Origin of the sequence: Halalkalicoccus subterraneus (genome assembly GCF_003697815.1) — an archaeon.
Taxonomy (GTDB): domain Archaea; phylum Halobacteriota; class Halobacteria; order Halobacteriales; family Halalkalicoccaceae; genus Halalkalicoccus; species Halalkalicoccus subterraneus.
Window position 1 is genome coordinate 1 of record NZ_RDQG01000001.1, and the last position, 48072, is coordinate 48072.

48 protein-coding genes, 5 tRNA genes and 2 pseudogenes are annotated in these 48072 nt (G+C 63.0%); 28 read left to right on the plus strand and 27 right to left on the minus strand.

The genetic code is table 11. The features are described from left to right. A partial coding sequence (locus EAO80_RS00005) for a Na+/H+ antiporter NhaC family protein (RefSeq protein WP_281272961.1) occupies positions 1–992 on the plus strand: 992 nt, incomplete at its 5' end. Continuing rightward, complete coding sequence (locus tag EAO80_RS00010; RefSeq protein ID WP_122087906.1) at positions 989–1267, plus strand: DUF7513 family protein; 279 nt, start codon at positions 989–991, stop codon at positions 1265–1267. The genes EAO80_RS00005 and EAO80_RS00010, both read left to right, overlap by 4 nt. 11 nt (positions 1268–1278) lie before the next feature. Here the strand turns inward: EAO80_RS00010 and EAO80_RS20990 are convergent, their stop codons facing one another. Together EAO80_RS20990 and glyA are read right to left on the minus strand one after the other, a co-directional pair. Continuing rightward, entirely contained in the window at positions 1279–1653 is a 375-nt protein-coding gene (locus EAO80_RS20990; RefSeq protein ID WP_449404310.1) for a hypothetical protein, read from the minus strand. Positions 1654–1760: 107 nt separating this feature from the next. Continuing rightward, a complete protein-coding gene (gene glyA, locus EAO80_RS00020; protein ID WP_122087907.1) occupies positions 1761–3014 on the minus strand; it encodes a serine hydroxymethyltransferase in 1254 nt (417 codons plus the stop codon). A 144-nt stretch (positions 3015–3158) separates the two neighbouring features. Here glyA and EAO80_RS00025 point away from each other — a divergent pair, with 144 nt between their 5' ends. The 3 genes from EAO80_RS00025 to EAO80_RS00035 all read left to right on the plus strand — a co-directional run bounded on the left by EAO80_RS00025 (position 3159) and on the right by EAO80_RS00035 (position 7883). Next, positions 3159–5159, plus strand: a complete 2001-nt coding sequence (locus EAO80_RS00025; RefSeq protein ID WP_122087908.1) for a hypothetical protein — start codon at positions 3159–3161, stop codon at positions 5157–5159. Between the two features lie 158 nt (positions 5160–5317). Next, entirely contained in the window at positions 5318–6133 is an 816-nt protein-coding gene (gene tbsP / locus EAO80_RS00030) for a transcriptional regulator TbsP (protein ID WP_122087909.1), read from the plus strand. Between the two features lie 40 nt (positions 6134–6173). Then, positions 6174–7883, plus strand: a complete 1710-nt coding sequence (locus tag EAO80_RS00035; RefSeq protein WP_122087910.1) for a YcaO-like family protein — start codon at positions 6174–6176, stop codon at positions 7881–7883. Here the strand turns inward: EAO80_RS00035 and EAO80_RS00040 are convergent. From EAO80_RS00040 to EAO80_RS00050, 3 genes are all read right to left on the minus strand, one after another. Further along, on the minus strand, positions 7880–8227 hold the full coding sequence (locus EAO80_RS00040) for a hypothetical protein (protein WP_122087911.1): 348 nt from the start codon (positions 8225–8227) through the stop codon (positions 7880–7882). The two genes, EAO80_RS00035 and EAO80_RS00040, sit on opposite strands and share 4 nt — an antisense overlap. A gap of 63 nt (positions 8228–8290) precedes the next feature. Further along, positions 8291–9409 carry a DUF63 family protein gene (locus tag EAO80_RS00045; RefSeq protein ID WP_122087912.1) on the minus strand — a complete coding sequence of 373 codons (1119 nt, stop codon included), beginning with the start codon at positions 9407–9409 and terminating at the stop codon, positions 8291–8293. A gap of 550 nt (positions 9410–9959) precedes the next feature. Beyond that, a tRNA-Leu gene (locus tag EAO80_RS00050) sits at positions 9960–10043 on the minus strand. 181 nt (positions 10044–10224) lie between these two features. On the opposite strand from EAO80_RS00050, the gene EAO80_RS00055 reads away from it, so the two are divergent. Both EAO80_RS00055 and EAO80_RS00060 read left to right on the plus strand, forming a co-directional pair. Then, positions 10225–11748 carry a phosphoenolpyruvate carboxykinase (ATP) gene (locus EAO80_RS00055; protein WP_122087913.1) on the plus strand — a complete coding sequence of 508 codons (1524 nt, stop codon included), beginning with the start codon at positions 10225–10227 and terminating at the stop codon, positions 11746–11748. Between the two features lie 47 nt (positions 11749–11795). Further along, the gene (locus EAO80_RS00060; RefSeq protein ID WP_122087914.1) at positions 11796–12299 is read left to right on the plus strand and encodes a DUF309 domain-containing protein; all 504 of its coding nucleotides are present in this window, start codon (positions 11796–11798) and stop codon (positions 12297–12299) included. Here the strand turns inward: EAO80_RS00060 and EAO80_RS20150 are convergent. The 3 genes and pseudogenes from EAO80_RS20150 to EAO80_RS00075 all read right to left on the minus strand — a co-directional run. Then, a pseudogene (locus tag EAO80_RS20150) lies at positions 12296–12559 on the minus strand (tyrosine phenol-lyase); the annotation flags it as partial. The gene EAO80_RS00060 and the pseudogene EAO80_RS20150 sit on opposite strands and share 4 nt — an antisense overlap. After that, positions 12558–13007: a UPF0179 family protein gene (locus tag EAO80_RS00070; protein ID WP_122087915.1), complete on the minus strand. Its 450-nt coding sequence runs from the start codon at positions 13005–13007 to the stop codon at positions 12558–12560. The pseudogene EAO80_RS20150 and the gene EAO80_RS00070, both read right to left, overlap by 2 nt. 25 nt (positions 13008–13032) lie before the next feature. After that, positions 13033–13416, minus strand: a complete 384-nt coding sequence (locus EAO80_RS00075) for a DUF5820 family protein (RefSeq protein WP_122087916.1) — start codon at positions 13414–13416, stop codon at positions 13033–13035. A gap of 386 nt (positions 13417–13802) precedes the next feature. On the opposite strand from EAO80_RS00075, the gene EAO80_RS00080 reads away from it, so the two are divergent. The 6 genes from EAO80_RS00080 to EAO80_RS00105 all read left to right on the plus strand — a co-directional run bounded on the left by EAO80_RS00080 (position 13803) and on the right by EAO80_RS00105 (position 22888). Next, positions 13803–15872, plus strand: a complete 2070-nt coding sequence (locus EAO80_RS00080) for a PrkA family serine protein kinase (RefSeq protein WP_122087917.1) — start codon at positions 13803–13805, stop codon at positions 15870–15872. Further along, on the plus strand, positions 15869–18145 hold the full coding sequence (locus EAO80_RS00085; protein ID WP_122087918.1) for a PrkA family serine protein kinase: 2277 nt from the start codon (positions 15869–15871) through the stop codon (positions 18143–18145). Before EAO80_RS00080 ends, EAO80_RS00085 begins: the two co-directional genes overlap by 4 nt. Next, on the plus strand, positions 18136–19446 hold the full coding sequence (locus EAO80_RS00090; RefSeq protein WP_122087919.1) for a YeaH/YhbH family protein: 1311 nt from the start codon (positions 18136–18138) through the stop codon (positions 19444–19446). The genes EAO80_RS00085 and EAO80_RS00090 overlap by 10 nt, the downstream gene beginning before the upstream one ends. Then, positions 19443–21443, plus strand: a complete 2001-nt coding sequence (locus EAO80_RS00095; RefSeq protein WP_122087920.1) for a SpoVR family protein — start codon at positions 19443–19445, stop codon at positions 21441–21443. Before EAO80_RS00090 ends, EAO80_RS00095 begins: the two co-directional genes overlap by 4 nt. 223 nt (positions 21444–21666) lie before the next feature. Then, complete coding sequence (locus EAO80_RS00100) at positions 21667–22149, plus strand: DUF7344 domain-containing protein (protein WP_449404311.1); 483 nt, start codon at positions 21667–21669, stop codon at positions 22147–22149. 340 nt (positions 22150–22489) lie between these two features. Next, positions 22490–22888 (plus strand): DUF7344 domain-containing protein, encoded by a 399-nt coding sequence (locus EAO80_RS00105; RefSeq protein WP_449404312.1) that lies wholly within the window; start codon positions 22490–22492, stop codon positions 22886–22888. Between the two features lie 89 nt (positions 22889–22977). Here the strand turns inward: EAO80_RS00105 and EAO80_RS00110 are convergent. Together EAO80_RS00110 and EAO80_RS00115 are read right to left on the minus strand one after the other, a co-directional pair. Continuing rightward, positions 22978–23052 (minus strand) — tRNA-Glu (locus tag EAO80_RS00110). Positions 23053–23107: 55 nt separating this feature from the next. After that, positions 23108–25081 carry a 3-hydroxyacyl-CoA dehydrogenase/enoyl-CoA hydratase family protein gene (locus EAO80_RS00115; protein ID WP_122087922.1) on the minus strand — a complete coding sequence of 658 codons (1974 nt, stop codon included), beginning with the start codon at positions 25079–25081 and terminating at the stop codon, positions 23108–23110. A gap of 157 nt (positions 25082–25238) precedes the next feature. On the opposite strand from EAO80_RS00115, the gene EAO80_RS00120 reads away from it, so the two are divergent. Continuing rightward, a complete protein-coding gene (locus EAO80_RS00120; RefSeq protein ID WP_122087923.1) occupies positions 25239–25832 on the plus strand; it encodes a DNA-3-methyladenine glycosylase family protein in 594 nt (197 codons plus the stop codon). A gap of 6 nt (positions 25833–25838) precedes the next feature. On the opposite strand, the gene EAO80_RS00125 is transcribed toward EAO80_RS00120, so the two are convergent. After that, a complete protein-coding gene (locus EAO80_RS00125) occupies positions 25839–27197 on the minus strand; it encodes a RimK family alpha-L-glutamate ligase (RefSeq protein WP_122087924.1) in 1359 nt (452 codons plus the stop codon). Positions 27198–27280: 83 nt separating this feature from the next. Between EAO80_RS00125 and EAO80_RS00130 the strand changes: the two genes are divergently transcribed. The 5 genes from EAO80_RS00130 to EAO80_RS00150 all read left to right on the plus strand — a co-directional run bounded on the left by EAO80_RS00130 (position 27281) and on the right by EAO80_RS00150 (position 31974). Continuing rightward, on the plus strand, positions 27281–28297 hold the full coding sequence (locus EAO80_RS00130) for a succinylglutamate desuccinylase/aspartoacylase family protein (RefSeq protein ID WP_122087925.1): 1017 nt from the start codon (positions 27281–27283) through the stop codon (positions 28295–28297). Positions 28298–28380: 83 nt separating this feature from the next. After that, positions 28381–28773: a succinate dehydrogenase, cytochrome b556 subunit gene (sdhC, locus tag EAO80_RS00135; protein ID WP_122087926.1), complete on the plus strand. Its 393-nt coding sequence runs from the start codon at positions 28381–28383 to the stop codon at positions 28771–28773. A gap of 1 nt (position 28774) precedes the next feature. Next, positions 28775–29146, plus strand: a complete 372-nt coding sequence (locus EAO80_RS00140) for a succinate dehydrogenase (protein WP_122087927.1) — start codon at positions 28775–28777, stop codon at positions 29144–29146. Positions 29147–29169: 23 nt separating this feature from the next. Beyond that, entirely contained in the window at positions 29170–30051 is an 882-nt protein-coding gene (locus EAO80_RS00145) for a succinate dehydrogenase/fumarate reductase iron-sulfur subunit (RefSeq protein ID WP_122087928.1), read from the plus strand. Positions 30052–30111: 60 nt separating this feature from the next. Continuing rightward, positions 30112–31974, plus strand: coding sequence for an FAD-binding protein (locus tag EAO80_RS00150; RefSeq protein WP_122087929.1), 1863 nt, complete (start codon positions 30112–30114; stop codon positions 31972–31974). A gap of 1 nt (position 31975) precedes the next feature. Here EAO80_RS00150 and EAO80_RS00155 read toward each other — a convergent pair whose 3' ends face one another. After that, positions 31976–33265, minus strand: coding sequence for a 5'-deoxyadenosine deaminase (locus EAO80_RS00155; protein ID WP_122087930.1), 1290 nt, complete (start codon positions 33263–33265; stop codon positions 31976–31978). Between the two features lie 84 nt (positions 33266–33349). On the opposite strand from EAO80_RS00155, the gene EAO80_RS00160 reads away from it, so the two are divergent. Further along, a tRNA-OTHER gene (locus EAO80_RS00160) sits at positions 33350–33431 on the plus strand. A gap of 104 nt (positions 33432–33535) precedes the next feature. Here the strand turns inward: EAO80_RS00160 and EAO80_RS00165 are convergent. Beyond that, positions 33536–33760, minus strand: a complete 225-nt coding sequence (locus EAO80_RS00165) for a helix-turn-helix domain-containing protein (protein WP_122087931.1) — start codon at positions 33758–33760, stop codon at positions 33536–33538. A 611-nt stretch (positions 33761–34371) separates the two neighbouring features. After that, complete coding sequence (locus EAO80_RS00170) at positions 34372–35586, minus strand: hypothetical protein (protein WP_122087932.1); 1215 nt, start codon at positions 35584–35586, stop codon at positions 34372–34374. Between the two features lie 269 nt (positions 35587–35855). Between EAO80_RS00170 and EAO80_RS00175 the strand changes: the two genes are divergently transcribed. Next, positions 35856–37163 (plus strand): hypothetical protein, encoded by a 1308-nt coding sequence (locus tag EAO80_RS00175; protein ID WP_122087933.1) that lies wholly within the window; start codon positions 35856–35858, stop codon positions 37161–37163. 156 nt (positions 37164–37319) lie between these two features. Here EAO80_RS00175 and EAO80_RS00180 read toward each other — a convergent pair. From EAO80_RS00180 to EAO80_RS00190, 3 genes are all read right to left on the minus strand, one after another. Next, positions 37320–37393: transfer RNA gene (locus tag EAO80_RS00180), tRNA-Thr, on the minus strand. Positions 37394–37410: 17 nt separating this feature from the next. After that, entirely contained in the window at positions 37411–37881 is a 471-nt protein-coding gene (locus EAO80_RS00185; RefSeq protein ID WP_122087934.1) for a GNAT family N-acetyltransferase, read from the minus strand. Between the two features lie 39 nt (positions 37882–37920). Then, a complete protein-coding gene (locus EAO80_RS00190; protein WP_122087935.1) occupies positions 37921–38469 on the minus strand; it encodes a CBS domain-containing protein in 549 nt (182 codons plus the stop codon). Positions 38470–38607: 138 nt separating this feature from the next. On the opposite strand from EAO80_RS00190, the gene udk reads away from it, so the two are divergent. Further along, positions 38608–39270: a uridine kinase gene (gene udk / locus EAO80_RS00195; RefSeq protein ID WP_122087936.1), complete on the plus strand. Its 663-nt coding sequence runs from the start codon at positions 38608–38610 to the stop codon at positions 39268–39270. Here the strand turns inward: udk and EAO80_RS00200 are convergent. Then, complete coding sequence (locus EAO80_RS00200; protein WP_122087937.1) at positions 39267–39587, minus strand: DUF5785 family protein; 321 nt, start codon at positions 39585–39587, stop codon at positions 39267–39269. The two genes, udk and EAO80_RS00200, sit on opposite strands and share 4 nt — an antisense overlap. 89 nt (positions 39588–39676) lie before the next feature. On the opposite strand from EAO80_RS00200, the gene EAO80_RS00205 reads away from it, so the two are divergent. Further along, the gene (locus EAO80_RS00205; RefSeq protein WP_122087938.1) at positions 39677–40450 is read left to right on the plus strand and encodes a CPBP family intramembrane glutamic endopeptidase; all 774 of its coding nucleotides are present in this window, start codon (positions 39677–39679) and stop codon (positions 40448–40450) included. 7 nt (positions 40451–40457) lie between these two features. On the opposite strand, the gene EAO80_RS00210 is transcribed toward EAO80_RS00205, so the two are convergent. The 4 genes from EAO80_RS00210 to EAO80_RS00225 all read right to left on the minus strand — a co-directional run bounded on the left by EAO80_RS00210 (position 40458) and on the right by EAO80_RS00225 (position 42449). Continuing rightward, positions 40458–41621 (minus strand): pyridoxal phosphate-dependent aminotransferase, encoded by a 1164-nt coding sequence (locus EAO80_RS00210; protein ID WP_122087939.1) that lies wholly within the window; start codon positions 41619–41621, stop codon positions 40458–40460. A gap of 62 nt (positions 41622–41683) precedes the next feature. Next, positions 41684–41767, minus strand: a tRNA-Ser gene (locus EAO80_RS00215). Between the two features lie 2 nt (positions 41768–41769). Further along, positions 41770–42021, minus strand: coding sequence for a hypothetical protein (locus EAO80_RS19320; RefSeq protein ID WP_162993813.1), 252 nt, complete (start codon positions 42019–42021; stop codon positions 41770–41772). Positions 42022–42098: 77 nt separating this feature from the next. Then, positions 42099–42449 carry a hypothetical protein gene (locus EAO80_RS00225; protein ID WP_122087940.1) on the minus strand — a complete coding sequence of 117 codons (351 nt, stop codon included), beginning with the start codon at positions 42447–42449 and terminating at the stop codon, positions 42099–42101. A 157-nt stretch (positions 42450–42606) separates the two neighbouring features. On the opposite strand from EAO80_RS00225, the gene EAO80_RS00230 reads away from it, so the two are divergent. Further along, positions 42607–43074 carry a hypothetical protein gene (locus tag EAO80_RS00230; RefSeq protein ID WP_122087941.1) on the plus strand — a complete coding sequence of 156 codons (468 nt, stop codon included), beginning with the start codon at positions 42607–42609 and terminating at the stop codon, positions 43072–43074. Positions 43075–43158: 84 nt separating this feature from the next. On the opposite strand, the gene EAO80_RS00235 is transcribed toward EAO80_RS00230, so the two are convergent. Next, positions 43159–43893, minus strand: a complete 735-nt coding sequence (locus EAO80_RS00235; protein WP_122087942.1) for a hypothetical protein — start codon at positions 43891–43893, stop codon at positions 43159–43161. Positions 43894–43938: 45 nt separating this feature from the next. Next, positions 43939–44676, minus strand: a complete 738-nt coding sequence (locus tag EAO80_RS00240) for a CAP domain-containing protein (RefSeq protein WP_122087943.1) — start codon at positions 44674–44676, stop codon at positions 43939–43941. 95 nt (positions 44677–44771) lie between these two features. Between EAO80_RS00240 and EAO80_RS00245 the strand changes: the two genes are divergently transcribed. Together EAO80_RS00245 and EAO80_RS00250 are read left to right on the plus strand one after the other, a co-directional pair. After that, the gene (locus tag EAO80_RS00245; protein ID WP_122087944.1) at positions 44772–44972 is read left to right on the plus strand and encodes a hypothetical protein; all 201 of its coding nucleotides are present in this window, start codon (positions 44772–44774) and stop codon (positions 44970–44972) included. 82 nt (positions 44973–45054) lie between these two features. Next, positions 45055–45276 (plus strand): hypothetical protein, encoded by a 222-nt coding sequence (locus EAO80_RS00250; protein WP_122087945.1) that lies wholly within the window; start codon positions 45055–45057, stop codon positions 45274–45276. A gap of 5 nt (positions 45277–45281) precedes the next feature. On the opposite strand, the gene EAO80_RS00255 is transcribed toward EAO80_RS00250, so the two are convergent. The 3 genes from EAO80_RS00255 to EAO80_RS00265 are packed head-to-tail and all read right to left on the minus strand — an operon-like array spanning position 45282 to position 47211. Continuing rightward, positions 45282–45911 carry a uracil-DNA glycosylase gene (locus tag EAO80_RS00255; protein ID WP_122087946.1) on the minus strand — a complete coding sequence of 210 codons (630 nt, stop codon included), beginning with the start codon at positions 45909–45911 and terminating at the stop codon, positions 45282–45284. A 44-nt stretch (positions 45912–45955) separates the two neighbouring features. Beyond that, on the minus strand, positions 45956–46174 hold the full coding sequence (locus EAO80_RS00260) for a hypothetical protein (protein WP_122087947.1): 219 nt from the start codon (positions 46172–46174) through the stop codon (positions 45956–45958). After that, positions 46171–47211, minus strand: coding sequence for an Mrp/NBP35 family ATP-binding protein (locus EAO80_RS00265; RefSeq protein WP_122087948.1), 1041 nt, complete (start codon positions 47209–47211; stop codon positions 46171–46173). Before EAO80_RS00265 ends, EAO80_RS00260 begins: the two co-directional genes overlap by 4 nt. 115 nt (positions 47212–47326) lie before the next feature. Between EAO80_RS00265 and EAO80_RS00270 the strand changes: the two genes are divergently transcribed. Continuing rightward, positions 47327–47899 carry a hypothetical protein gene (locus tag EAO80_RS00270; RefSeq protein ID WP_245998368.1) on the plus strand — a complete coding sequence of 191 codons (573 nt, stop codon included), beginning with the start codon at positions 47327–47329 and terminating at the stop codon, positions 47897–47899. A gap of 68 nt (positions 47900–47967) precedes the next feature. Continuing rightward, a pseudogene (locus EAO80_RS20155) lies at positions 47968–48072 on the plus strand (GTP 3',8-cyclase MoaA); the annotation flags it as partial.

Sequence of the window (48072 nt, forward strand, 5' to 3'; positions counted from 1 at the left end):
ACCTCGCGCCCGTCAGCGACACGACGATCGTCAGCGCGGTCACGCAGGACTCGGACATCGGCGGCGTCGTCGCCTCGCGGTTCAAGTACGCCATCGTCGCCGCGATCCTCGCGCTGGCGGGCTACGTGCTCGCGAGTTCGATCATGCCCGGCGTCGAGATCGCGGGCGACGCCCGGGAGATCCTCGTCGCCGAGAGCGAGCCCATCGGGTTGGTCCACCTGCTGTCGATGGCCGCGGTGATCGGAACGGCGGTCGCCGGCCGCCACATCGTGGAGGCGATTTCGTGGGGGATCGTCGTCGCCGTCGGCGCGAACCTCCTGTTTGGACTGACCGCCGTCAGCGACATCGTCTCCTTCAGCGCGCCTGCGGACGCACCGCTGGCCGGGCCGCTTGCCTTCCTCCCGTTCCTGCAGATCGTCGAGGACCCCGACGCGGTCGGCGTCGGCGGGAGCATCGTCGACGGGGCATCCGGCTTCTTCACGCTCTCCATTCTCGTCTTGCTCATCATCGCCGCCGCCCAGATCATGATCCGAGGAGGGGCCTTCCAGGCAATCCTCGACTGGTCGCTCGAGAACCTCGCGACGAACGTCAGAAACGCCGAACTCACCATGGTCGGGTCGGCGGCGCTGATCAACGCGATCATCACGATCAACACCGCCGCCGAGGTCGCCATCGGGCCCTACATCTCGAAGGTCGGCGAGCGGTTCAACCTCAACGGCTATCGCCGGGCGAACATCCTCGACGCCCAGACCGCGGCGCTTGGCTACATCTTCCCGTGGTCGGGCGGAGTGCTCGTCGGCTACACGGCGATGCAGGACCTCCCGAACCAGTACGAGTGGTTCGACCAATCCCTTCTCGTGAACCCCATCGAGGTCGTCCCGTTCGTCTTCCACGGCTGGCTGCTGGTGGCGGTGTTCGTCCTCGCGGCGATCACCGGCTTCGGCCGCGAGTATCTGATCGACCGCGAGTCCTCGGAGGTGGCGCGGGTATGAGCTTCCTCTCGAAGTACCTCAAGGGCTGGTCGCTACGCACGACCCGTCCGACCCTCCAGCCCGGCAAGGAGGTCAACGTCTTCCTCGCGGAGTACGACCCGGGCGAGGAGTCAGCACTCGCGCTCGTTGGTGACACGCGGCTGTACGTCTCGAACGCCGGTCCCGAACACGTCGGCAAGCGCGTGCGGGTCGCCGTCAAGGAGTTCCAGCCCGACGACTCCGTGGGCTACGGCGAGTTCGTCGAGGTCGTCGGCGAGAGCTCCTACGCCGGCTAACAGTCGGCTTTTCACTCTCGCATTCGGTCGAACGTCGCCCGGAGGTCGGGTTCGCGATCGAGTCGATCCAGTTCCGCCTCGAGACCCGTCTCCGCGAGGATCGCCGCCCCGGTGGGGCGTCGCCGCATCAGGACGGTGTAGCAGTACGAGAGACGAAGCAGACGAAGGGCGTGATCGCTACCGCCCGTAGGGTCGATCCGGTAGGTCGTCCAGCCGCCGCCGGCAAAGCGATGCTCGCCGGTCCGTCCGCGATCAGTCGTTCTTCCATCCGCTTTGGGAAGTTGATATCGAGCACCCGTTCGCCGTGGATATGGCCAATCTCGCGGCCGTCGACGGTGAAATCGGTCGATCCGAACCGATGGGGACCAGTCTCGACACCGGGCCATTAGGAGACGGTTCCGACGATCCGCTCACGGTTCGTAGCCGTGGTACTGGTGGTTGTTGCCATACGACGTGGTACGTCGCCGAAGAAATAAGCGCGCGCGGGTGGGACCTACGCGTCCTCGTACAGCGGGTGGGACTGACAGAGCGCGCGGACCTCCTCGCGCACTTCGTTGCGCACGGTCTCGTCGTCGTGGTTCTCGACGATGCGGGCGATGGCGTCGCCGACCGCCTGCATCTCCTCCTCACCGAACCCGCGGGTCGTGATCGCGGGCGTTCCGGCTCGAATTCCACTCGGATTGAACGCGTTTCGGGTCTCGCCGGGAACGGTGTTGGCGTTCAGGACGATCCCCGCGTCCTCCAGTGCCTCTTCGGCGTCCCCGCCGGTCGTCTCGGGGTGTGACTCCCGGAGGTCGACGAGCACGAGATGCGTGTCGGTACCGCCCGACACCAGCGAGAAGCCGTGGTCCTGTAGCGTTTCGCCGAGCGTCTCGGCGTTCTCGACGACCTGCTCTGCGTACTCCTCGAACTCGGGTTCGAGTGCCTCCTTGAATCCGACGGCCTTGCCGGCGATGTTGTGCATCAGTGGGCCACCCTGCGCCCCGGGGAAAACCGCCGAATCCACGTCGTCGGCGAACTCCTCCTCGCACATGATGATCCCGCCGCGACCCGACCGGATCGTCTTGTGGGTCGAACCGGTGACGAAGTCCGCGGTCCCGACCGGCGAGGCGTGGACGCCCGCGGCGACGAGGCCGGTGATGTGGGCGATGTCAGCCAGATGGTACGAATCCACCTCGTCTGCGGTCTCCTGGATCCGCTCCCACTCGACCTCGCGGGGATAGGCGGAGTATCCGGAGACGATGATATCGGGATCGAACTCCTCGGCCTGCTCTGCAAGCCCCTCGTAGTCGATGTAGCCCGTCTCGGGGTCCACCTCGTACTGCTCGACCTCGAACAGTTGGCCCGTGAAGTTCGCGGGATGGCCATGGGAGAGGTGCCCGCCGTGGGTGAGGTCGAGCGAGAGGATCTTATCGCCCGGGTCGAGAACGGCGAGGTAGACGCCCATGTTGGCCTGCGAGCCGCTGTGGGGCTGGACGTTGACGTGCTCGGCACCCCAGAGCTCCTTTGCGCGCTCGATCGCGAGGGTTTCGACGGTGTCGGCGTGTTCGCAGCCGGCGTAGTAGCGCTTGCCGGGATACCCCTCGGCGTACTTGTTGGTCAGCGCGCTGCTCTGGGCCTCCATGACGGCGGGCGAGACGTGGTTCTCGCTCGCGATCATCTGCAGGCCCTCCTGTTGTCGTGTGACTTCGCCTTCGAGCGCGTCTGCGATCTCGGGATCGATCTCGCGGACGGTGTCGTACTCCATGGCGCACCATTCGATACGGACGGCTAAAATCTACCCCATATCGCTCCCGTTACCCGTTGCCCTGGCGTAGTTGTTCGTTTAACTAACCATTATCCGCCTCCGACAGACCTATTATCTACCGGTGAAATCAGTCTATGTCACACGATGATCGACTGGGAGGTAACCACGGCGGGGCTCAAGGTGTCGGATCGCCGTGCCGCCGTCGAGATAGCGGCGCCCGATTGGGGCGAGTTCTACTCGGGCGGGACGCTCCCGCGACCAGTCGATACAACGGTTTCCGGACAGGTTTCGAAGCTCGGATTCGGCGCCAGCCACGCAACTATCACGAGCCTAACTGATACGACACACGCGTCTCTCGGAACCGAGCGAACCGAACTCCCCCCCGACACGTACCTCCTCGACGTTTCGACGCCGATCGAGACCGCGGTCCGGTTCGACGGTCCCGCGACCGTTCGAACACCCGGACGCTCGCTGGAGCTCTGCTTCGGCGATCGACAGTCGGTCACGCTCGGGTTCAGGAGCCCGATCCGCGAGCCCGAATCCACGATCGAAGTCCCGCCGACGCCCGCCGGACTCGCGCGGGCGATCTCGCACCTCCACGCCGGGTTCGAGACGACCGGTCCCGAGAAATCGCTGCCCGCGCTTCGGGGCCACCCCTCACGGATCGCCTACGGCGATCGCGTCACGATCCCCGAAGGGATCGTCGACGGAACGGCCGAGACGGGAATCGAACTGCACGTCCCGGACGATCTGGCGTCGGTGCTGATCGTCGCGCCGCTCGCGTACTACCTGCAGGCCGAGGTCACAGTCGAACCCGTCGACGTGCCCACGATCGTTGCGCCGGGCGTGACCCATCGTCTCGAGGGCGACCTGCCGAGCGCGGTCGCTTCGGTGCTCCGGCGGGCCTTCTACCTCGATTGTTGCTGTCGGAAGATGGGTCCCTCGCTCGCCGGCCTGCCGGATCCGAACGCCCTCGGGATCGACTCCGATCGGCTCTCGGATCCGGTTCGGCGACTCGCCGCCTATCTCGACCTCGATGCGGAGTCGCTCGAGCTCCCCGAGTGGCACCTGGCGACGTACCTCCCGGCCACTCCGGATGGCGGGCGGGCGCTCCCGTACGCGCTCGACAGGATGAGCCTCGTCCAGCCGCCGGAAACGCGGGCGCTCGATAAGGAAGAACTGCTCCAGCGGTCACTGACCGACTTCTACCGACGGGACGCCCCCGCGGTTTCAGTCGACGTGACCACGCCCGTCCTCGGTCCGGCCCGTTCGCACGCCTGGCTCGACGAGACGACGCCGATCGACGTGTTCAACGCGCGGGTCGAGGCGTTCGAGAACGGTCTCTCGGGCCTCGATACCGACGGACGATTGCCCTTTATCGTCGTGCAGAACGACCCCGAGATGGAAAACGAGTACGCGGAGGTCACCCGGATCTACGAGGAACACGCGAGCGACCTCCCGATCGACGTTTCGGTCCATCACCAGCTGACGCGTTCGGAGCTGTCGTCGGTGTTCGAGCGCCCGAGCGCGTTCGTCCACTACGTGGGCCACTGCGACGTCGGCGGGCTGCGCTGTACCGACGGCAACCTCTCGATCGCGGACCTCGAGGAGAGCAACGCCCAGACGTTCTTCCTGAACGCCTGTGGCTCGTTCCACGAGGGGAAGGCGCTCGTCGAGCGTGGCAGCGTCGCCGGCGGGGTGACCTTCTCGGAGGTGCTCAACGAGCAGGCCGCGACCGTTGGGACGACGTTCGCACGCCTGCTGGTCTACGGGTTCAGCATCGACCGGGCGATGCAACTCGCCCGCCGCCGGATCATGATGGGCAAGAACTACGCCGTCGTCGGCGACGGCACACACGTTCTGGGCGGAAGGCGCGACCGCCATCCGGGAACGCTGACGCTCGAACCGCTCGAACCGGGCTTTTCCGTCGGCTACGACGTCCTCCCGAACTGGACGGCCGGTGGCTGGTACGTCCCGCGGGGGATCGGAAACGACACGCCGCATCTCTACGGGACGACCCCGGAGTCGGTCCTCGATCGCGATGCGATCCTCGAGATGTTGGAATCCGTCAATGCGCCGATCGTCTACGACGGCCAGTTCTACTGGCCCGAGGAACTGGCGAGCCACCTCCGTTCTCAGAACTGAGAGAGCCATACCATGCGGAATTCACGCCGTCGATTCCCGCGAGCACCCCGCGAACGGATGATAGGGAAAGATACGACTGAAAGCATTTATCTCGTGATATCAACCCTCTCTCAGCCGTTATAATTAAATAGCTGAGAAACCATTGTACACCCACAACTATGGCCTCAAATTTACTCGATGATAACATCGAAGATATACTACGAACGGTACTCGGGTCCGCTTCCGAGGACCTGCTCGTAGTGAACCCGTCCGCGGACGCGATCGAGGAATTGGTCGACGTCGCCGGCGATATCGACGACCGTCCTCGAATGCGCCTGCTCGGCGACGAGTCGACGCTCAAAACGGTGATGAGCGACTTCATCCTCGCGAGCAACGCCGCGAATCTCGTCGACGACGACTCGCTCGAGCTTCGCACGCTCGCAGACGGAAGCGAGAACTCGCTGCTCGTCACACCCAGCGAGGTCGTCGCGCTCGTCAACGTCGGCGATACGGTGGCCGGATTGACCACCGACGACGAGGAGTTCGTCTCGCTCGCCTACGACGCTTACGACGCGACGTGGAATGACGCGACCGAGTTCAAGCTCCGGACGCCGCCCCTCTCACGGGTGCGAACGACGCTTTCCGACGAGATCGGCGACTCGATCGAAGCCGACTTCAGCGGTGTTCTCGACTCGCTGCAGACGGCCCGTGGCGACGGTGACGGCCTCGATGAGGTGACAATCAGCCTGCTCGTCGCGGCGAAAAACGAGGTCCTGCTCTACGACATCTCGAAGTGGGGCGAGGACGTCGGTATCGCGAGCAAGGCGACGTTCTCCCGGACGAAGACCCGCCTCGAGGACATGGGCCTGATCGACACCGAGAAGGTCCCGATCGACGTCGGCCGCCCGCGACTTCGACTGAAGTTCGGCGATGAACGGCTACGCGATGCGAACACCGACCAGCTCGCGAGCGTCGCACAAAACCTGCTGAACTAGATCCGGTCGGTTTTATTCCGGTTCCGACCCGAGCCGACGCATGGACGTCTCAGTCGGCCTCGTCGGTTCCGGTCCCGCAGCCGAGTCCGTAGCCGCCGCGCTCGGCGATATACCCGTTTCCGTCGAGCAGTGTTCCCCCGACGAGCTATCGGATCACCGGCTCGCCGTCGTTATCGATCGGGTCGGCAGCGAACGCTTCCGCAGCGTCAACGACGAACGCGACGGACCGTGGGTGGCGATCGAACTCGGCGGTATCGGAGGAGTTTCGATTGCGGGTGTCAGTGCGTCGGTTGTGGGTTTTGCCCCCGAAACGGGCTGTTACCGATGTCTCGGATCGCGAGTCGGAGCCGGCGACGTGGAGACGGACGAGGCCGACGTGGATCCGGGCGACGCACGACTGGCGGGTGCGCTTGCGGGCAATCGGCTCGCAGCGACTCTACAGGAAGGAAACGAACTCTTCGGACGCGTACTCGAACTCCCGTATACGGAACGCCGACTGCTTCCGATTCCGACGTGCGATCGCTGCGGCGGTCCGTCGGGTCCGCCGACCGAGGCGGGCGAAGAGCGCTCGGTCGAGGAGGCGATCGCCCACGCCGAGGGTGGCGTCGACGATCGACTCGGGATCGTCCGGACCGTCGGAGAGATCGCGTCGTTTCCGGCCCCGTACTATCTGGCGACAGCCGCCGAAACGACGGACTTCAGCGACGCCAGCGCGCCGACGCAGGCGGCGGGCGTCGCGCCTGACTGGGACGCGGCGTATATGAAGGCGCTCGGCGAAGCGTTCGAGCGCTACAGTGCGGGCGTGTATCGCGACGAGTGGTTCGAATACGCCCGTTCCGACGATCTCGATGACGCGATCGCTCCGGAGCGATTCGTCCGCGCCGAGCCGACCGACACCGAGATCCCGTGGGTGGTAGGCGAACGGCTCGACACCGATGAGCCGGTCTCGATCCCGGCCGAGTTCGTCCAGTTCCCGCCACCGGAGAAACGCTTCGGATCGGCGATCACGACCGGTCTGGGACTGGGGAACACACGCTCGGAGGCGCTTCTGTCCGGGCTGTACGAGGTGATCGAGCGCGACGCGACGATGCTCGCGTGGTACTCGACGTTCGAACCGCTCGGACTCGGCGTCGAGGACGAAACCGTCGCGACGCTTACCCGGCGGGCGGCCAGCGAGGGGCTTTCCGTGACGCCGCTGTTGGTGACACAGGACGTGGATGTGCCCGTCGTCGCGGTCGCCGTCCACCGTGAGAGCGAAACCGGAAACGACGGTGAGTGGCCGCGCTTCGCGCTCGGCTCGGCCGCCGACCTCGATGCGACGGCCGCGGTTCGATCCGCGCTGTGCGAGGCACTCCAAAACTGGATGGAGCTTCGTTCGATGGGGGCCGAGACCGCGGGCGAGGAGTCAGGCTGGATCGGGCGGTACGCCTCCTTCCCGGAACCCGCCGCCGACCTCATCGAGGTTTCGGGGCAGATCCAAGCGAGCGCGGTCGGAAGCGAACCGCTCGATTCCGAGCGGGAACTCGATTCGGTCGTCTCGCGTCTGGGCGACGTTGGACTGTCCCCGTCCGCGGCGTGGCTCACACCGGTCGACGTCCGCGAACTCGGGTTCGAGGCCGTGCGCGTCGTCGTTCCCGAGGCCCAGCCACTCTTCACGCGCGAACCGGTCTTCGGCGAGCGGGCACGGTCCGTACCAGCGTCGATGGGATTCGATCCGCGCCTCGAACGCGACCCCCATCCGTACCCCTAAGCGAGGTGTTTGATCGACAGCGCGAGTCGCTCGCCGGTGTCCAACTCGACGGAGAGGACGCTCGGCTCGTCGCCGAGGTCGAATACGTCGGTGATCTCCCCGCTGACGCGTTCGACACCGCCGTCCTCGTGTCCAGTACTAATCGGAATTTCGACGCGCTCGCCGATCAGTTCGTGGGTCTGGGCGGCGGCGTTTTTCGTTCCGATTCGGAAGACGCCCGCCGAGTGACTCATGACGACCCGGCCGACACAGAGCAAACAGCAGTCGTCGACCCGTCCGTAGTAACAGCCGCCCCTGTACGCCGGGAGATGGAGTTTGTCCTCCGGACCCCGTTCTCCTATCATCGGTACTGGTAGTACATGTGCTCACTTAAATCTATACACTAGCTGACATACCGTTCGGGAAACCTACACACCGAACGTAGCCCGAAGGGTGTCGCGTGTTCCCGGTCCGAGTCCGACAGCGAGGATCGCGACCAACAGTAGCATCGAATACTGGGGACTCTCGTCGAAGATCTCGTCGTTGAAGACCCACACGACGAACAACGCGGCCGCGATCTTGACGAACAAGAACGGCCAGGCGGTTCCGATGGCCGCCGAGACGGACGCGGGCTGAACCGTGCTGGTAATGTCGATGATCGCGCTGTTGACGACGTGTTTCGGCGAGTAGGACGGGATCCCGAGTTCGGTCGCCCAGTCGAGGCTGAGAACGTTCGCCAACCCGTCGACGGTGTGACCCCAGATGACGAGGATCCCCATGTAGCCGGTCGCGTCGTTCACATCGGGGGCGAACCGCTCGGTTCCGATCCACGCCAGCGCCGCGACGACCGTCGCACCGACGACCGTGATGATCGTGATCGTCGGGTTGGTCTCGATAGCGTCCGTGCTCGTGGCGAGCCAGACGAGGGAGCCGATGGTGACTGCGAACGCGAGCGCGCCGATCCCCGCGAGCGGGTACTCGTAGCGACTGACCAGTCCCCGTCGTTCGGCGGCGACGCTTACCAGCAGCGCTGCAAGCGTGACGAAAAAGACCGTGAAGTAGATGAACGGACTGATGAACAGGCTGCTGAGCGGGAAGCCGATCGCGGGTTCACCGGTGGTCCGAAGCAGGGCGACGCTCGCGTCCTCGACGGTTCGCAGCGCGCCGCCGAACAGCATGAACGGGAACAGCGCGAAGAAAAACCCCTGTCCGAAGCCGAGATCGAGGCGACGAAGGAGGAATATCACGCCGACCAGCGCGAACACCAATATGAGCGCGTAGCTCACGGTCGATATCGTCGTGTAACCCGGTTCGGCGACGACGCCCGTCACACAGTCGCCACCGAGGACTGCCTCGCCGTTGATGCGCTGTGCGCAGGCGTTGCCGGTGCCGTCCGCGACGACCGGCCCCCAGAAATATCGCCAGAGAAATCCATCATAAACCTGCCGAGGAAAGGCAACCGCACCGATTACGAGGGCGGTGATCGCCGTGACCGCGGCGGCGACCCACGCCTGGACCGGGTCGATGCGATCGGAAACGCCGTCCATGTTTCAGTAGGTGTATGCGAGGAGTTTTAGGGTTCCGGTCTAGCTCTGACGATACGTTTCGTCCTCCTTCATTCGGAGGGACACGACCAGGCCCGAAGTTCGTCGACCCCGATGCCGAGTCCAGCCCGTAGGACGGATCGTACCTGCACATCCGACGGGAGGTGGCGAGCTTCCCGAGCATGATATTGAGCAAGAGGTCACGTCGGCGTCGGCATGGGAAACAGTCGGACTCAAATAGTAGGTATTATTTAAATTAAAATTGACAAGAATCCAAAGACATATACCCAAGTATGATACTGTATCACACTGTGGGATCGATGAACAGACGATACCCGGAATGGCACTGTCAGACGTGTGGGAAGCCGCTTCGTATCTGGCCGTGTCTCAACTGCGACCATCGCCAGCGGTTGGGAGCCACGTCGGCCGACTGAATGCGAGCGGTCGATACCGTTTTTCGTATCCAGTCCCGAGCGTTGGGACTGACGGTCGGGGTCTGTGAGAACTTTGCGAGGGAAGAGCGCTCCGAGAGCGCCTTCCGCACTCTTTCGAGTGCGAGGGGAGGGATTTGAACCCACGGACCTCTACAGGAGCGGATCTTGAGTCCGCCGCCGTTTCCGGGCTTGGCTACCCTCGCACGCACCGACTGGTCAGTTAGCCGGCCGCTAAAAGATTCCGAATCGCGCCGTAGCCGGAAACCGACCGTGCGTCTATCTCCGCGGTGATGATACTACGATACGAGTTAATTTCTTGCAGAAATCGGCTGTGTGATTTATAGCCACGGTATAATTAAGGGTACAAGCGACGGTAGGGGTAATATGTCCGGCGACGCGACCCCCGGCGAGACCATCGAGAGGGCCCGATCGGTCGATCCCGAGTCCGAATTCCCCGATCCCGCCTCCGAAACGGTGCTCTACGAACCGAGTTTCGAGGAACTCCGTGCGTTCTCGAAGCCCCTCGAAACGACCACCGAGTACGGTAGCCCGAGCTACGTCAGCCAGTTCCGATCCCGGAGCTCCGAGCGCACGAAAAACGCGGTCGATCACACGTTCACGGGTGAGGACTGGGATCTCATCGACCGTGCGCTTTCGGCCGCCGGGACGACCGAACTGGTCTGTTTCGACCGGATGGTCGGTCGCCACCCCGAGCACGCCTACTGCTGTCGGCTGTTCGTTCCGAAGGAGTACGGTCGAATCGCACTGGCGTGGGCGAAGCTGCTCGATCCCGCTCCCGATGGCCACGAACCCGATTTCTACACCCTCCAGCTGCCCGATACCGAGGAAACCGCGATCCGGGTGCTCCCCGAGGAGGGCCTCACCGTCGTCCTCGGTAGCGATTATACGGGCGAAGCGAAGAAGTCGTTCCTCCGACTGTTCATGTACCGGGCGAAACAGCGCGGCGGGCTGGGACTACACGCCGGGACCAAGCGGTTGACCCTCGAGGACGACGACGGGCTCTCGGAGGTGTATCAGGCCTTCCTCGGGCTCTCGGGAACCGGGAAATCGACGCTCACGGGCCACGGCTGCTGGCTCGATTCGCCCGAGTCGGCGGTCATGTTGCAGGACGACGTCTGTGCGCTCTTTCCCGACACCCTCGCGGGTAGCGAGGGCGGCGGTCTCTACATCAAGACTATCGGACTCGACGCCGAAGAACAGCCCGCGCTGTACCGAGCCGCAACTCGACCCGATGCGGTCCTCGAAAACGTCGCCGTCGCCGAGGACGGTACCGTCGACTTCGACGACGGCTCGCTCACTACCAACGGCCGGGCAGTGATCCGCCGGGACGACCTCCCGAGTGCCGCCCCCGAGATCGACTGCGATCGCGCCGATCAGGTGTTTTTCATCACGCGCAATCCGCTCATGCCGCCCATTGCACGCCTGAGCCCCGAGCAGGCGGCGGTGGCGTTCATGCTCGGCGAGTCGGTCGAGACCAGTGCCGGCGATCCCGATCGGGCCGGCGAGTCGATCCGCGTCGTCGGGACCAACCCCTTCATCGTCGGGCCGGAGGGCGAAGAGGGCAACCGCTTTGCCGACCTGATCGACGAGACCGACGCGGAGTGTTTCGTCCTCAACACCGGCTCCGTCGGTTCACAGGAAATCGGCGTCGAGGACACCATCGCGATCCTCACCGCCGCCGCACGCGACGAGATCGAATGGACCCACGACGACCAGTTAGGATTCGAGGTTCCACAGCGGGTGCCGGAAATGGCGATCGAGGAGTTCCGCCTCGCGGAGAACCACGACGCGTATGGCGAAAAACTCGCCGCGCTGCGCGAGGAACGCCGCGAATACCTCGCGGCGTTCGACACGCTCAGAGACGAGATCCGCGAGGCGGTCTACTGACGGCCGGCGAACCGAACCGTTAGGCACGCGTAGGCACAAGGGCCTGTATGGACGACCACACCCGGGACGACACCGTCGGGCCGCCGATTTCGGGCAGCCCGACCGGGTGGGAACCGAACCGAGGGCCGTCGAACGGGTGGGAGCACGGGACGCTCAGGCGGGCGACGATCCATGGTGCTCGACTCTTCAACTCGGGGGCCTACCACGAATCACACGACTGTTTCGAGGACGAGTGGTACAACTACGGCAGTGGCAACACCGAGAGCAAGTTCCTCCACGGGATGGTGCAGGTCGCTGCCGGCACCTACAAACACGTCGACTTCCACGATGACGCGGGCATGCGATCGCTGTTCGAAACCGCCCTCCAGTATCTCCACGGCGTGCCACGGGACTTCTATGGCGTCGACGTCGTCGACATCCGGACGGCGCTGTCGAACGCCCTCGACGATCCAACCACGATCGAAGGATGGCGGATCCGATTCGACGGCGTCCATCCCGAGGCCCGTGAGGAGGACTACACCTACGCTGATGCGCTCGAACACGGCCCCTAGACGGGACGGAGCTCGGCGTTGAAGTAACGAAGCGCCTCGTTCTCGGGCTCCGAGATGACTGCTAGTCCTCGAACGTTCTCGCTTCGCTCGACGACCGCGTCGGCCGTCTCTGCGACGTGTTCGAGGTGCTCGTCGTGATAGGATCTCCGTGGGAGGGCGAGACGGACGAGCTCCGGTCGGTCAGTGTTCGGGAAGGCGAACCCACCGAGTTCGACGCCCCGAACGCCGCCCTCGCGATACAGTTCACAGACCAGCGCTTCACTCCTCGGGGGCTGCGAACTCCACGGTCGTGAGTTCGCGGTCCAGCATACAGTAGTCGTGGGGCGGGTCCCCGATGACTTCCGTTACTCTGTACTCCTCGTCGAAGTCGATACCGTCGGGAACGCAAAGTTCGTGGCTCGGACACTCCGTGTAAGGACAGTCGCCGGCGAGACGCGCTTTGCTTCCTGCGTACAGCCCCTTCGAAGGGACGTTCGCTTCCGTTCTCGCCGGTGTGACCTCGACTGCATTGACGCCCGTATCGTGGACGCCACACTCCAGGGTCTGGGCGTTCTCCCGGACGCTCTCGACGCGGTACTTCCGGCCCTCGACGAGGTTCAGACACTGGCTCCGATATGGACAGCCCTCGCAGGCGGCGGCCTCGCCGTGGTAGACGAACTCGGTTCCGGCCTCCGCGAGTCGAGTCCCGATCAGCGTGAGAGTACTCATAAACGGTGATACGCCGATGCGCGGGTTAAGCCTCTCGCCCGGTCAGTTCGTCGAGCCGGTCGAGGTACGCCTCACGCGGGACCTGATAGGCACCCCGGTAGTCGAGTTCGCCGTCGGAAAATCGGCGTGTGAGCACGGCCGCAGCGTCGTCCGCGGCCGCCCGGTCGTCGTAGCGTTCCTCTGTGAGGACCACCTCCGGTTCGAGATAGAGGGTGAGATACCACCCGTTCCCGCCGCGGTTGTAGCGCTGTTCGGGTCTGCGACTCCTGTGTGGACTGTCGCTCAGGTACAGCGTCGGCAGACAGGGCGCCGGAAACGTCTGCGAGTCGAACACGTCCGGCCGGTAGACGAACACCTGTCGGTCGGGCTCGTCGCTCCAGCGCGTCCAGCCCGCCGGGGGCTCCTCCATACACCGAGATCGTCACCCGAGAACAAAGGCCCTCGGGTCGTAAACCGATGGGCACGACTAGAGAAAGACTTATGCTAACGAGGCACACCATTATTAAATAGTATCGGTATCCGCCCGCCGAACGATCCGCACTGTCGGTTTCCCCTCCCGGGTAGTCCCGAGCGGGGCGCCGACAGCGCTCCCGTTCCCATGACAGCAACCATCAACCGTCCACGCTCTCCGTGTCGGCCCGTATCGATTCAGTCGTGGCGGTTCACTGCCGGGTGTGATACCGTTTCGTCGGTGACGCGGATCAGTTGGTCTCGGTCTCTCTCCCTATCTTCGGTCGTCGGTAGCTCATCGGCATCGTCGACCGAAAGCGTGCCTCTCCGATTCCACCAACAACCATGACCGGTGACAACACCCTCAAAACCCTCAGTCAGCAGTACAGAGAGACGGTCCCGAGCGACCTACGCGACTCGAAGACGTTCGCGTGGTACTTGGAGGCCGTTCACGACGATCCGAAGATCACCAGAAACGCACACCAGCGCGTCGCGGACATGTTCGATTACTACGGGACGCGCTACGACGAGGGCTCGGGAACCGTCGAGTACCTCTTGGCGTCCGAGGACCCGTTGGGCGACGGCGAGAACACCTTCTATGGGGAAGTCGTCCACCGGGCGATCCACGAGTTCGTCAACAAGGTCAAAAGCGGGGCCCGCGGACTGGGCCCCGACCGCCGGATCAAGCTGCTCTTGGGGCCGGTCGGCTCGGGCAAATCCGCGTTCGATTCCCAACTCAGGAGCTACTTCGAGGACTATACCGCCCGCGAGGAGGGCCGGATGTACACGTTCCGGTGGACGAACCTCTGTGACGTCATTCCGGATCAGGACCCCGCCGACGACGTGGTCCAATCGCCGATGAACCAGGATCCCCTGATCCTCCTGCCCCTCGAACAACGCCAGCAGGTCGTCGACGAGATCAACGAACGCCTCGAGGCGCCCTACACCATTCGAAACGAGCAGTCGCTGGATCCTGCCTCCAGTTTCTACATGGATCGCCTGCTCGCCTACTACGACGACGACCTTCAAACCGTGCTCGAGAACCACGTCGAGGTCGTCCGACTGCTCGCCGACGAGAACAAGCGCCAGGCGATCGAGACCTTCGAGCCAAAGGACAAAAAGAACCAGGACGAGACCGAACTGACGGGTGACGTCAACTACTCGAAGATCGCCGTCTACGGCGAATCGGATCCGCGCGCCTTCGACTACTCGGGAGCCTTTTGTAACGCCAACAGGGGGATCTTCTCGGGCGAGGAATTACTGAAACTCCAGCGGGAGTTCCTCTATGACTTCCTGCACGCGACCCAGGAACAGACGATCAAGCCCAAGAACAACCCCCGGATCGACATCGACCAAGTGATCGTCGGCCGGACCAACATGCCCGAGTACCGCGAGAAGAAGGGCGACGAGTCGATGGAGGCCTTCAACGACCGGACCAAACGCATCGACTTCCCGTACGTACTGGAGTACGTCGCCGAATCCGAGATCTACGGGAAGCTGCTCAACAACGCGGACGTCCCCGACATCAACGTCGAGCCCCACACCCTGGAAATGGCGGGGCTGTTCGGCGTGCTGACCCGGATCGAGGAGCCCGACACCGAGGCCGTCGACATCATCCAGAAGGCGAAAGCCTACAACGGCGAGTCGAGCGACGGCGACGACATCGACGTGAAGAAGCTCCGCGAGGAGGGCGAATCGAACGCCGAGATCGCCGAGGCGATGGTCGGCGTCTCGCCGCGGTTCATCGGCGACGAAATCGCGGAAGCGATCATGGACTCGATGCATCGCGGGCGCGGGTATCTCTCGGCGCTCGCGGTGTTCACCCACTTCGAGGAGAACTTGGAGAACCACGGCTCGATCCCCGAGGAGAACTTCGAGCGGTATCACCGATATCTCGAACTCGTTCGGGAGGAGTACAAGGAACGGGCCATCGAGGACGTGCGCCACGCGCTGGCCTACGACGTCGACGAGATCCAACGCCAGGGCGAGAAGTACATGGATCACGTCATGGCGTACATCGACGACGACACCGTTCCGGACGATCTCACCGGGCGCGAGCAGGATCCCGACGAGACGTTTCTCAGAGCGGTCGAGGAGAAACTGGAGATCCCCGAGGACCGAAAGGACGACTTCCGCCAGGAGGTCTCGAACTGGGTCTCCCGGCGAGCGCGCGAGGGCGAGGCGTTCAGCCCGCAGGACAACGACCGCCTGCGCCGGGCGCTCGAACGGAAGCTCTGGGAGGACAAGAAACACAACATCAACTTCTCGGCACTGGTGAGCGCGAACGAACTCGACGACGACGAGCGAAACGCCTGGGTCGACGCGCTGATCGAACAGGGTTACTCCAAGGAGGGCGCAATGGAGGTACTCGAGTTCGCCGGCGCGGAGGTCGCCAAAAGCGAACTCGAGACATGAGCGGGACCGAGTACGTTCGGGAGGCGGACCGAGAGCTCGACGCGGCCTACGAGGAGCCCATGAGCCTCGCGGAGTACGTCGACCGGCTGTTTTCCCGCCCCTCGATCGGCGCCCACGCCTCGAAATACCTCCTGAGCGCGATCGAGGCCGCCGGAACCCGGACGGTGATAGAGGAGGGCGAGGAGCGCGAACGCTATCGCTTCTTCGACGACCCGCACAACGACGGCGAGCACGCGATCCTGGGCAACACCGGGGTGCTCAACGACTTCGTCGACGACCTGCGCTCGATCGCCGCCGGGCGGGGCAAGGAGGAGAAGATCATCTGGTTCGACGGGCCGACTGCCACTGGCAAATCTGAACTCAAGCGGTGTCTGGTCAACGGGCTCCGGGAGTACTCGAAGACGCCCGAAGGGCGCCGGTACACCGTGGAGTGGAACATCGCGAGCGCCGAGGACGCGCCCGGGCTGACCTACGGCGACACTCCGAAAGTCGACGAGGACAGCTGGTATCAGAGCCCCGTCCAGTCGAACCCGCTGTCGGTGTTCCCCGAACCGGTTCGTGAGGCGATCCTCGAGGACCTCGACGCCGAATACGACGATCACACGCCGGTTCGCGCGGAGACGGAGCTCGATCCCTTCAGTCGGGAGGCCTACGAGCACCTCGAGAAGCGGTATCGTCGGGAGGGCGTCGCGGACCTCTTCTCGGCGGTGACCGATCCGCGCCACCTGCGGGTGACGAACTACGTCGTCGACGTGGGACGGGGGATCGGCGTGCTCCACTCGGAGGACGACGGTCGACCCAAAGAGCGATTGGTCGGCAGCTGGATGGCCGGCATGCTACAGAAACTCGACTCGCGTGGCCGGAAGAACCCCCAGGCGTTCAGCTACGACGGCGTGCTCTCACAGGGCAACGGCCTGCTGACGATCGTCGAGGACGCGGCCCAGCACGCCGACCTGCTCCAGAAGCTGCTCAACGTCCCCGACGAGCGCCACGTCAAGCTCGATAAGGCGATCGGGATGGACGTCGACACGCAGTTGCTGATCATCTCGAACCCCGACCTCGATGCACAGTTGAACCAGCACGCCGACCGCAACGGCGCCGATCCGCTGCGCGCACTCAAGCGCCGCCTCGACAGACACGAGTTCCGGTACCTGACGAACCTCCGGCTCGAATGCGAGCTGATCCACCGTGAACTCACCGGTGAGACCGCGATCTGGGAGGGAAGCGACGGCGAGGAACTCCGCGATCGGGTTCGCGCCCCGATCTCGATCCGTATCGGCGAGCGCGGCGGGAGAGTTCGCGAACGTGAACTGGCGCCCCACACGGTCGAAGCGGCGGCGCTTTACAGCGTCGTCTCCCGACTGGACCGAGACGACCTTCCCGAGGGGCTCTCGTTGGTCGAGAAGGCGCTGTTGTTCGACCGGGGCTATCTCCGTGAGGGCGACGAGCGCATCGAAACCGATGCCTTCGAATTCGACTCGAACGCGGTCGACGGCGCACACGGGATCCCGGTCACCTTTACCCGCGACGTGATCGCGGAGCTACTCAACACGGCGCGCGACCGGAACCATCCCGACTTGGCCGTCGAGAACGTCCTCATGCCACGCGACGTGCTGAACGCGATGGCGGAACGGCTCCACGACGCGCCGATGTTCTCGCGGGCCGAGCGCCGCGAGTTCGAGGACCGGCTCGTCTCGGTCAAAAACCACGTCTTCGACCAGCAGGAGGCGGACGTCATCGACGCGATCATGCACGAAAAGCGCGTCGACGAATCGACGGTCGAGGAGTACGTCGAGCACGTCTACGCGTGGGCGACCGACGGCACCGTCGAAACCGACCAGGGCGAGGTCGAGCCCGACCCGCTGAAGATGAAGGTGTTTGAAACCGACCATCTGGGGCGCTTCAGCGACCACGAGTACGACGGAACGACGCCGATGCCTGCCGTTCGAACGTTCAGGAGGGAGCGCGTCATTACGGCACTGAACCGCCACGCGTGGCAGAACCGCACCGAGGACTTCGCCATCGACGAGGTGAACCTGCTCGACATCCCGGTGGTCAGAGACGTCCTCGAGACACACGACTGGAGCGACGTCGCGCGGATCTACGACGACTTCGATCCCGACCAGTGGGACGATCCGCCGGCGAACACCGAAACCGCGGCCGTCAAAGAGGAGACGATCGAGACGCTCGTCTCGGAGTTCGGCTACTCGCCCGCGTCGGCGGAGTTGACCGGCCGGCACGTCATGGGACAGGTGAGCTACCGATGGGACTGAAGGACGACCTCGAACGCTACCGCGAGGTGGGCGAGAAGCGCCGACAGGACCTCGCGGAGTTCATCCAGTACGGCGATCTGGGTCAGAGCGACGAGATCCACATCCCGATCAAGATCGTCTCGTTGCCGGAGTTCGCCTACGACCGCCTCGACCAGGGCGGCGTCGGACAGGGAAACGGCGGGACGCCCGAGCCCGGGGACCCGGTCGGGAAACCCCAGCCCCAACCCGGCGACGGCGATGACGGCGAACCCGGAGAGGAGGGTGGGGACCACGAGTACTACGAGATGGATCCCGAGGAGTTCGCCCAGGAACTCGACGAGCGGCTCGGACTCGACCTCGAACCGAAAGGAAAGAAGGTCGAAACCGAGGAGGAGGGCGAGCTGACCGACAGGACCAGAACGGGACCCGACAGCACGCTCGACGTCGAGCGGCTGTTCAAGCAGGGTCTCAAGCGAAAGCTGGCGATGGAGTTCGACGAGGAATACGTCCGTGAACTGCTTCGCGTCGAGGGAATCACCCCCGAGGAGGCGTTCGCCTACGCGCGCTCGAACCATATCCCCGTCTCGAAAGCGTGGATCGACGACGCGTTCGACTCGCTTCCGGACGCCGAGCGCGGGCGGTGGGCCAGCATCGAGACGATGGAGGAGAACGTCGATCGCGAGCCGCTCAGCCAACGGATTCGCCGCGACGGCGTCGGGCATATCCCGTTTCGGCGCGAGGACGAACGTTATCGGTACCCCGAGGTCGTCACGAAACCCCAGCACAACGTCGTCGTCGTCAACATTCGAGACGTTTCGGGGTCGATGCGTGAGGACAAGCGCGAACTGGTCGAACGGACCTTCACCCCGCTCGATTGGTATCTCACGGGCAAGTACGACACCGCCGAGTTCGTCTACATCGCCCACGACGCGAGCGCGTGGGAGGTCGAACGCGAGGAGTTCTTCGGGATCCGCTCGGGCGGCGGGACGAAGATCTCCGCGGCCTATGAACTCGCCGCCGCGATCCTCGAGGAACGGTACCCGTGGCGCGAGTGGAACCGCTACGTGTTCGCGGCGGGCGACTCGGAGAACTCCTCGAACGATACCGAAGAGCGGGTGATCCCGCTGATGGAGAGGATCCCGGCGAATCTACATGCGTACGTCGAGACCCAGCCCTCAGGCAGCGCGATCAATGCGACCCACGCCGAGGAGATCGAGCGCCGACTGGGCGACCGGGAGAACGTCGCGGTGACCTACGTCTCGGGGCCCGACAACGTCACGAACGCGATCTACGAGATACTCAGTACGGAGGACGAGCCATGACCACGAACTACGAGGCCCAGCGCATCGCGGACGAACTCGAAGAGCCGGTACGGGAGGCAAACGAACTGGCGCGAAAGCTCGGGCTCGAACCGTACCCGGTGAACTACTGGATCGTCGACAACGACGAGATGAACCAGCTGATCGCCTACGACGGCTTTCAGGAGCGCTATCCCCACTGGCGATGGGGGATGAAGTTCGACCGCCAGCAGAAGACCAACCAGTTCATCGGCGGCAAGGCGTTCGAACTCGTCAACAACGACGATCCCTCGAACGCCTTCCTGCAGGAGTCGAACACGCTGGCGGACCAGAAAGCGGTCATCACGCACGTCGAGGCACACGCCGACTTCTTCGCGAACAACCGCTGGTTCGGGCTGTTCACCGGTGACGACCGAGCCACTAGTCCCGAAGCCGCCGCGATGCTCGCACGCCATGCGAAGGCGATCGAGGTCGCGATAGCCGACCCGGACATCGAGCGAAGCGACGTCGAACGCTGGATCGATAACGTGCTTTGTATCGAGGACGCGATCGACCAGCACGCCCCGTTCGTTCGCCAGCGGATCCGCGAGGACGACGACGAGGAACGGGCGGACGTACTGAATGCGCTTGATGGGCTTGGACTCTCCGAGACGGTCAAACACGAGGTGTTCGATGAAGAGTGGCTAGAGGGCCAACGCGACGACGAGACGGCCGAGTCGTTTCCCGAGCACCCCGACTCCGACCTTCTGGCGTTCCTTCGCGAACACGGCAAGCAGTACGACGCGGACACCGAGCGCGCCCGTGAGATGGAGCCCTGGCAGCGCGAAGTGCTTGACGTCCTCCGGACGGAGGCGTACTACTTCGCGCCCCAGCGCATGACGAAGGTGATGAACGAGGGGTGGGCCGCCTACTGGGAGTCGATGATGATGGGCGAGGAGGGATTTGCCGACGCGACGGAGTTCATCGACTATGCGGACCACCAAGCACGCGTGCTCGGTTCGCCGGGGCTGAACCCATACAAACTCGGCAAGGAGCTCTGGGAACACATCGAGAACGCCCAAAACAGGCGCGAGGTGATCGACAAACTCCTGCGTGTCGAGGGAGTCACCTGGCGGAACTTCCACGATACCGTCGATATCGAGCGGGTACGCGAGCTGCTCGAACCGCATACGCCACTCGGCGAGATAACTCTTGATCGCCTCGACGAACTGGAAGCGTTCGAGGGTGCAGTCGATACCGATGCACTCACACGGGCGCGGGCGGGCGAGATCGATCTCGACCGGTATCCGTGGAAAGTCCTCTCGTATGAGGGACTCGCGGAACGCCACTACTCGCTCGTGAAACCGCAAAACCGTGGCGTTCTCCACCGGATCACACAACAGGATCTCGAACAGGCCGGTCGATACGTGTTCGACGACGCGCTGTATGCGACCGTCAACGAGGCGATCGCGGACGTGGACCGGACCGCAGGCTGGCGGCGGATGGCCGAGATCAGGGAGAGCCACAACGACGTGACGTTTATCGACGAGTTTCTGAGCCAGGAGTTCGTCGATCGCCACGACTACTTCACCTACGAATACGCCCACGCAACCGGGGACTTTCGCGCGACGAGTACCGCCGCCGCCGCCGTCAAAAAGAAACTCCTGTTGCAGTTCACGAACTTCGGCAAGCCGACGATAGAGGTTCACGACGCCAACTTCGGGAATCGAAACGAGCTGCTGATGGGCCACCGGTATAACGGCGTCGCACTCGACATCGAACAGGCGAAACAGACCCTCGCACGCGTGTTCGAACTGTGGGGACGACCGGTAAACCTCATGACGATCAGAAGGGAAGTATCCGATAAAGACGTTGAAGTCGCACGTCGACGCAATCGGGAGCCCGAACCGTCCGAACGAGGAGTTCGAATCCGATACGACGGAACGGAGTTCGAGACGACCGACCTCGAGGAGGAGTTGACGGCGACGATCGAAGCCAGCGATATCGACTACGACACGAAACCCGACGAGTGGCTCGCGTGACTTCCGGCTCGATGGACTATCGGTGTCGATTTCGCGGCTAAATAACACTCCAGATCACCCGAACGGCTACTGTTCATGTGGCTCAGGCCTCGTATGATCTCCAGTCGAAATTAATGTCTTGTAGATTACTATTGAAAAAATACGTAACAATAATAACAGTTCCCCTTGTGGCCGTAGATGGGGATGAAGGGGGAGTTTCTGTGAGAGACATGCGGGGAAACGTATGAATGGCGACTCGCCGACATTATCGGAGGGTGAAATCCATGACATCCTCCGCAACGATAGACGGCGAGCGGTCATCGTGTTCCTTACGGAACACGATGGTCGAGCGACGATCCGAGACCTCTCCGAGTATATCGCGATGCTTGAGAGCGATGAGAACCCACCACCACGAAACGTCCGTCAGAGCGTCTACGTCTCACTCCATCAAACACACCTTCCCAAACTGGACGGTTTGGACGTCGTTGATTACGACACCGATAGCAAGGAAGTCGAACTTCGCGATCGGGCGGACCAAGTCAGGGCGTATATGAATCAAGCCGAGACGAACGATACCGCCGTACTGGTTTATCTACTCATTGGAATCCTCGGTGTGTTCGTCTCGCTCGCTTCGTCCATGGGAGGGTCAATGGTAATTCCGTGGATCTGGGTAACGCCACTGTTTCTCGCGCTCGTGCTCTTGAGTGGATATCAGTTATGGCGATAGTCGAATTATAAGCTATTAGATGAATACCACACCACTTCACATCGGATCCTGACTATATGTAGTGTATAATATGTCTTTTGTAAATATTGATAGTATAACATACATACTCACTCGTATACTCAGTTACATTTCAATGGAACTCCTTTGATATATACTTTCTGATAGTTCCACTACTGTCCCGATAGATGAACAGTTCACTTAGATTTAATGACTGCGAAAACCATTGAACGATATTCTGTATTTATTATGCTTTTGAAAATATGTGTTAGTAGGCATCATGAGTATCCAGACGCCGCCCGCCGAAGACACCGCCGTTGAATCGACAGAGGACAGTCGCACCATGTCGAAGGACGACCTATTTCACCTCCTTCAGAACGGTCGGCGACGTGCCGTGTTGCGGTACTTCGCTTCCCGCCCTGAACAGAGAAAATTTGATATGCGAACCGTCGCAGAAGCGATCGCCGCCTGGGAAAACGAGATTCCCGTCGAACAACTGAGTTCCGACCAGCGTCAACGTGTTTACATCGCGCTGTACCAGTCCCACCTTCCCAAACTCGACGATTACGGCGTGATCGAGTACAACCAGTCGCGCGGACTCATCGTCCCGACGTCGCTAACGGCGATGTTCGAGCCTTACTTGGAAGGGGAGTTCGAGACGGCACCGCTTGACCAGCGCGTGACCGTCCCCAAGGACCAGTCCTCTCTCGGATCGGCTGTCCGGTCCCTTCTCAACCGCTGAGCAGGGCCGGGTATTGTTCCCGCTACACTGCTGAAAGTCGGTTTATTCGATAGCGAGCGAGCCCGCACCCAAATCGATGAATCGAAGAATGCTCGGTCGGGGATTTGAACCCCGGTCATCGGCTCGAAAGGCCAATATGATTGGCCGGACTACACCAACCGAGCTATCGCGTTCTATCGTTCCCGGCAGATTCGTTTAAACGTTCCGTTCCTCGTCGGCTTATTCGCCCTCGTACTCCGGATCGCGATCGCTCTGGAACGCCGAGAGGCCCTCCCAGAGGTCGTCCGTGGTGAATAGATGGCCGAACCCGCTTGCCTCGTATTCCAGACCGGCATCGATATCACCTCTGCCGGCGAGCATCGCGCGCTTCGTGAGTTTCTGTGCGATCGGCGGCCCGCCCGCGAGGTCGCCTGCGATCTGGCGGGCGCGCTCGTCGAACTCTTCGGTCGAAACGACCTCGTTGACGAACCCGTAATCGTACATCGTCTCGGGCTCGTAGTCGTTGTCCGCGGTGAAGATGATCTCTTTCGCGCGACCTTCGCCGACGATTCGGGGAAGACGTTGGGTCCCACCCCAACCGGGCATGAGGCCGAGGTTGTGTTCGGGCTGGCCGAACTGCGAGCGCTCGCTTGCGATCCGCATGTCCGCACAGGCCGCAAGCTCCATCCCGCCGCCGAGACAGTAGCCGTCGATCGCCGCGAGAACGGGCTTGGGGACCTCCTCGAGGCGACCGAACACCTCCTGTCCTCGTCGGGACAGTTCGGCGGCTTCGAGGCCGCTACCGGCCGCGGCCGTCGAGGCGTCGAAGCCGGCCGAGAACGCCCGATCGCCTGCGCCCGTCAGGAGGATCGCGCGAACCGCGTCGTCCTCGGTCAGTTTGTCGAGCGCGTCGTCGATCTCCTCGATCATGTCCGTCGTGATCGTGTTCATTCGGTGGGCCCGGTCTATCGACAGGTGACCGACCCGCCCGTCGATCTCGACTGCGATGACGTCGTACTCGTAGCCGTCCGAATCGGTCTCCTCGACGGCGTCGTAGAACCCGCCGGCATCGGCGCGCTCTCTGAGGTATTCGTCGGGCTGGTACCGCTCGTGGCCCGTCTCCTCGTATGCGGATTCGAGCGTTTCGAGCAGCGATTCGAGCCCGTACTCGTCGACCACGGCGACGGGCCCCTCGGGCCAGCCGCCACCGAGAGTGACCGCCTCGTCGATCGAGTCGGGCGGGGCGATGTCCCCGCCGATCAGCTTCGCGACCTCGTTTGCCATCGAGGCAAGCAGCCGGGCCTCGACGAACTCCGATCCTTCGTCGGCCGGGATCTCGGCACCGGGGCCGTCCTCGTAGTCGTAAAAGCCCTTGCCGGTCTTCTTCCCGAGCTCCTCGTTTTCGACCTTTTCTGCGAGCAGCGGCGCGGGCTCGTAGGCCTCGCCCAGCACTTCGTTCATGTACTGGAGGACGTGGTAGCTCACGTCGTTGCCGACCTGGTCGCCGAGTTCGAACGCACCCATCGGGTGGCCGATGTCGAACTTCGTCGTCGAGTCGACCTCGGTGATCGTCGCCTCGTCCTCGCTGACGAGCCACGCGGCCTCGTTCATCAGTGGGACGAGCACGCGGTTGACGATGAAGCCGGGTGCGTCCCTGTGGACGCGCACGGGGGTCTTCCCGAAGTCCTCCGCGAGTGCCTCAGTGAGTTCGAGCGTCTCCTCGCTCGTGTGTTCGCCGGTGATGACCTCGACGAGATCCATCCGAACCGGCGGGTTGAAGAAGTGCATCCCGCAGAAGCGCTCGGGTCGCTCGGTGACCTCCGAGAGTTCGGTGATCGACAGCGAGGAGGTGTTAGTCGCGAAGATCGCCTCGTCAGGGGCGTACTTTTCGACGTCGGTGTAGACGTCCTTTTTGATCTCCATCTGTTCGGGCACCGCCTCGATCAGGAAATCGGTCGAGGAAACGGATTCCTCCATATCGACGACGGGTGTGATTCGATCGAGGGCGGCGTCGGCCTCCTCCTGCGAGATCCGGTCGTTCTCGGCGAGCTTTCCGAGGCTCCACTCGATCTGCTCGTAGCCGTTCTGGACGAACTCATCCTTGATGTCACGCATGTACACGTCGTAGCCGGCGATCGCGGCGACCTCCGCGATCCCGTGGCCCATGTTTCCGGCACCGAGAACCGTTATGGTGTTGATATCGTTGATCTCCATACCGCCAGTGCGTCTGCTACCCGTTTCAACGTTTCCCTCTCCGAGATTAACAACTGATGATTAGTTTATCACGCTGCCGTCGAAGCGTCGAGCGGCGAACCGACGTCCAGCGACGGGAACCGACACCGTCAGGTGATCGGGGTCCCTACCCGGTCCGATGACAGACGCCGCGCTCGCGCGCCTGCGCGAGGATCCCGTGATGGCAACGGTGATCAACGAATACGACTTGTACACCGAACAAGAATGGGAGTCGGGTTTCGAACGGCTCGTCGTCTCGGTGATCAACCAGTCCATCTCGACGGCGGCCGCGGCCGCGGTCAGAGAGCGGGTCTATGCGCTGTTCGACGGCCCGATCACGCCCGAGGCCGTCCTTGCGGCCGACGACGAGGAACTCGCCGCTGCGGGACTGGGAAGACGGAAAGCGGAGTACGTCAACACCGCCGCGGAGGCGTTTCTCGAACGCGATCTGAGTCGCGAAGCGCTCGCTGATCACACCGACGAGGAAGTGATCGAGGAGCTGACACGGATCCGCGGGATCGGCGAGTGGACCGCCCGGATGTACCTCCTCTTCGTTCTCGAACGTGAGGACGTCCTCCCATTGGGAGACCTCGCGGTCAGACGCGGTATCGAGGAGCTATACAACGACGGCGAGGAACTCACTCGCGCCGAGATGCGCGAGATCGCGGAGGCGTGGCGTCCCTACCGGTCGACCGGGACGAAGTACGTCTGGGCGGCTTACGAGTCGGACTGAAGTCGCCTACCGCTCCTCTTCCTCCTCCTCCTCTTCCCTCTCGGGATCGTAGTCCTCCGCCTCGGCGCGCCGCCGGACGTTGACCTGGTAGTTCTCGAGGATGTCCCGACCGAGAAGGAGGGCGTAATCCATGTGACTCCGGTCCTCGATACTGGCGGTGACGGTGTGTTGGTTGCCCGCGACGCCGACTACGAGGTCGACGACGGGCCGCGAGCGACTGGACTTCGAACTGCCCGAGCGCACGCGCGTGATGGATTTGATCGGTCCGGCGCCGATCTCTGCGGCCAGTCCTGTGTCGATGCTCGTTCTCGCCGCACCGGTGTCGGACTTGGCGATGACGGTCTGGCTCCCGCTGGTCCCGCTGACGTGGACCTCCTCGGTGTAGCCGATGCTTGCGGCCTCGTCGCGGATCTGCTCCGCTTCGGGCGGCATCGAGGAGGGTCGCGAGTCGTCGAGCGTCGCCGAGAGGTCGTGGACGCGCTCCTCGTCGACCTCGCCGCCGCCGAGTTCGATCGCCAACTGGGCGATATACGGTGCGGGACTGACGTTCGCCGCGCGATACAGCCCTCGAAAGCCGGCGGTGGGGTTGACCTCGAGGACGAACCAGCCGTTCTCGCCCTCGATCAGGTCGACGCCCGCGTAATCCAGTCCGACCACGTCGGCGGCCGTCGTCGCCATCTCGACGGCTTCGCTGGGGATGTCGTCGGTCGCGTTCTCCACGTCACCGCCCAGCGCGACGTTCGTCCGCCAATCGTTTTCCGGCGCGTAGCGGTTCATCGCACCGATGATCCGGTCCCCGACGACGTACACCCGAAGGTCACGGTGGCGCTCGCCGTCGCGTTCGATGAGCTTCTGGAGGAACGCTTGGCGGTTCCCGACACGAGGGTTGACCGTCTCGTCGGGGCCGATCTTCCACGTCCCGCCGCCGTGGGTACCGATGGCGGTCTTGTAGACGACCTCCTCGCCGAACTCGCCGCGTCCCTCGTTGAGCCGGCGGTTGTCGAGCGCGAGCAGCGCGTCCGGCACCGGGACGCCCGCGTCGGCGAGGCGCACACCGGTCGCGAACTTGTGGAGGGCCGTCAGCGTCGCCTGGGGCCTGTTGAGCATCGGGCGCAACGACTCGTAGGTCGTCGCGAGTCCGAGTTCCTCGCTCGGGTGGCCCGTATTCGAGAGCAGCAATCGGTTTGCGATCACGTCGACGTCGGGTTCGAGATGCACACCCTCCGAGTCGATCTCGATCGCGGTGTTCTCCTGTCTGATCCATTCCCCCTCGTGGCCGAGGTCCTCGATGGCGTTCAGGATGGCTTTCGTCTCCTTGCTACTGTGCAGGCTCAACACGCCGACACGAACGCTCCCTGGTTCCATACTCCGACAACTCACGGAGAATGCAAAAACGTTGCCGGTGCGGACTGGATGGCTTATTATACGCTGCGGGCACAATCCTCGCTATGAGCGATTCGCCCGAGCCGTTCACGTACAACGGGGGAACCGTCGCCCCCGGCGAGACGGCCAACATCCGGTACACCGTCAGCGAGACGTACCTCGGCGACCCGGTCCGAATCCCCGTCACGATCGTCAACGGCGAACACTCCGGATCGACCGCGTGTCTCACCGCTGCGACCCACGGCGACGAACTCAACGGTATCGAGGTGGTTCGGGCCGTGGCCTACGAGTGGGACCACAGTGATCTGCATGGCACCATCGTCTGTCTGCCCGTGATCAACGTCCCCGGATTCCTCGCCCAGCAGCGCTATCTCCCGATTCTGGACCGGGACCTCAACCGATCCTTCCCCGGCTACGAAACCGGCACGAGCGCCCGGCGGATGGCCCACCGGATCTACACCAACTTCATCCAGCCGTGTGATTTCGTGCTCGACTTCCACACGTCCACGCGCGGGCGAAACAACATGCTTCACGTCAGAGCCGACATGGAGGACTCCGACGTCGAACGGCTCGCCCGGGCGTTCGCCTCGAACGTCATCATCGCCGGGCAGGGCCCGGAGGGGACGCTCCGCCGGGAGGCCAGCGACGACGGCGTTCCGGCGGTGACGATCGAAATGGGCGAGGCTCACCGCTTCCAGCGCGACCTGATCGACGAAGCGCTCGTGGGCACCGAGAGCGTCTTCGCCGAATACGGGCTCCGCCCGGGGGCGCGGGTGCGGTGGCCCGGCTGGCGAACCGTCATCCATGACGATCTGGAGAAGACGTGGATCCGGGCGGACTCGGGCGGGATCGTCGACATGCACCACCAGCGTGGCGCCCTGGTCCACGAGGGCACACCGATCTGTACCATCACCAACCCATTCATGACCGAGAACGACACCGTCGAGGCCCCGTTCACTGGATTGTTAGTCGGCGTCCTCGAGAACCCCGTCGTCTATCCCGGCAACCCGATCTGTCATCTCGTCGAACTCGACGAGGGGATCAGACACATCGTCGAGACGCGCCATCTGGCGGGCGAGTAGCGCCGCTCGACTACGGTCGGGCGAGGTAGACACGGATGAGTGTAGTAACCTCTTTACCCCATGAGGCCAAGGCTCAAGCACGAATGAGTCAGTCGTACAATCGTGGCCTCGTCGAGGACTTCGGCCGGTGGCGCGAGTTCACCGCCGGCATGTGGGCATGGATCTTCCACAAGTTCACCGGTTGGGTCCTCATCGGCTACCTGTTTACACACATCGCCGTCCTGAGTACGTCCACCATCGGTGGGGGCGTATACACGGAGACGCTTCAGAGCCTGGAGAGTCTCTTCATCGTGCGCGTCCTCGAGGTCGGCCTGCTGTCGGTCGCCGTCTTCCATATCCTCAACGGCGTCCGCTTGCTGATGGTCGATCTGGGTGTGGGACTCGAATCACAGGACAAGAGCTTCTACGCGGCGCTGATCGTGACGGGCCTGATCGCCATCGCGAGCGTGCCGACGTTCATCGAGGGGGTGTTCTGAGATGGCAGAACGTTACTCCTCGTTCAACTCCAACGGCAGCCTCTGGCTGATTCAACGGATCACGGCGGCGTTTCTGGTCATCGTACTCGCCTTCCATTTCTTCCTGCTGCACTTCGTGAATCACGCCTCGGAGATCACGTTCGCGGGCAGTCAGTACCGAATGGGTACGTTGAGTTACTACTCGCTGATGGTGCTGTTCCTGATCACCGCGACGTTCCACGGCGTCAACGGTGTCTACAACGGTCTGACCAACCAGGGACTCGAGGGGACCCAGAAAACGGTCGTCAAGTGGGTGCTCGTCGTCGCGAGCGCCCTGTTGATCTTTCAGGGGATCCGCACGGCAAACGCGTTCGCAGGTATTGCACTGTTCTGATACGCTACCGACACACCAACACAATGAGCACACACGTTCCACAGGAGCAGGACGAATCGAACGTCGACGCGGGCGAATCGCGGCCCCGCTCGTCACACCAGGACCGGCGGCTACAGGACAAAGCCGATCGGGCGGAACGAAACAAGCAAGAGAGCGAGGAGCGCGCCGGAGAGGACGAGGAGACCGTTGAGATCAAGGTTTTCCGGTATGACCCGGAAGTCGAAGGGAAACAGGAGCCGCGCTTCGATACGTTTCAGGTGCCCTTCGAGAAGGGGATGACCGTGCTGGACACGGTGATGTACGCGCGCGATCACTACGACTCCTCGCTCACCTTCCGACACTCCTGTCGGCAGGCGATCTGCGGGTCGGACGCCTTCTTCATCAACGGCCGCCAGCGGCTGGGCTGTCAGACCCAGATCGCGGAGCTCGATACCCCGGTACGGATCGAGCCGCTTCCTCACCAGGAGGTCGTCAAGGACCTCGTCGTGGACATGGACTCGTTTTACGAACAGATGGAGGCCGTCGAGCCGTACTTCCAGACGAACGAGGCGCCCGACGACGAACTCGCAGAGCAGCGCCAGAACCGCGAAAACAGGGAGAAAATCAAGATGGGGACCCGGTGTATCTGGTGTGCCTCGTGTATGTCCTCGTGTAATATCGCGGCGGGCGACGACCAGTATCTCGGCCCGGCGCCGATCAGCATGGCCTACCGGTTCGCGATGGACGAACGCGAGGGCGAGGACATGCAGGACCACCGCCTGCGGATCATCGAGCAGGAACACGGTGTCTGGCGGTGTCAGACCCAGTTCTCCTGTACGAACGTCTGCCCGAAGGACATCCCACTTACGGAACACATCCAGGAACTGAAACGCGAAGCGGTCAAGAAGAACCTCAAGTTCTGGTAACCGGAGAACGACAGCAACACAGACCACAGCCTCAATACGACACACTCTCAATCACAACTCATGCACGAACACGATGTACTCGTCGTCGGCGCGGGCGGTGCCGGGCTACGAGCCGCGATCGCGGCCCACGAGGAGGGCGCGGACGTCGCGCTCGTCACGAAACTCCATCCCGTTCGCAGCCATACCGGCGCGGCGGAGGGCGGCATCAACGCCGCGCTGCGCGACGGTGACTCCTGGGAGGACCACGCCTACGACACGATGAAGGGATCCGATTACCTCGGGGACGCCCCCGCGATCGAGACCCTCTGTCAGGACAGCCCGAAGGAGACGATCCAGCTCGAACACTGGGGGATGCCGTTCTCCCGCGAGGAGGACGGCAGGGTCTCCCAGCGCCCGTTCGGCGGACTGTCGTTCCCGCGAACCACCTACGCCGGGGCCGAAACCGGCCACCACCTGCTGCACACGCTGTATCAGCAGGTCGTCAAACGCGGGATCACGGTCTACGACGAGTGGTACGTCAGCCGCCTCGCGGTGACGGAGGACCCCGACCCCGAGAAACGCGAGTGTCACGGGGTCGTCGCCTTCGACGTCCAGACCGGCGAGGTCGCGGGATTTCGGGCGCGAAACGGCGTCATCCTCGCGACCGGCGGCCCGGGCCAGGTCTTCGATCACACCACCAACGCCGTCTCGAACACGGGCGACGGCCCCGCGATGGCCTACCGGGCGGGCGTCCCGATGGAGGACATGGAGTTCATCCAGTTCCACCCGACGACGCTGCCCTCGACGGGCGTGCTGATCTCCGAGGGCGTTCGAGGGGAAGGCGGGATCCTCTACAACGAGAAGGGCGAGCGGTTCATGTTCGAGCACGGCTACGCATCGAACTCCGGCGAGCTCGCCTCCCGGGACGTGGTCGCGCGTGCGGAGCTCACCGAGGTCAACGAGGGTCGTGGCGTCGACGACGAGTACGTTCACCTCGACATGCGCCACCTCGGCGAGGAGCGCATCATCGACCGACTGGAGAACATCCTGCATCTCGCGGGCGACTTCGAGGGTGTCGACGGGCTGGTCGAGCCGATGCCGGTCAAGCCCGGCCAGCACTACGCGATGGGCGGGATCGAAACCGACGAGAACGGCGAGACGCTCGTTTCCGGACTCTATGCCGTCGGCGAGTGTGCCTGTGTCTCGGTTCACGGCTCGAACCGCTTGGGCGGCAACGCGCTACCCGAACTCATTGTCTTCGGTGCGCGTGCGGGCCGACACGCGTCCGGGACGGACCTCGGCGAGGCGATCATCGAGACGGGCAAGACCGAGGACACGGAGATCGGAGAGGTCGATACCCCGGTCGCACCGGGTGCGATTCACGCGGGCGACACCGACGAGGACGCGGTCGCCGACGGGGGGGATCCCCGAAGCGAGGGGGCAGGTGTCATTCCCGAACCGAACGAGGTCGTCGAGCGAGCCCTCAAGGCCGAGAACCGGCGGATCGATCACCTGATGGAGAAAGACGAAGGGATCCAGCAGGCAGAACTCCGCGAGAAGCTTCAGAAGACGATGACCCGGAACGTCAACGTCTTTCGGACCGAAGAGGGGCTCAAGCAGGCACTGCGTGACATTCGTGAGGTGCGAGAACAGTACCAGGACGTCTACGTCGACGACCCTTCGCGCACCTTCAACACCGACCTCCAGCAGACCATCGAGATGCGGAACCTGATCGACACCGCCGAGGCGATCACGCTCGGTGCGCTCGCACGCGACGAGTTCCGTGGTGCCCACTGGCGCCAGGAGTATCAGGAACGGAGGGACGAAAAATGGCTCAAACACACGCTGCTGTCGTGGAACAACGGCACGCCCGAGCTCTGGTACAAACCCGTGATCCTCGAGGGCGAAGACAAGACCTACGAGCCGAAGATCCGTAGCTACTGACTCAGACGACCGTTTTCGCGAGTTCGGTAGCCCGTTTTCTCACTGCCTCGGCGTCGACAGTCGTCGCTTCGTCGTCGTAGAGTACCTCCCCGTCGACCATCGTAAAGCGCACGTCGTCGCCGTGGGCGGCGAAGACGAGATGCGAGAGCAGGTCATGGATCGGCGTCGCGCGCGTCAGATCGGTCGTGAGCCCGACGATGTCGGCACGCCATCCTTCACGGAGTTCACCGACCCGTTTGAACCCCGCCGCACGCGCGCCGTTGACCGTCGCCATCTCGAAGACGGTTCGGGCCGGGAGGCTCGTCGGGTCGAGCGCGTCGACCTTTCCAAGCAGGCTCGCCTGGCGCATCTCGGTGTAGGGGTCGAGCGTGTTGTTACACGGCGGGCCGTCATTGCCGAGCGCGACGTTAACTCCCCGGTCGACGTACTCCTCGACGGGTGCGATCCCGCTTGCCAGCTTCATGTTCGAGGAGGGACAGTGCACGACGTGGGTTCCGGTCTCTGCGAGGAGTTCCCGTTCGTGCTCGTTGGTGTGGACGCAGTGGGCGAGCACGCAGTCCGGCCCCGTGAGTCCGACCTCGTGGAGCCACTCGACGTTCTCCATGCCGGTCTCATCGCGGACCGCCGCACATTCGTCGCGGTTCTCGCTCGCGTGGACGTGAACTCGGACGCCGTACTCGTCGGCGAGGGCGCGCGCTCCACGGAGACAGTCCTCGGTGCAGGAGACCGCGAATCTGGGGGTGACGGCGTAGCGGATCCGACCGTCGTTCGCGCCGTCGTATCGCTCGATGAGACGCTCGCTCTTGGTGAGGGCGGCGTCGGTGTCCTCGCGCAGGCCCTCGGGAGCGTCCTTGTCCATCAGGACCTTCCCGAGCAGTCCTCGGATCCCGACCTCACGAGCGGCCTCGAACGCCCGGTCGGCATGTGAGACGGAGAGGTGGTCGATACAGGTCGTGACGCCGCTTTCGATCAGTTCGAGGTAGCCAAGCAGCGCCGCGACCTCCATCGCTTCGGGACCCATGCCGGCCTCCATCGGGAGGACGTGCTCGTAAAGCCACTCCAGCAGGGCGGTATCGTCGGCGATCCCCCGTCCGAGACTCTGGACCGAGTGGACGTGCGCGCCGACGAGCCCGGGCATCAACACGTCAAACGCTCGGTGTTCGTGCTCGGGATAGCGTTCGAGGAGGTCCCCACAGTCCCCGACGGCGACGATCCGCTCGTTCTCGACGACGACCGCACCCGATTCGATAACTGTCGACGCGTCGACGACGACAGTGCCGGAAAGTAACATACCGATTGGTCCGAGAGCCGTCCATATATATGACCCGCCCGTTGACCGCTGGTTTCTTGCCTATCTGTATCGTAGCTGACCCGAGGAAGGGTGGCTCAGTGGTAGAGCGCCGACGCACGAGTTTCCGTGCAACAGGCTTCGCGTGGTTCGAATCCCGCCCCTTCCGTTTTACTGGGAGCACTCCCGCGAACGGCAAACGGCATCACGCGTATTCGAGCGGGACGACTCGGTCATGACCGAGTTCGGACACCCCTCTCGTAGTAGCGTTCGTTATCGGACCGTCGCGTAGCCGCCGTCGCGGGCCTCGACGAGACCGGTCTCTCGAAGCTCCCGTAACACCGAAAACAGGGTGAGCTTCGACACGCCGAGATCGGTTCGTAACCGATCGACCGTCGCGAACCCGTCGGACGAGAGGGAGAGATACACGAGTTTGGCGGTCGAGGAGGACAGTTCGTCCGGCAGCGAGGTCGGTCGCTGATCGCCGATTGCAGTCATGCGTTTTCGGTTCGATCGAATCGTTCGTCGATAATAAAACTACTCTACGACAGATGTCGAACCCTCACGAAATCGTGAATTGAGTACCATTCATGATTCAAGCCCCATCGGTAGGATATCTACTGAAGCAGAGGGATGGAACAAGGCATGTCTCAGATCCTGCTCGTCACACTCGCTTCACTGCTCGCGGCGGGACTGGTCCTGACCGGGTGGCTGTTCGCCCCTTCGCGGTAGTTCGATCCACTGGTCGAAGAACGGTCGTCGTATTCGATGGATGGAAACGAACGAGCAGTGCTCGTCCCATCGGAGACGGTTGCCGTGTGTCAGACTGAGCGGGAACGACAAGCCATAGCGGTTTCAGGGCACTCTCCTCCCCACGTCCTGCTGACGGTCAGCCAGCCTCTCTATCTACGACCAGCGGCCATATAGATATACAGACGCTAAAACCCGATTCGAGAGATACCCTCGATCCCGTCGGTTCGACGCCCGGAGTGGTGTGGCCCGAACGGAACGAACATCGTGGGCCAATACGATCACCGGGGTCGTTGATGGCACTTTCATCACTCGAATCTCCAGTGTCCTCGTCGTCCCCGTTCCCGACAGGGTGTAAGTTAACCGTGTGAATCACCACCGTAACCTCGATAGGCAGGGCTACTTTGCGGGTTCTCGAGATCGACCGACGCACCGACAGTCGAACTCCAGTCGTCATCGGGATTCGAGGCCCCTGTCTCGTTACCGGCGGTCCGCCAGCGGTCGGTGTACTCCCCCTCGGGGACCAGCGGATCGTAGCGCTCGCCGTCACTGCCCGTGACCCCATGGACGTTCTGCTGGTACCAGCTCCCGACCCTCGCGTTGCCGGCGTTCGACTCGGGGATCACGTCGTGGCTGATCCAACAATCGACGAGTTCGAAGCGCTCCCAGGGCTGGCCGCGGCAGGTCGCGATGGCGGCCGAGTCGTGGAGGAACGTGCTGTCGCGAATCTCGACGACTCTGCCGGCCCGGAGCCCGAAGTCGGGGTCGCGCTCGGTCGTGTTGTGCGAGATGCCGTTCTCGGTCAGACAGTGCATGTCGATCGTGTGGCCTCGCTGGTCGGGGCCGGTTACGATCTCCGAGGCGCGATACCCGCAGCGGTGTCTCCCCTGGCCGGCGATCGCGTGGCGCTGCTCGTTGAAGTAGACGTGGTCGATCCCTGCGAACCCCATCCAGACGTCGATCCCGTAGCCGTAGCCGTCCTGCTTCGAGGTGTGCAGGTGGCAGTGATGGATCCGGACGTCGTCAGTCCAGCGATCCTCCGGGAGGCTGCCCTTGACGTGGATCCCCGCCCACGTCCAGCCCCAGATCTCGCAGTTGTCGACCTCCCCGCCCTCGCCTTCGAGCGTGATCGCGCGGGCGAGGGTGTTCGGGTAGAGCTCCGGATCGCTCGGCGCGTACTCCTCGCGGTCGTGCGAAGCCCCCCGGAGCCGAAGACCCGAGATTCGAGGTGTGGTCTCGGTCGCCGTGCTGTAGAGCATCGTGTAGGGGCGATCCGACCCCGTGCCGCCCTCTGTGTGGCCCTCGACGTCGGTGTGCAACAGCGCGCCCTCGGAACCGTCCCACCCCCTGTCGCCCACCAGCGTGGATCGGCCGATGTCGATCTCCGTCGAGCCGAAATAGATGTCCGAGTCGACGTGGACGACGTGATCCGGTCCTACGGCTTCTTCGAGTTCCGAGAGGGTGGAGACGGTCACGTCGGTAGTGTCGGGGTTGAGTTTGTCCGAGTAGTGCTCCCCGCCGCCGTGGGGCATCTCGCCGAGGACGTCGCGGATCTCGCCGTCGCTGTAGGTCACTTTGTTTAGGGTAGGGGGGCTGGACTCTTGATGGCGTCGTTCAAAGCTAAACCAGCTTTACGTTGGATTGATATTGTGGAAGATGACGGTAAAATGACTAGACAGCTCTCCTGGGGCGTCGCGCGCCTCGCGACGCCGGCATGAGGACTATCGGTGTTATGAGTACAATACAACCGACGCGCTGCTCGGCGATATCGCGTACTACGGGTCCTGGACAAGTGTATGATTAGTTAAACACTTTTTTGTAGATTTAAGTGCTATAAGTTAGCATGGCAGACGACAAGATACGCGATATCGACAAAATCCAGGAAATGGTTCAAATGGCTGATTCGATAAATGAGCTTACATCTGTTTTGCCAGACCAGTTCCTCGTCAGTGTCGGTATAAATAGCGAAAGCGTCGAGGATTTCGATGTGTGGGCGGATGAGCTTTCGCGACTACCGGACGACTTCAATAATCATTTTATTGAAAATGGATGGATCTGTTATGAGCACCTAAATGCTTCTGTCGCTCAAGAAGCTGTTGAGCTAGCCGATGAGGGCAATAAGGAAGCGGCAGAAGAAGTGTTGGTAGAATCTTATGATGAGGATACTATCGATTATCAATTGAATGTTTTGAAGCAGGTGGAGGGGTTCACTGACAAGGAATATATCGAGCCAGATAAGGAAGGCACATCTCAATCGAGATGGGAACTCGCACAAAAAGCATTGGATGACTATGTTGCTAATCGATATCATGCATCTGTTCCAGTAGTGATAGCGTTAGCAGATGGAATGGTCCAACAGGCACATGTCAATTCTACTGGAGAAGGAGGTAACCTGTCGGCAGAAAGCGCTAACCACGAAGCGTGGAATTCCATTGCTGCTCACTCAACCGGGCTAGAGCGATTGAAAGATGTGATTATGCGGGGTCGTTTAAAAACACGGACCGCCGAGATCGAGATCCCTTATCGGCACGGAATCATGCACGGGATGGATTTGTGCTATGATAACAAGTTAGTGGCTGCTAAATCGTGGGCACTTCTGTTCGCTGCTGGTGAGTGGGCTCAGAAAGCACAAGACGGTGAATTGGACCCTCCTGAGCAGGACGATCAAGACGCCTCACTCAGGGAAGCTCTTGAGACTATGAGGAAAACTGAACAGAGAAGGGAGAAGCAAAATGAATGTGAGCCTAGGAATCCTATCGTCGGTGATACCATCCCTGCTAGCGGAACAATAGATGAGTACGCAGAGAGGACGCCGGAATATGCATTAGTCTATCATCTCCACAAATGGCAGGAAAAGCGCTATGACCTCCTGGCGTCGTTCTTCCAAAAATCGGATGGTTCTCCCGAAGATGTTGATAAAGTTAGTGGAAATCTTCAACACAGGAGTCTTCAATCATTTAAACTTGTTAGTGTAGAAGAGAATAGTGCAGTTTCCGCGGATATTGTCGTTGATACACAAGTAGACTATCTTACAGGTGAGCGTACTGAATCAAAGGATGTACGGTTGATACGAGTACGTGATGATGGATCACTTGCGAAGGATGAAGAAGATGGAAAATGGACGCTACCAAATTGGATGGTACTCATATAGTCTCCCGTAGAGGACCTATGCCTGTGCCCGTTCGATAGTACGCTCGAGGTGCTCCTCGCAAGTGTACTCTAAAATAACGCCATCGGTGAGAACGTAGTAATTACCATCTCGATCGCAGTCGCTATCCTGGCAGTTTCAAGACGTATTTTTGTTCGAAGCCAAGGGGGGGATTTGAACCCCCGAACTCCCGATTACAAGTCGGGTGCTTGGACCACCCAAGCTCCCTTGGCGCATGTGTGAGGTGCCGCTACGGGGTGTTATCGGTTTCGACTCCTTTTTCAAGTTCGAGACGATGCGCGCCGTATCCTCGGTCGGCGTAGAACGCCCGGGCAGCTTCGTTTTCCGCAAGCACCTCCAGGGCGATCGCCTCCGCACCCTTTTCGACCAGCGCCGCCTCTGCGGCGTCCATGAGCGCCGCGCCGATCCCCTCGCCGCGCTTCTCGGGAACGACGTAGACGTTGTGGACCATTCCGCGGGTCGTGTCGACGGCGTACAGCCGGTACTCGACGGTGAACATCACAAAGCCGACGATCTCTCCCTCCGTACGTGCGACGAGGAGGTTGTCCTCAGCGATCTGGTGGGCGATCGTCTCCCCGATGCGCTCGCGGTTCGCCGCCGCCGCGAGGTGCGAGCCGAAGGCGCGCTGGCCGTCGGCGAGCGCGACCCACAGCTCGGCGATCTCGTCAGTGTCGGCGGGAACGGGCGATTCGATCCGCATCACCGGACCAGGGACCGTGGGGAACAAAGAACTGCTGGATCAGACGCCCCGACAGTCCGCACAGACCGCCTGGCCGTTGACCGATTCGAGCCCGGGCATGAGCGAGCCACAGACCTCACAGACACTCTGGGTGGAGTACTGGCCGTCCTCTTCCTCGGGTTCTTCGGAACGCCCCATCGTTTCGATCTCGCGTTCGGGCGACGACAGCGACGACGCGGCCGCGGTGAGCACGTCCTGTGGAGTCAACACGCCGACGAGCCCCTCGCCGTTTCGCACCAGCAGTTGATGTTTGTCCCCCGTCGAGAGCGTGCTCGCGGCCTCCGAGAGGGGGACGTCGGCCTTGACGCTCGGGTCCGGTCCGGACATCACGGAGGCGATCCCCGTGTCGTCCGATATCGATCCGGCAGTAACCGCCCGGAGGAGATCGCGTTCGGTGACCGTCCCGACGGCGTTCTTTCCCCGGAGGACGACCACGCCGCTGACGCCGTCGCCGATCATGACGTCGATGACGTCCCCGACGGTGTCCGACTCGCTCACCCCCACGTAGGCCGTCGTCATCGCCTCCTTGACTATGAGATCCTCAACCATATGCGTATAGTTGTCACATACGGTCTAAAGTGTGTTCCCGGCAGAGTTATGGCGTCTTATGTGGTACGTTCACGGTCAACATTGATTGATTGAACCGGAACCGGGACGTTGAAACCCTCGCACGTGTCAGATGCGGTGATGACCAGTCCCTCGTTCGTGCTCGGGATCGCCGGCGGCACCGGCGCGGGGAAGACGACCGTCGCCCGGGACATCACCGACGGGTTCGACGAGACGGTGGTTCACCTCCCGCTGGACAACTACTACGAGGACCGTACTGACCTCTCCTTTTCCGAGCGCGAGGCGATCAACTACGACCACCCGAACGCCTTCGACTGGGAGTTCCTCCGGGCGCACGTCCAGCAGCTGTGTTCGGGTCGCCCGATCGAGATGCCCCAGTACGACTTCGAGACACACAGCCGGACCCACAAGAGAGTCCGGGTCGAACCGGCAGACGTCCTCGTTCTCGAGGGGATTCTCGCGCTGTACGACGAGGTCTTGACCGATCTGTGCGATCTACGCCTCTACGTCGAGACCGACGCCGACGTTCGCATCCTCCGGCGAATCCGTCGGGACGTCCTCGAACGCGGGCGGAGTTTGGAGGGCGTGATCGAGCAGTACCTCTCGACGGTCAAGCCGATGCACGAGCAGTTCGTCGAGCCGACGAAAAAGCGGGCCGACCTCGTGGTGCCGGAAGGGACGAACGCCGTCGCGATCGAGATGCTGACCTCGGCGGTCGCGGAGGCTCGCGATACGGGACCGGAGACCGAGTCCGAAGCGCCGCTGATCGAGTACGACGATTAGGCGGGTTTCCGGTCGGGGTTCGAGCCGACGGGGTGGTAGTCCCAGAACCCGCCCGCACGCATCGCCCGGCCGATCGCGCGATGGAACTCGACGATGTTCGGGACCTCCTCGGTGTCGACGCTGTCGAGGATATCGCGGGCAGGGACGACTTTCGCCGAGTTGATCCGGATCGGGTCGTCGCCGTACTCGGCGAGGAAGTCCTCGAATCGGAGGGGAAAGTCCCCCTCCTCGTCGACCTTCTTCGCGAAGATCGCCATCCCGTACTGTCGCATCCCTTCGCTCCCTTCGTCGCCGTCGGGGTCGTGCGGCCAGTCCATACCGGAGGTGAGCGCGATAGGCGAAAAAAGGTTACTGTGTGTCGCGGCCGAACGACAGGAAAAAGGTACGTCGGCACGAACCACCGCCAATGGCTTCTCGAACGATGAATGCGGGGCCGCTGGCGTACGCGAAAACGCTCTCTACCGTCGTCGCGATCCCGATCGCGGGGTTCCTCGTCGGCACGCTGCTCATGTCCCTCGCGATGGCTCTCTTCACAGCCTTCGGCATCGACCTCCTCGAACGGCCGACGCTCCAGATCGTCGTCGGGGTCGTCACCCTCCAAGGATTGGGGTTCGGCTCGGTCGCGCTGTTTTACCTCTCGACGCGAGATGACGGATTCGGCCTGCTCAGAGCCGCCGTACCCGGTCTGCGCGATTTCATTTGGATGGCGGCCGGCCTGATCGCCCTGTTCGGCGCGCTGATCCTGGTCGGCATCCTTCAGACGACCTTCGGGATCGAATCGGCCGATCACAGCCTCGTCGATCTGGGGACGCAGAACCCCGAGCTCCTCCTCGTTCTCGTCCCGCTGTCGATCCTGCTGGTCGGTCCCGGCGAGGAGCTGCTCTTTCGCGGGATCGTCCAGCAGCTGCTCAGGGATCGATTCGGTGTCCTCTTGGGGATCGGGACCGCGAGCGTCATATTCTCGGTAGCCCACGTCAGCTCGCTCTCCGGCGAAGGGCTGCTGGCGACACTCATAACCTACGTCGTTCTCAGCGTGATCCTCGGCGTGAGCTACGAGTACAGCGGCAACATCGTCGTCCCGGCCGTGATCCACGGGCTGTTCAACGCGATCCAGTTCCTGATCCTCTACTGGACCTTGACGACCGGTTCCGAGGAGATGCTGGCGTTGCTCGTGTTCTGAGTCACCGTCACGTCTCCTCGCGGACCATCGCCTCGATCCCGTCGAAGCCGACCTCGATACGTTCGAGGTCGTTCGCGAAGCTAACCCGGAGATAACCCGCACCCGCCTCGCCGAAGCCGTTACCGGGGGCGGTGACGACGCCGTACTCGCGCAGCAGGCGTTTCGCGATCGAGAGCGTGTCGCCTGGCAGCGCGCTCACGTCGACGAAGGCGTAGAAGGCGCCCTCGGGCGGGACCGCCGAGATGGCTGGAATCGAGGCGATCCGGTCGACGACGTACTCGCGGCGCTCGGCGAACGCATCGTACATCGCGCGGGTCGACTCCTCCGTTCCGGTGATCGCCGCGAGCGCGGCATGCTGGGCGACGCTGGAGGCGCAGGCGGTCGTGACCTCGTGGACCTTCGCCACCTCGTCGAGCACTCCCGGCGGCCCGGCGAGCCAGCCGAGTCGCCAGCCGGTCATCGCGTAGCGCTTCGAACAGGAGTCGACGGTGAGCACTCGATTGGGATCGTCGACGTAGCTCGCGACCGCACGGTCCGCGCCCTCGTAGACGAGCCCGCGGTAGACCTCGTCGGCGATCACGTATGCGTCGTACTCCGCGGCCGCCGTGGCGACCTGGCGGATGGCTTCGGGGTCGAACACCCGTCCCGTCGGGTTGGACGGCGAGGTCAGCACCACGGCCGCGGTCTCCTCGTCCATCGCGTCGATCACGGTCGCCGGATCGAGCGCGAACCCCTCCGCTTCGGGGAGCGCGACCTCGATCGGGACGCCGCCGGCGAGTCGGGTCTGAGTGCGGTAGTTCGGCCACGCGGGCGCGGGGATCACGACCTCCGAACCGGGATCGACGACGGTGAGCATCGCCAGATGGAGCGCCTCCATTCCGCCGGTCGTGACGACCACACCAGCGGGAGTCAGCGCCTCGCTCTCGGCGGCGATCGCCTCGCGGAGCGCGGGCATGCCGGCGTTCGAGGTGTAATGGGTCTCGCCCCCGCGAGCGGCCTCGACCGCGGCGTCGACGATGTGGTCGGGCGTATCGAAGTCCGGCTCGCCCACCTCCAGTCTCACGAGGTCGCCGTCGTGGGCCTCCGCCATGTCGAACATCACGCGGATCGCCGAGCGCTCCGCGCTCGCGACCCGCTCGGTGATCCGCCCTTCGGGAGTGGGAGTCGTCATGCAGAGTTCGCGGGAGGGGATGACTAATAGGTTCGTGAGTACGGCGGAGTTGCCGGAAAACGCGGTGGGGATGGGATTTGAACCCATGAGTCCTCTCGGACACCTGCTCTCAAGGCAGGCGCATTGGGCCGCTCTGCCACCCCACCGATCAGTTCGGTGTGTCGTCGGATTTCGCTCCCGTCACGCGATTCAAAGCACTTACTCCACCGCCGACGGATCGACCGCGACCGACCAAAGCGTCGGTCAGCGTTCGGGCGTCGGCCATCGGCTTCGACCAGCGCAAGGGGGGAGCGACATCGACGGAGTGATACTCGTTTCCGGCCCCTGAAAAGAGTTCCTCAACGATCGCCGGCTCATCGACGAGAACATCGATGGCGACCCGTCGAACGGCCGCTCGCACACCGACATCAATCGCAGCGCCGTCGAAAAGGCGCTCGTCGAGTGGATCTCGACCACACTGTCTGTAAGCCGTCTAGCTCACTCAGTCGAATCCGGGTCGGAGCCTTGGTCGATGTCCTCGGTTTCGTCTTCGGCGTCGGACTGTACGTCCCCCATGTCGACGTCGCTCCCGAGTTGGTCCTTGTCGACGGCGGACTCTAGCGTCCCTTTGTCGGTGACCGCACCGACTCCGTCCTCATCGACGGCCGATTTGATCTGATCGGTATCGATCGCCGCGTCGATGTTACCCCCGCTCGTGTTCGACTTGAGAGCGCGTTTGACGACGACGTAGCCGACCGCAGCAGCGCTACCGGTTGCGATCGCACCGGGGATACCCGCGCGTTTGTACCCGAACTTCAGCGCTTTCTTGCCGAGTGTGAGTCCGATCATCGTGTCTGAACACTTCTGGCGAAGGGATTAAAGAGCAGGGCGATCAGTCGCAGGTCTACGACCCCCAGGGGTTGTCCCCTGGATCGTCTACGGGTCCAGTCCGATCGTGATCTTCGGCGACACAACGCTTATGTAGCGTGCCCAAACCACCCCACGTATGCCCCGATCACCCTCGTTTCGGGAAACACAACGGATGCGACAGCCGTGGGTCTGGCTCCTCCTCGGCGCGATTGTCGTCGTCACGATCCCGGTGGGATCCATACCCGCACTGGTGGTCCTCGCGGCCGTCGCCGCGCTGTTTTTCGCCATTCGGCTCACAACGGAAGTACGGGAGGACGGCGTCTACGTTCGGTTCGGACCCATCCACCGCACGTTTCGGCATGTTCCATTTGACGACGTAGAGCGGGTCGAAACCACGAGGTTCGGGTTACTTTCGTACGGTGGGATCGGGATCCGGTGGACGCCGGATACGATCGCGTACATGACCGACCGGGGAGACGGAATCGAGATACACCGAGCGAACGCGAAATCGGTCGTCATCGGATCACAGCGTGCCGACGAACTGGCAGCAGCGATCTCCGCCGCGACCGATACGAGGTCCGCTACTCACGCCGAAGGAGGATAGGGTCGTCTCGAAGGGATCCGCTCGCTCTCGAGGCGGGCGATGTCGTGAAGTTCGGTGATCGGACGATCCGACGGCGTCGGGACGCTACCGATTCGATACGAGATCGCCGTTTTCGACGCGCAGCCCCTCCTCCTCGATCCACGCCGCGGTGTTCGGCGGGACGATCCGGTCCGCGATCCGCCGCGCCCGGACCAGCGAGACGACGGTCGCGAGGTCCGCGCCCGTCTCGACGGTCGGCAACAGGGGGAGGAAGTCGGTTTCGAGGCCGGCGTCACCGGCACGCCACGCCAGCGTCTCGACGGCGGGCGGATCATACGCACCGTCGAAGTCGATCGATTCGGTGAAGCCGGCGAAGGCGACCCGGCCGTCGGTCGAGGGGCTGAGCACGACGGGGGTGTTACGTAGCTTCATCGCCGCGCTGTCGATATGGGTGCGAAAACACAGGGCGGCGGTCGGCGAGAGCGCCGCCGCGCTCGCGACGTCCTCGCTTTCGAGCAGGTGCGTGATCGTGTTTCCGACCCGCGCGGCGTGCGTCGAGCCGACCTGTACCTCCATGCGCGGCGATTCGTCGAGGACGCCGTCGAGAACCGTACGGATCTCGCCTTCGGGATCGGCAGCGTGCTCGTCGGGCAGTAGCTCCGCTGGACGGTAGTTGACGAGCAGTTCGCCGCCGCTTCGCGAGACGGCGAGACACGTGTCGGCGAGCATCGCCTCGTAACAGTCGGCGGCGTCTTCGGGCGAGAGCGGGCTAGTTTCGCCGAGCTTCGAGAGGACGAGGCCTGGTCGCGGCGGGTCTGCCAGAACGGCAACGGTGGTCATCGTCGGCAGTCGGCCAGCGAGCGCCTTCAACCTGCGGGTCCCGGATCAGGTCGTCGTACAGAAGTTCTGGGTGGCGTCGACCCGGCCATCAGCCATGTAGACACCGATGCCCTCGCTGTCCCAGCCCTCGCGGAGGACGTTCTCGCGGTGTCCCTCCGAGTCCATCCACCCCTGGACGATCCGGTCGGCGATCTCCTCGGCGGAACCGCCCGAGCCGAACCCGGTCTGGATGTACGCGAGGTTCTCACCCACGGCGCGACACTCGCTCGGATAGAGGTCCCCGAAGCGATCCGCGGGCGACTCGCCCTCGGGATTGGTGTGACTGAAGTAGTCACGCTCGTTCATGTCCTGGCTGTGGGTCCGGGCGACGACAGCGATCTCGTCGTCGTGCTCCAACTGCGAGAGTCCGTGGTCGGCACGGATCTCGTTGATCTGTTCGTGGATCTCGGCTTCGACCTCCTCGGAGCTCACGTCGCCTGCGGAGGTGGTGCCGGGATCACCTTCGGCGGGCGGGAGGTCGGAATCGACCTCGGGCGGTTCGCTGCCCTCGCTTTCGGCGGGCACCTCCCAGACGAACGGCGAATCGATGAACCAATCGGGCGGCTCGACGACGTCATCGACCACGGGCGAATCGACGCCGCCCGTATCGACCAGCCCCATCAGCGAGGCCGACCAGAGCAGCGCCAGCAGCAAGCCGACGAACACCAGCAGGCTCAGCAACGAGAACAGCGCACCGATCAGCCGCCGGATCACGGCGACCACCGACGATTCGATTCTCCCCATCCCGTAACGCGGGTGACCATCGAACGCGGCTACGGTCCGGAAACGCATAAGCTACCGGACGCGTTCCTTATGCCCCGGTAGCACGTCTCACAACTATGCACGCCGAGTCCATTGCGATCGCCGCCCTCCTGACGGGAACGGCGGTCCTCGTCGTCGGTACCCTCGTCACGTTCGCGAGTACCCTGCTCGGCGACCTCGCAGCGGTCGCCACAGTGGTCGTCCTCACGGTCGTCGTCGCCACCGCGAGCACGCTTGGAGCGCTGGTTGGGGGGAAATCGGGAACGCCCTACTGGTAAGCAGACTTCTCAGGAAATCGCGCTCGCTCGCCTTCAATCCGACGGCCCGAACCGTTATGTATCATATTTACGTAATAAATGCATGGTGCACAACCCGATCGAGCGAAACGCCGTCACTCGATTCATCCTCGGGTTCGCGATCATCACGTTGATGTCCATCGGCGGCGAGGTCGTCGCCGGACCGCTCGTCTCGATCGCCGGACCCGTCGCAGGCTTCGTGGGCATGTTTCTCGGCGCGCTCGCCGTCTTCGTCGCCTTCGCACACTGGTACGTCCGCTACGACGCCAGCTTCGAGGCGAAGTGAGGACGCTACCGACCCTGTCGACCCTTCGTCTGTCGATAATTCCGACCGAATAGATCCGAAAACGCCTGCAAAAAGTCCTCGCGCTGCTCGTCGGTCCCCTCGGTCGGATGGACCATCGGCACGATCTCGAACCCGCGCCCGCGGATCTCGGTCGCGTGATCCACTTCGACGTCGAACTCCTCGGCGGGGGTCGTGGTGTACTCGGTCGCGATCTCCCGGAGGGCACGCTCACCGACGGGAACGATGATTTCGGGGTTGATCATTCGGATCTCGGCATTCAGGTACGGCTCGCAGTTCGCGATCTCCCCGTCCGTCGGCGGGCGCTCGGGGTGGCGACAGCGCGTGAGCAGGGTGCAGTAGGCGTTGTCGAGTTCGGGCTCTTCGCCCGGGTTCTGTGTCGCGAAACCGAGCGCGCGAAGGACCTCCTGAAACGCTTCGCCCCGTTCGTCACCGAAGAAGGGAATTCCCGTCTCGTCCGCACCCGGCGAGGGACGTTCGCCGACGAAGAGGAATTCGGCCCCGACGTCGCCGTAGCCGTGGGCGATCTCGCTTCGGGTCTCGCAGAGTTCGGGACAGTTCGTGCAGTCCTCGTCCATCCCGAACGGGTTGCTCGAAGAGAGTTGGTTCGCGTCCATATTCGGAACCAGTCGCTGTGCGCGGAAACCTCTTGTCGTCGCCCTTATCGGCCCAGTCCACCGCGTTCCTTGACGTTCAAGATGTTCCTGACAGCGAGGTATATCTCCCCGGGGCTCGTCTCTTCCTCGTCGTCGTACAGATCGCTCACCCGATAGAGAACCGCCGCCAGCTGTTTGCTTTCCGAACTCTCCCCTCGAAGGTCGTCTGCCGTCTCGCGGAGCAGCCGGACGCGGTCCGTCTCCGGAAGCTCCGAACCGCTCATTTCTGGCTCTGTTGCTGGCGCTTCGTCACGCCGACGTTGTTCGCGACGTTCTCGGTGAGTACGCGAAAGGCGTCGCCGGTCTCGCTGTCCGAATCGAGGACGATCGGTTTCCCCTCGTCGCCGCCGGTCCGAACCGAGGGGTCGAGCGGGATCCCCCCCAAGTAGGGCAGTTCGTTCTCCTCGGCGAAGGCCTTCCCGCCGCCCTTCCCGAAGATCTCGTGTTCGGAGCCACAGTCCGGACAGACGAAGCCGCTCATGTTCTCGGCGATGCCCAGGACGACGGTGTCGTGGCGGCCGAACATCCGCAGACCCTTGTTCGCGTCGTCGAGCGCGACGTCCTGTGGGGTGGTGACGATCACCGCGCCGGTGACGGGCACGCTCTGAAGCAGCGTCAGTTGGGCGTCGCCGGTACCGGGGGGAAGGTCGACGATCATGTAATCGAGGTGGCCCCACTCGACGTCCTCCCAGAGCTGCGTGAGGACCTTATGAACCATCGGACCCCGCCAGATCACGGGGTCGTCCTTCCCCACCAAAAAGTCCATGCTCATGAGTTTCATCCCGAACTTCTCGGGGGGAATGATGACTTCCTCCTCGGTGGCCTGCGGGCGCTGGTCGGCGTCGACCATTCTCGGTACATTTGGTCCGTAGATGTCGGCGTCGAACAGGCCGACCCGTGCGCCGAGTTGGGAGAGACCGGCCGCGAGATTAACTGCAACGGTCGATTTCCCGACGCCGCCTTTTCCCGAGGAAACGGCGATGACGTTCTCGACGTTCGGGAGCACCTGCTCGTCGGCCGACAGCCCGCTGTCGACGTGTGCCGAGAGGTCGAGTTCTCGATCGAGATCGGAAAGCGCTTCGCGGACGTCGGCGGCGATCCCCGTCTCGGTCGGCGAGTAGGGCGCGCCGAGCGCCAGCGAGATCGACACCCGATCGGGGTCGACGGCGACCTCGTTGACGAGGCCGAGCGAGACGATGTCGTCGCCGAGGTCGGGGTCCTCGACTCCGCGCAGGCGATCGAGGACGGCGTTTTCGTCCATGGTCGCGATAGGCGTTCTCGCGCCGATAAGGCTTCTGAACGGTCGCGTTGTGGACACAATATGTATGTCGGTCGACCGAGTAGTATGGCCATCCCACGGCGGAGGGAGGGAGACAATGGATCCGCACGAACACGACACCAGCGGCCGAACGACAGTACGATCGGCCGACGGGGCCGCCGCAGTGGACTCCGACGCCGACGCCCTCGCCGATGAACTCGGTCGGATCCAACTCCGGTCGGTCGATGACCATCGATTGCGCGCACGGATCGCGACCGTCGTCGACCACGACGCCGAGACGATCCGGCTGTGGTACCGGCTTCCCCACGACGCCTACGTCGTCGAGGAGTTCGAGAAACCGATTCCGTGGAGCGACCGCTTCAAGTTCGCGCGCGTGATCGAAGATATGGGTTACAGCCCCAGCAGTCTCGGCGGTATCGAAGGCGAGGAGATCGTCCTCGAACGGGTCGACGGAGAGTGGCGCGCCGAGGACCCGGAGCGACGGCTCGACGAATCGGTCCCTCACGTCGGGAGTGATATCGGACCGGTCGCCGGCCTCGGGTTCGGGATCACGGTGCTCTATCTCCTCTCGCTGTACGTCGTTACCGTCGATGCGCTGAACGTCGTCGGGGCGCTCGCCGCGGCGTTCATGTTCTGTTTCCTCACGCTGCTGGTCGCCCGTTCGTGGTAACCAGTACTGGTTACCTCACGGTCGAACGTGACCATCAGTTTAAGTTCCTCCGCTTGATAGAGGAAGTCATGAGTGTCCTCGCCGACGATTTCGGACGGGAGGTGACGGGGGTTCGGATCTCGTTGACCGATCGGTGTAACTTCGACTGCGTGTACTGTCACAACGAGGGACTC

What these genes read in the sequence shown, in the direction of transcription:
- EAO80_RS00155 (WP_122087930.1), bottom strand. Translation starts at nt 33,265, where the DNA reads ATGTTACTTTCCGGCACTGTCGTCGTCGACGCGTCGACAGTTATCGAA.
- EAO80_RS00270 (WP_245998368.1), top strand. Translation starts at nt 47,327, where the DNA reads ATGGATCCGCACGAACACGACACCAGCGGCCGAACGACAGTACGATCG.
- EAO80_RS00130 (WP_122087925.1), top strand. Translation starts at nt 27,281, where the DNA reads ATGAGCGATTCGCCCGAGCCGTTCACGTACAACGGGGGAACCGTCGCC.
- EAO80_RS00045 (WP_122087912.1), bottom strand. Translation starts at nt 9,409, where the DNA reads ATGGACGGCGTTTCCGATCGCATCGACCCGGTCCAGGCGTGGGTCGCC.
- EAO80_RS20990 (WP_449404310.1), bottom strand. Translation starts at nt 1,653, where the DNA reads ATGGCCCGGTGTCGAGACTGGTCCCCATCGGTTCGGATCGACCGATTT.
- udk (WP_122087936.1), top strand. Translation starts at nt 38,608, where the DNA reads ATGACCAGTCCCTCGTTCGTGCTCGGGATCGCCGGCGGCACCGGCGCG.
- EAO80_RS00150 (WP_122087929.1), top strand. Translation starts at nt 30,112, where the DNA reads ATGCACGAACACGATGTACTCGTCGTCGGCGCGGGCGGTGCCGGGCTA.
- EAO80_RS00125 (WP_122087924.1), bottom strand. Translation starts at nt 27,197, where the DNA reads ATGGAACCAGGGAGCGTTCGTGTCGGCGTGTTGAGCCTGCACAGTAGC.
- EAO80_RS00260 (WP_122087947.1), bottom strand. Translation starts at nt 46,174, where the DNA reads ATGAGCGGTTCGGAGCTTCCGGAGACGGACCGCGTCCGGCTGCTCCGC.
- tbsP (WP_122087909.1), top strand. Translation starts at nt 5,318, where the DNA reads ATGGCCTCAAATTTACTCGATGATAACATCGAAGATATACTACGAACG.
- EAO80_RS00230 (WP_122087941.1), top strand. Translation starts at nt 42,607, where the DNA reads ATGCCCCGATCACCCTCGTTTCGGGAAACACAACGGATGCGACAGCCG.
- EAO80_RS00035 (WP_122087910.1), top strand. Translation starts at nt 6,174, where the DNA reads ATGGACGTCTCAGTCGGCCTCGTCGGTTCCGGTCCCGCAGCCGAGTCC.
- EAO80_RS00105 (WP_449404312.1), top strand. Translation starts at nt 22,490, where the DNA reads ATGTCGAAGGACGACCTATTTCACCTCCTTCAGAACGGTCGGCGACGT.
- EAO80_RS00025 (WP_122087908.1), top strand. Translation starts at nt 3,159, where the DNA reads ATGATCGACTGGGAGGTAACCACGGCGGGGCTCAAGGTGTCGGATCGC.
- EAO80_RS00235 (WP_122087942.1), bottom strand. Translation starts at nt 43,893, where the DNA reads ATGACCACCGTTGCCGTTCTGGCAGACCCGCCGCGACCAGGCCTCGTC.
- EAO80_RS00200 (WP_122087937.1), bottom strand. Translation starts at nt 39,587, where the DNA reads ATGGACTGGCCGCACGACCCCGACGGCGACGAAGGGAGCGAAGGGATG.
- EAO80_RS00075 (WP_122087916.1), bottom strand. Translation starts at nt 13,416, where the DNA reads ATGGAGGAGCCCCCGGCGGGCTGGACGCGCTGGAGCGACGAGCCCGAC.
- EAO80_RS00255 (WP_122087946.1), bottom strand. Translation starts at nt 45,911, where the DNA reads ATGGACGCGAACCAACTCTCTTCGAGCAACCCGTTCGGGATGGACGAG.
- EAO80_RS00085 (WP_122087918.1), top strand. Translation starts at nt 15,869, where the DNA reads ATGAGCGGGACCGAGTACGTTCGGGAGGCGGACCGAGAGCTCGACGCG.
- EAO80_RS00240 (WP_122087943.1), bottom strand. Translation starts at nt 44,676, where the DNA reads ATGGGGAGAATCGAATCGTCGGTGGTCGCCGTGATCCGGCGGCTGATC.
- EAO80_RS00055 (WP_122087913.1), top strand. Translation starts at nt 10,225, where the DNA reads ATGTCCGGCGACGCGACCCCCGGCGAGACCATCGAGAGGGCCCGATCG.
- sdhC (WP_122087926.1), top strand. Translation starts at nt 28,381, where the DNA reads ATGAGTCAGTCGTACAATCGTGGCCTCGTCGAGGACTTCGGCCGGTGG.
- EAO80_RS00040 (WP_122087911.1), bottom strand. Translation starts at nt 8,227, where the DNA reads ATGATAGGAGAACGGGGTCCGGAGGACAAACTCCATCTCCCGGCGTAC.
- EAO80_RS00100 (WP_449404311.1), top strand. Translation starts at nt 21,667, where the DNA reads ATGAATGGCGACTCGCCGACATTATCGGAGGGTGAAATCCATGACATC.
- EAO80_RS00185 (WP_122087934.1), bottom strand. Translation starts at nt 37,881, where the DNA reads ATGCGGATCGAATCGCCCGTTCCCGCCGACACTGACGAGATCGCCGAG.
- EAO80_RS00245 (WP_122087944.1), top strand. Translation starts at nt 44,772, where the DNA reads ATGCACGCCGAGTCCATTGCGATCGCCGCCCTCCTGACGGGAACGGCG.
- EAO80_RS00115 (WP_122087922.1), bottom strand. Translation starts at nt 25,081, where the DNA reads ATGGAGATCAACGATATCAACACCATAACGGTTCTCGGTGCCGGAAAC.
- EAO80_RS00265 (WP_122087948.1), bottom strand. Translation starts at nt 47,211, where the DNA reads ATGGACGAAAACGCCGTCCTCGATCGCCTGCGCGGAGTCGAGGACCCC.
- EAO80_RS00190 (WP_122087935.1), bottom strand. Translation starts at nt 38,469, where the DNA reads ATGGTTGAGGATCTCATAGTCAAGGAGGCGATGACGACGGCCTACGTG.
- EAO80_RS00095 (WP_122087920.1), top strand. Translation starts at nt 19,443, where the DNA reads ATGACCACGAACTACGAGGCCCAGCGCATCGCGGACGAACTCGAAGAG.
- EAO80_RS00145 (WP_122087928.1), top strand. Translation starts at nt 29,170, where the DNA reads ATGAGCACACACGTTCCACAGGAGCAGGACGAATCGAACGTCGACGCG.
- EAO80_RS00120 (WP_122087923.1), top strand. Translation starts at nt 25,239, where the DNA reads ATGACAGACGCCGCGCTCGCGCGCCTGCGCGAGGATCCCGTGATGGCA.
- EAO80_RS00070 (WP_122087915.1), bottom strand. Translation starts at nt 13,007, where the DNA reads ATGAGTACTCTCACGCTGATCGGGACTCGACTCGCGGAGGCCGGAACC.
- EAO80_RS00205 (WP_122087938.1), top strand. Translation starts at nt 39,677, where the DNA reads ATGGCTTCTCGAACGATGAATGCGGGGCCGCTGGCGTACGCGAAAACG.
- EAO80_RS00250 (WP_122087945.1), top strand. Translation starts at nt 45,055, where the DNA reads ATGGTGCACAACCCGATCGAGCGAAACGCCGTCACTCGATTCATCCTC.
- EAO80_RS00175 (WP_122087933.1), top strand. Translation starts at nt 35,856, where the DNA reads ATGGCAGACGACAAGATACGCGATATCGACAAAATCCAGGAAATGGTT.
- EAO80_RS00010 (WP_122087906.1), top strand. Translation starts at nt 989, where the DNA reads ATGAGCTTCCTCTCGAAGTACCTCAAGGGCTGGTCGCTACGCACGACC.
- glyA (WP_122087907.1), bottom strand. Translation starts at nt 3,014, where the DNA reads ATGGAGTACGACACCGTCCGCGAGATCGATCCCGAGATCGCAGACGCG.
- EAO80_RS00225 (WP_122087940.1), bottom strand. Translation starts at nt 42,449, where the DNA reads ATGATCGGACTCACACTCGGCAAGAAAGCGCTGAAGTTCGGGTACAAA.
- EAO80_RS00210 (WP_122087939.1), bottom strand. Translation starts at nt 41,621, where the DNA reads ATGACGACTCCCACTCCCGAAGGGCGGATCACCGAGCGGGTCGCGAGC.
- EAO80_RS00140 (WP_122087927.1), top strand. Translation starts at nt 28,775, where the DNA reads ATGGCAGAACGTTACTCCTCGTTCAACTCCAACGGCAGCCTCTGGCTG.
- EAO80_RS00090 (WP_122087919.1), top strand. Translation starts at nt 18,136, where the DNA reads ATGGGACTGAAGGACGACCTCGAACGCTACCGCGAGGTGGGCGAGAAG.
- EAO80_RS00165 (WP_122087931.1), bottom strand. Translation starts at nt 33,760, where the DNA reads ATGACTGCAATCGGCGATCAGCGACCGACCTCGCTGCCGGACGAACTG.
- EAO80_RS00080 (WP_122087917.1), top strand. Translation starts at nt 13,803, where the DNA reads ATGACCGGTGACAACACCCTCAAAACCCTCAGTCAGCAGTACAGAGAG.
- EAO80_RS00060 (WP_122087914.1), top strand. Translation starts at nt 11,796, where the DNA reads ATGGACGACCACACCCGGGACGACACCGTCGGGCCGCCGATTTCGGGC.